The organism is Micromonospora sp. NPDC051196 (assembly GCF_040682415.1).
GTDB lineage: Bacteria > Actinomycetota > Actinomycetes > Mycobacteriales > Micromonosporaceae > Micromonospora.
The window spans coordinates 1-55,578 of the sequence record NZ_JBFBAY010000022.1; the positions used below are offsets into that span (position 1 = coordinate 1).

Here is a 55,578-nt window from a genome sequence, read left to right on the forward strand (position 1 = left end):
TTCTACGTACCCCACCCAGAACTGGCGCGTCCCGCACCTTCCGGGCATACCGGCCGGCTACTTTCTGCTACCTCCCGCTTGCGCGGAATGGCTCAATGAGCACCCGCCGGTCATCGACCCGAGGCCGACCACCGGTCACCACCGATGGCAGATACCGCGACAGCGCTTCCCACTCGACGTCAGACAACTCGTAGCGACGACCCACGCGCTACATCATCCGACACGAAGATCCCTTGAAGACACGGCCTAGCAGCACATACACCTCTCGGCATCTCACAGCACTCTCCTGCCGTCCGCCAGCCTCTTGCGGACTAGATGCGGACCGCTCGCCTGGCAGGTCCGGACGCCCGTGCACGGTTGGATGCGCAGACTCTCGCGGCAAGTCCTATCGTTAGCGGCTATGTCTGACGTCCTGCAAATCGGCTCCCTTGCCGTCCCCATCGGTGCCCTTGTCATCTATGCGGTCGGGTTCGTCGCCCTCTACTGGGTCATCCGCCTTGCCGTCCGGCACGCAATCCGGGACGCTGACGAGCGTCGATCAGGACAGCAGCGGTAGTGCTAAGAGCGGATCTCCTCGTCGGGCAGTCGTCAGACCGTCCAGCCTCCCCGGGCGGGGACAAGGTGGAGCGCCCTACTGGACGAACGACCTTGGCCCCGTCCGGGGAGGCTTGTAGCCCTTGTGGTGCCCGGCGAGGTGATCTGCGGCGGCATCTCTGAGGAGGGCCGGGGTTCGGGGCGGAGCCCCGAGGTCTTCAAGGTTTTGTGTTCGCCCAGCGTGGCCGGCCGGCCCGGCCGATGCCGGCCGGAGGTCGCCAGCAGGCCGGGGCCGGCCGGCGCGGCCCGCTTGCGGGCCGCCTTGATACCCCGAGAGAACAACTCGGCAGGCAGAGACCAGTCGTTGAAACTTGACCAGCGGTCAAGGAGCGCTGCCGGGCGGCGTACTTGACCGGCGTGGTCCCCAGAACGCAGAAAAGGGCCGACCCGATATCCGGATCAGCCCTCTGACCTGCGTCGGGACGGCCGGATTCGAACCGACGACCCCTTGACCCCAGGACGATTCGCCACACGTCCACGCACGTCACGCACGCTATCCCCAAGATCAGGCCGTGCGGTCAACGCCGTGCCGCGCACCATCGCGCACAACGTGTGGTCCCCGCCTGGCCCCCATGCTTGGGGTCGGAGCACACAGTCAGGGCTAGCCAAGCCTTGTCGTAGGGCACTCCTACGATGCGCTCGAATGACAAGCGACCCGGGCCATGTCTCTGGGTGGTGCCGCACCAAGGATCGGAGTTGTTGATGGCGGAAGGACGGCCTGCCGTCCCAGCGCAGTTGCGCAGGGATCTTCTTGTTGAGGCGGGGCATCGGTGTGCGATCCCAACGTGTAGGCAACCTACCCCGCTTCAGCTAGAGCACATCGAGGACTGGGCGAAGGTCCAGCGCCACGATTTCGCGAACATGATCGTGCTGTGCGCGAACTGTCATGCTCGTAAGACGGCCGGGCAGATTGACCGCAAGTCTTTGCATCAGTACAAAGCGAACCTCGCCGTTTTGAACAACCGTTACGGCGAGGTCGAGCGGCGTGTGCTTGAACTCTTCGCCACGTCAGGCCAGCTCAATGGCTACATTCAGTTCCCTGGCACCTTCGACATCCTCCTGATGTACCTACTTCGCGACGGGCTTCTCACCCGCCTTGCTGATAACGGGCCGCAGTTGGAGATCATGGGTGTCCCGCAGGCTGTGAAATTCGCGCTCACCGATGCTGGCCGTAGCTTCGTCGAAAAATGGAGGAACGCCGAGGTTGTTGAATCCGCGGCTGAGCCTGAAATCTCCTAGCGGGCCTACTCGCCTGGCAGCACAGACCGCACAGCTTCCGGACAGCCTCTAGGCCAAGGCCACTGCCAACTCAGCCGCAAGCCACCAAGGCTTCGATTCCTAGCGCCGAGGCGACTGTGGGAAATAGGCCGGAGTTGGCAGCGGTAACGCTGACGTCCGCCGCAAGCGAAGTATCTGTCTTCGCGGATAAGCCGTGTCCACTCACCCTCCATGATTGGTTTCCGATCCGCGATGAGGCGGCTACGATGGCACGACCTGCCTGAGACAGAGCGTAGAACAGCTGCACAGGCCGTGTGGCATAGCCAGCTCCGCTAGCTGCTGTCAGAAACTGCTCACATTGTTCAAGCGCTGACTGGAAGGTAGTCCGTCGTGCACCCTGCTTGGCATAGCCAGGTGGCTCATACCGCAGAGCCGAAGCTTCCTCAAGGCTGTCCCCGCAGCCGCCACTTCTACTCCCTCCGTCGGCGCAACCTTTAGAGTCCCCATAGCCTCCATGCCGCCGCCGAAAGCCGCAAGTAGTACCCGCCGTGTCGATCGGTGACCGGTCGAGGAGCTTAAGTGTCCGGATCGACACAAGCCGAACACCAACGCGGACTGTGCTTGGTCGGTGCCATCCCACTCAGCTGATTGCAGCTGATCGGGCTCGGTGTCCCCGGCATCGCGGTGCGCTGGGTATCAGAACTTCGGCACGTCTGGCGCTTCGAGCAGCCCGAGCCGCAGCGCGGTCATCAGCGCCTGCGCGCGGTTGGCCGCGCTGAGCTTTTCGTAAAGCTTGCTGATGTGGGTTTTCGCAGTGGACTCCGAGACGAAGAGGTGCTTGGCGATCCCGGCGATGCTCATTCCGTCGGCGAGCAGCCGGAGCACCTGCCCCTCCCGCGGCGAGAGCTGCGGGCCGCCCGGGGTCAGCCGTCGCTTCATCGCCTCGGCCAGGTCTGCCGCGGTGAACGCGGAGGGACTCGAGGCCGCGTGGCGGGCTGCGGCCAATACCTCGTCGGCCGGCGAGGTCTTGGGTACGAAGGCGCTTGCTCCGGCCTCGAGCGAGCCGAACAGCTGGTCGTCACCGGCATACATGGTGAGGACGACGATGCCGGTGCTGTCGAATACTTGCCGGATCGCCCGGGTTGCCTGCAGTCCGCTGCCGTCGGGAAGGCGTAAATCCATGATGATCACGTCGGGTTGGTGGACCCCTGTCTGGCGTATCGCGTCCGCCGCCGTGGTAGCTTCGCCGACGACGCTGAACTGCCGGTCCGACTCGAAGGCGTGCCGCAGTCCTTTGCGGATCAGGTCGTGATCGTCGACAAGCAGGACGCTGGTTGCGCCGACCCAGGCGTTCGGCAGCCGCCTCTCGACTCGCTTGACGGCCCGCTTGGTCTCCGGGCTCGTCTCCTTCCGGTTCGCCCGCTCGCGGAGCCGGTGGGCGCCGAGCCGGCCGAGCGAGGTCTGCTCGACCAGGCGGGCGGCGTGGCTGTCATACATCCTGGCTCCTTCGGTACCGCTTGACGGCCCGTGTAACCGCCTCCGGCCCGCTCAGTCCCAGCACCTCTGCCACCTCGACCCGACTGTATCCGGCCGTCCGCAGGATCGCTGCCGACTGCGGCACCGGATCGCCGTCGTCCGGCCGCCGCATCCGCGTGCCGTGAGGGGCCGGAACGCGCCGGGTCGCTGAGGCGCGGAGAGCCTGCGGCAGGGCTACGGCGCAGGCGTCGAGCAGCTCTGTGACGAGCGACGTTCCGTCCTCGATTCGCCAGCTTCCCCAGGCTAGCCGCCGGTCACGGAAGTGTGCGACGGCGTTCGAGGCCACCTGGCCGGCGACCCGCAGCGCGTCGGCGCGCGCCCACGGCTTTTCCAGCTGTGCCCAGGCACGTCGGTCCAGCTCGCACGGCCGGGGCACGTGCATGGCGGTCAGCCAGGCGGTGACGGTGGCCAGGCAGTAGGACGTGGCGGCGGCCGCGACGGTGTCCCACAGCGGTCCGCGGAAGCCGCTGAGTTCGAGGAGGTCCCGTAGGCGGAGTTCGGCCTGCTGAATCGACAGCCCATCAAGCCCGTCGCCGGGGATGTCCTCGGCTTGCTCGGGTCGGGTCACCGGCCGCGCGTCGATCATTAGGCGGGGACTGTGCCGGCGGTCGAAGCGCTGCCGGGCATCAACGAAGCGGCGCCACAGCACCCGGTCGGGACCTGTCTCGGTGTCGCGCAGCGCCAGCCACTGTTCGGCGAGCTCACCAAATCGGGCGGAGGCGTCTGCCGCGCCAATATCGACACCGGACAGACGTTCCGCCTCTTCGACCATGGCTCGGCGGCGCACGGAGGCACTGGCGTGCGCCGACTCCCTCAGGAGCCGCGTGGGGCGACCCGTGGGTGGGCCCCCGTCGTAGCCGGACAATCTGATGATGGCGGGCAGGCCGGCCTTTAGCCAGGACATCGCCCCCATCAGCACCGTCCCTCGACGAGTGAGCGCAACGGATTCGCGCGAGCCTCCGGGAGTGACCCGGATGTCCAGATCGTCCGGCACGGTGACGTTGGAAATCATGACGATGAGCTGGCCGGTACTCAGGCCGACCGAGCCAACCGAGCCGGAACCGACCGCCGCGGCGAACTCCAACGGCAGAGTCAAGGTGGCAGCGCCCGGACCGGCCGGGACGAGTGGGAGTTCGTAGGGTCCGAGGATCGCGCGCTTCCGGTCGCCGATCTCCATGGTGCTCGACGCGGTCTGCTTCAGTGCCGGTCGGGTGCGCATCGGCCGCAGCGATGGAGTGAGGCGGTTGAGTACCAGGCGACGCGCGTGCTCCGGCAGCCGGACCCGTACCGGCTCCGCCGCAGGCGCATCGGGCGCGGTTCCTCGGAATGTCGTTAGCAGGCCAGTGAGCCCGGCTCGCAGATAGGGCACGAACTGCTGCCGGGCTGCGGCTAACTCCGTGTCGTCGGTGCCCTGGATCAGCAGCCGCAGCGCGTCGTCGAGCAATCGCAGGCCGGCTGGGACCATCGGCAGGCCGAGCCGGGTGGCGGCCAGCAGCGTCGTGCGGGCCTTCGGCCACCCCTGCGGGTCCCGCATGAGCGCCGAGGCGTGGATCAGGTGCGCATCGAACGAGCGCGGCTGTGCCACTACGAGGTCGCGGGCCCAGCGACCTAGCCCTGGATCGCCGCACCGCAGCAAGGTGTACCCGACGGCGATCGCGGTAGCAGGGTCGGGCGCCGCGTCCGGCGCCCGCGCCTGCGCCGCCAGGATCTGCGCCGCGGGTAGGTCACCAGCCTGCAGGAACGTCAGCAGGGCGCGGGCGTGCCCGGACGCGGGAACTAGTCCGATGCCGGACCCGTCGCCGACGAATCGCAGCGGCAGGTCTGCGGCGGCCACGGTGAACTGCGGTGGCTGGGGCGACACCGTCCACTGGACGACTACTGCGGTGCCGTCGCCAAGCCGGTCGCGTGCGACGGCTACGGTCGTGTCGGACGGCATGCTAAGGCGGGTCGCTGGCGTCGGGGTGAACTCCTGGCCGAAGATCCAGCCGGCTATCCACCCGTCCCCGTTCAGCGGATTGTCGCCGGTCGCGGTGATGTCGATGACCGCGAGGACCGGCTCCTCGCCGGGCGGGAGCTCGATGGGCGCCGAGATCCGGCGGCCGTCAAGCAAGCTGGCGCGCACGATGTAGCGACCGGCGTGAAGCGGTTCGATCGGCGTCGTGGAGGCGTTGAGTAGCGTGCCGGAAGCGATCACCCGCAGCCCCACGTTCAGGATCTCGAAAATGCCGATCACCTCGCCGGTCGCGGCCTCAGGATTGCGGCAGAGGACCCGCAGGCCGGCGTCGGGGGTCGTCATGCCTGCTCCACCTCGGTGTGGAAGGTCCGGTTCGGTGGCAGCACTTCGGCGAATGCGGACGCCTTGCGGAAGCCGACGCCGTCTGGGAAGCCGAGTTCCACGTGATAGACGCCCGCCTCGACCTCACCCCGACCATCGTTTACCGTCATCGGACTACCCGCATTATGCGGGAAGGACCGGATGGACACTTCGGCGGCGGGCAGCGCGTGGGCCGGCTCGCAGGTCAGCCGGAACGGCACGAGCGGTGGCCCGGCTAGGGTGCGTAACACGCTCACACCGCTTTGCTCGCCCTCGACGGTGAGGCAGGACAGCCGGTTGGTGTCTGGGTTGTCCCAGATAATCACGTCGCGCAGGTGTGGGCCGAAGCGGTCGGTGGCGATGGTCCAGCCGTTCGCGCCGGAGGGGTGCGCCCCCAAGCCGTCAAGGGTGCGTAGAACGGCGGCGGTGAACGGGGTGACTGCGCCCTGTCTGGCCTGGGCTTCGAAGCGGCGCGCGGTGGAGAAGTAGACCGGGGCATCGAGTGGCGGCAGCGGGAGGCGGACCTGCCGGGGATGATCCATGAGAGTACGTGTCGCCGAGGTCAGCTGCGCGAAGTCGGGCGGCATCTGACGGCAGGCGTCGACGAAGTAGAGCTGGGTTCGGGCGCGGCAGTGCTGCATGATCATGCGGATCTCGCTGAGCTCGACGCAGTTCTCCAGCAGTGCGTCCGGGTCGCGACCCAGGTCCTCGAGAAGCAGGAGCTGACCGTCGAGTTCCCAGCCGTGTCCACAGAAGTAAAACAGGGCGATGTTGTCGCGGTGGCTATCGCACCGGCGGCGCCATCGCCGAAACGCTGCCTTGAACTCATCGAAGACCGCCCGGGCGACGCTTTGCCGGGCACCGTGGCCGAGGTGCAGCGAGACCTCAGCAATCGACGAGATCAACACCTCAACCGTGCCGACCGGCGGATCGTCGATACCACGCGGGGCGTGCAGAAGCCATTCGGCCACGGCTGCGGCCGACGGTGGCGGGCTCGTCACCGAGCCGAGCTCACCGAGCACTCGCCCGGCCGCACCGTCGTCGGCCGGGTCGTCGCAATAGGGATACGCGCCGACGCCGACGACGAAGGCGTGCAACCGCGGCCCCATGCCGTCGTCGACAACGATCTCTGTCACGAGCGTGCCTCCCGCACTCTGGCGGCCAGCCGGGCGTGGAAGGTGGGCTGCCGGAAGTACGCACCGTGCGCCCAGAGCGCGTCGGTTGAATACTCATAGTCAGTGACGCCGTCGAGCACCGGAGCCGCTGTGTAGGAGAGCGGGTCGCCGCGATCGACCACATTGATCCACCGCCGCACGTTCGCGGGCCGGCCGGCCCGTGCTGCCGGGAACAACCTCAGCTCTTCGAAGAAGCCAACCTGGGTGCCGACCGTTACGAGAGTGTCCACTTCAAGGTCAGGACGAAAGTGACTGAGCACGTCATACACGATGTTGCCGCCCATGCTGTGCGCAACCACGACGAGCGGTCCGTCGCGGCTGGCCTCCTCCAGATCTCGCGTGACCAACGAGACGATCTGGCCCGGTCGTTCCGGGGTGCCCCGACTCGCGAGGTAGACCAGGACATCGCCGATCAGCAGTGATGCCGGGCGGCCCATGAGCCGGCGCAGCGCCGCCGCCATGTGTCGTGTGGGTGAACCGACAGTGCTTCGGCGATACTCGTCCACAGCAGCAATCAGCGCCGCGCGCGCCGCCACACGCACTTGCCGCCCGGGACCGAGGGTCTCCATACCCGGGGCCGGCACCATCACCGGCGCAGTCCGCCAAACCAGCAACTCGACGAGCTCCCGGTCGTCATCGACGGTGGCAACGTCGAGGTCGGCGCCCTCGCACCAGTCGGCCAGCGCCACGGCTTGGTCTGCGAGTTCCTCGATCTCGGCGGCGTCACGCCCGCGCAAGTTCAAGAATGAATAGAGAAGGTCGACCGCGTCGCGTAGGTCGGTGCGGGCGGCCTCGACGAGCGGCATCCCCGACCCGCTGGGATCGGCGACGGCGACCAGATCGGCTACAACGGGGTCGGCACCGCCGAGCCGTTCACCGTTGCGGCCAGTGGGCAGAGTGGCCGGCGACCACCCGACAGCCGTACCCAGCTCACCCCAGAGAGGATTACGGATCTCCGACCCGGACAATTCAGGCACCGCCCGGGCCAATAGGAACCGTTGGAACAGGGCGTCCCGAAGTTCCACCTTTTTGCCGTAAGCCCGACCGTCACGATTGCCGATCCCGTGCACGAACACCAGCGCCACACGCACCAGTCTTACGGGACGGCACGGCGTTCGTGCATCCCCGACTGGGCGAGAATTTTCCGCCAATCGCCTATTGTCCACCTCGTGGACTAGCTTGATCTTTAACCTGTGCGGCGTGGTCGGGGATTCGTCGATTTCTTCTTGCGGGTTTTCTGGCTTGTGGTGTCGCTGCTGATGACGATGTGGACGTCGTGGCGGCGGGTGGGATGGCGGTTGGGTCGTCCGGGTGGCCGTCCAGGGCCTGGCCGGGTGGGTTTCGGTGCACTGGCGGGGCAGGCGGTCGTCGGGCGGAGGTGACGAAATCCGCGGCGGACGCGGGCCGGGGTGAGCCGGTCGGGTGGGGCTGGTCGTTCCCACGGGTGGCGCAGGTCGGCGGCGAGGGGCCGGGCCAGCCGGAGTTGGGTGTGGGCAGCGATGATCAGCCAGGTCCATCTGTCTGCCGCGTGCGGGTCGCGTAGTTTCGGCACGGTCCAGCCGAGGGTCTGCTTGAGCAGCCGGAATGTGTGCTCGATGTCGAAGCGACGCAGGAACGCCTGCCACAGCCGGTTCACCATCGCGGCGTCCGGGTCACCGGCCGGGTCTGCACCGGCGGACCACCAGAGCCACACCGGTTTCGCGGTCGCGCCGGAGGGGAGTCGTTGCACGTCGAGACGCATGACGGTGCCTTCCAGGATGGGCAGTTCGGGGCAGTCGGCCCAGGCGGCGCGGCGGGTCAGGCGTGGATGCAACCGATACCAGGCACGCGCGGTCGCCGTGCCGTAGAGCCGGGTCTCGGTCACGGTGGTGACGTCCGGGGTTTCCCAGCTGGTCGGGTCACCAAAGATGAACTCGCTGCCGTGTCGTGGTGGCCGGCCGCACTTGGGGCCGGGCGTCCACGGTCGCGGGGCGCGACGCAGGACCCGGTCCGAGCGCATCCGGGCCAGAATCCGGACCGGCAGGTCTCGTAGCAGCCAGGCCAGCCGGGCCCCGTCGTAGCCGGCGTCCATGACCACCCAGATCTCCAGGTCGCCGGGCCGCCAGTGCCCGGCGGCGATCAGACGCCCGAGGACGTCACGCACCTGCCCGGCGGTGGCCGCGGCCAGGTCCGTACCCGGGACGAGGCGGATGGCGTCCAGCGGGGCGGTCCACGAACTACGCCCGGCCTCCAAGGCGACCACGAACGAGTACGGCCAGCCCGGCACCCCGATGTGCTGGTCCTTGCCACGACCGTAGGTGTGACACAGGATCCGCTCCGGCACGGTGTGCGCTTCCGGCCGCAGCCAACAGGTCACATCCACCGCCAGAACGATCCGCCCATCGGCGGCCCGCGGTATCGGCGTCGACGCCACCACCGTCCGCAGCCGTTGCACATCAATCCGACCGGCGCCAAGAGCGTCGTACAACGCGCCGTGACCTCGGCGATGCTCCGCCACCAGAGACAACGCCGGCAACGACCGCACCGGCCCATCCGCGCACAACACCGCGTCAGCCAACTCGAACAACGCATCCGCTCGGGCACTCAGACAACGATGCAGTTCCCTACGGAACGTCGCGAGGTCCCCCACCGCGCTCTCACGCCCGGCGTCATGCACACTGATCATCCCGCAGCCCTTGGTCCTGATCTTCTTCCCTCGACAAGAAGAATGATCAACCAAGGGCTGCGGCCATGATCAGCCAGGGTCGATACGAACCAACCCCAGGTTAAAGATCAAGCTAGAGTATGTCTCGTATTTCGTTGAACGCGTTGCCCGGCAACGGTGCTGGCGTCATCCCATTGAGGATGCTGTTGTGGAGGTTGGCGATGCCGGAGGCGGTGTCGGTCAATGTGCTGGCGGCGCGGCGCGGCGGCTAGCCCGGCCGCCAGACGGAAGCGCTGACCGTAGGTCATGCCACGGGATGGCTTCGTGAGCTGCTGCAGCAGCCCACCCTCACCGGTCAGCTTCAGCCCGTCTCCGCGAGCCCGATCGACCAGCATCGCGATCAACTGCTCGTCCGTGACCGCATCCGCCAGCCTGGCGGCCGGCTCCTGCCCCGAGGTGATCTCGGTCGTCATCTGGCGTCTCTCCCTTGATCGGTCGATCAGCCGTTATTTGGGCCCTGTCTCACATTCGGTGGTGACGGAGGGGGGACTGCGTAGATTTCCGTGTTTGACCTGGGTGTGGTCCGTTGGACAGGACGTTGATCCTGTCCAGGAAGGACCACGTCATGGCAGACAAGAAGAACGCTGCTCCGCTTCCGCAGCCGTCGGCGGCGGAGGTGGAGTTTGCGCAGCAGTTGGTCGAGCGGGCCAAGGCCGATGGAGTCTCGTTGGTCGGCCCGGGTGGGCTCCTGGCGGGGATCACCCGCACGGTCCTGGAATCAGCGCTTGATGCGGAGTTGGATGCGCACCTGGACGAAGCAGGTGTCGACGAGGCGACCGGCCGGCGGACCAACGTTCGTAACGGTTGTCGGCGATCGGTCCGGGGTCGATGCGTAAGCGATTCAAGATCTGTAGCGGATTTCGTGCTGCCTCGGGATCGTCGGAACCGGGTGAAACGGTGTGTGCCTGGCCCTGGTCGTCCTTCGGGACTTGACACCGGGTCACCTCACTCAGGCAGGTGTGACGCGCGGGGCGGGGCGTGGGGTTCGGGCCAGCGCTGCAGAAGATCAGAGAAGGCCATCCGGAAAATTCCTGCACGAACTCTGACCTGTCTCCGGACGGCCAGCGCACTCGCCCGCCCGACGCGGCACAGCAGGTTATAGCATCAGCGCATGCGCACTCAAAGTGCGCATCGATGCGGAAGATCTCTGTCCGAGGGGCGACTTGAACCCCCACGTCCAGCATCCATGCACCAGGTAGGTGGTCATGCACCCAATCTACCGCTGACGAGACCGACCGGCAGTCCCCTCGCGTAGCGCATGGCGGTAGAGAACGTTTGAGATTGGCTGGCCACGCCGCCCCTGCACTCTAGGAGCCGCGGGGCTCGTCTTGATCAAGCACCAGGAGGTGACTGGCGCTCGGATGAGGCGTGACCGGCTCGCATCATCTGTCGCAGGGCGGCTACGAAATCCTCGCTTTGGCCGAACGCCATCCGCCGGAACAAAGCGGCACGGCGTACACGCCGCAGCCGCGAAAGCCTGTGGGTGCGATCCCAACGCGAGTGGCTGCGAAACCGTTCCCAGGCCGACTGGCGAGTGACCCCGAGTGCATCGGCAACCTGTTCCCAGGTCGTGCCATGGTGGCGGGCCAGCTCTACTTCCAACTCAAGTAGCCGCTCGGCCGCAGCCGAAATTTCGGCTGCGGCCGCGATCCAATCGGCGAAATCGCTGTCTCCCCGTGGGCCCTGCGGCGGTTGCTGCTCCATCGCACTCGCAGCCACTCTGTGCTCGTGAGCAAGATCGGTCAACGCCGCGCCAAGGCTGGACAGCGCATGCGCGTGCGCCTTCAAGGTGTTCCTGTAAGTCCGCGCCATGCTCTGATTTTGTCAGGTTTTTCCTGACCGAGGAATTTCGAGTTCGCGCTGGTCAGCCGCTCGGAATCGATACGTGGGGCGAAACGCGTCCACCACGTTGCCCCATCGCTTGAGGTCGGCGAACGTTGGCCGTGTGTCGAGTAGAAGAACCTTGCCCCGGCCGATTCCGGCAGTTCCTGTCGCCTCTACGCCGTCAACACGACGACCCGGGCCTCCCGACCCGGCGCGCGCCGTCTGGACCGCCATCATCCTGCTCGCCGCGGTTCCCGTCGGCTCCGTCACTGGCTTCTTGTCAGCCGCCGGCGGCATGCCGGTGCCCCTAGCGATCATCGCTGGCGGGGGCGCCTTTGGCGGCACTGTCGCTCTATTGCTGGCGATGGCCCAATTCCTCATTGCCGACCACACTCGATGACCTTCCAGGTACACAAATCATGCAGCGCTTGGCCTCCTGGCAGTGCGCCGCTGACACGAGCGGAGCACATGCGGCCGATCGTCCATCTCGAGCCCATCGTGCTGTCGGCCGGAACCACGGTTCGTGTTCGGCGCAGGTTGCGGTGCGCTCGGATGCGGTCGGCGAGGTGGTTCAGCGTGCGGCTGGACAGCGGAATCGTGGAGGGGTAAGACAGCGCAGGTGAGGCTCCCGGTCAGGGCATTGGATCTTGGTCGACTGCTGTCTTACCTGGAGCCCCGCCTTCATCGATATCTGGGCTCGCCGCATTACCCTGGGTTGTAGGGCCAGGTTGGAAAAGGTTCAATGAGATTTGCGTGGTCAAGCGCGCTTGACCACCAGTACGCGAAACACAGCATGGATGCTGCAAATTGGTGTCCGAGGGGGAATCGAACACCGGGTGGACGGGCGATAGCCCGCATCGCTGTCGGGTCCCCTTCCAGCACGCGGGCAAGTCCGTCTGACGCGCGCCCGCCCGGGGCTTATCGGTCGCGGTCATTCTGGTTGACGAGTCAGCAGCCGCGTATTCCGTCAAGAGGGTTTACGAGCGTGTCGTGAGCTGGACGGTGGGGGTCAGAGTGGTCAACCGGATCGACGTCGACGCAGCCTACCCGTGACGGCGCGGTCACACCCGGCCCCGCGTGTGTGACCGCGCCAGCCGACCCGCCTATACGCGTTCGCCGATACCCAGGCGTGCCTGTGTCTCCTGTGCCCGTTCGGCTGCGGCGCTGGCGCCGTAGTGGCGAGGCATGTCCTCCGAGGTCCATCCGAGCAGCAACATCAGATCCCCGGTGTCGCCGCCGGCGCGTTTCCACTCGTGGGCGAAGCTGTGCCGCCACCGGTGCGCGTGCACGTCCGCCACCCCGGCCGCCGCACCCAACCGTTTGAGCAGGATCTTGATGCCGTTCGGACTCAACGGCGCGGCGCCTCGTTCGGCCAGCCACAGGTTCGGCAGGGCGGCGCCCTTGTGCTTGTCCCGGGCCCGCAGATACCGCGACAACGCCCGGGCCGTCTTGGGCCCGAACCGCACCCGCCGATCCTTCGCACCCTTGCCGTGAAAGTGCACCGACTCCGTGTTCAGATCGACGTCAGCGACCAGAAGATTACCGACCTCCGACAGCCGCGCCCCGGTGTTGCAGTACAGCCGGATCAACGCCTCATCACGCAGGTTCGCGAACCCCTTGCCCTTGCACGCGTCGAGCAACTTGCTCGTGTCCTCATTCCGCATGACCGGGATCAACTTGCGGGGCGTCTTCGGCTGCCGCACCCGCTCCATCGGTGACCGGTCGATGACCTCCTCATCGACGAGCAGCCACTTGAAGAACTGCTGCAGTCCCTTGTGCTTGTTCAACGCCGTCGACGCGGACCTAGTCTCAATCATCCAACCCTGGAACGCCTCCACATGCCCCCGCGTCACCGCACACGGATCCTCGGCCGCGTCCACGGCGTCCGGATCCGGCGAGTACTCCCCCAGATAGCGGCCAAGCTGGGCGGCGGCCAACAGATAGTTGTAGCGGGTCGTCTCCGGATAGTTCCCGGCCCGCAGCGACCGGTCCCAGTCCCGGAGGAACCCGGCCCAGGTCCGGGAGAGCCCGACGGTGAGTTTTTGAAGATCCAGTAGTGACATGACAACCTGCCCGAGTCAAGGAGTCCAACAGCGGCGTGCTAGACCAGGCATCCATGTCAAGCAATGAAAAGAGGGCTCCCGCAAGTCTCTGACCTGCGGAAACCCTCTCGCTGTCGGGACGGCCGGATTCGAACCGACGACCCCTTGACCCCCAGGACGATTTGGTAAGCGTTCCCGCACGTCACGCACGCTATCCCCATCTACGGGCCGTGAATCCGGCTGCATGCCGCCCACCATCGCGCACACCGTGTGGTCCCCACGTGGTCCCCGGACGCTGGCACACTTGGCAACCGGCGCGGCTTACGCGACGCCTTGAGACTCCCGCCACATCCGTCAAAACCGTTCGCTGAAAACTTGCGCTGCGTCACGCCATGCACAAACAGCAGCACTAGACTCGGTAGTCCTTTAGAGCTGCCGCGTTCGAAATCTGCCTATATATATCGTCCATGACGCTTAGGATCTCCGCACGGAGATCCACCCAGTCGGTTAGCGCGATAAAGTCTTGCTCTCCATGCGCAATTCGGTTCCGCGACGCGAGAAGCTGCTCATCGATCATGTCACGATATTTCTCATAACCGTCACAATTGCATCCGATTGACACGAGAATGTCTTCTAGACGATCATAATTGAGATTTGCCATCGTCCTAACCGCGTCGCGAGTGTTGGGAATGCGGGCCAACTCGGACGCCCCTTCCCTCATCTGGCGAACCACCTCAGCATGGAATCTCGAACGGAACGTCTGGCCGAATTCAGTCAGGTTTGCTCGCATCGCGAGTCCAGCAATCTCTGGCCGCAATTCTCCCCACGTTAGGTTCTGCCGGGAAAGATAGGCCAGATAGGCGTGAGCGGAGTTCTTGACGAAACCCTCCCAGTGAGCATAAAGCAGTGCCACAGCCCCACGGAGCAGCGCCCGCTGAACCATGCTCTCCGCTCCATGAACTTGGTTCCGGAATACCGAAAGCTCCTTCTTACGCCACGCCAAGTCCGCTGAGATCGCACCATCCAATTCAGCGAGTGTGCGGATCTTCATGGGCGGAAGTGAGCCCTCGCCAAAGGCACATTTGCTGCTATTCTAGTAGTACCCCTGACGCCCCCTCGCGACTGACTCCTAAACGCTGCTAGGCCCCATATATCCATTACCTTATTACGCAACTTCACCACACGCTCTTCGCTTGCAAGCCAGGAATCGAGATTAGAGGCGACTCCAGTGGTGACGGCTTCGAACGCGGACACCGAAAGACCTCCAACGAAGCGTCCCTTGGCTGGGTCATACTTCCGAAAACATTCTGGACCAAGTGCCTCGTTCAAGAGGGAGAAGGTCTCAGAAAAAGTATCTGCTACAGCGCTACGGTCATAAGATCCGTCGGTTGCGAAAGCAAGCATGGTCTCCGTAAGGAAGGTGTCGACATCCAGCATCCCCTTCAAGGCATCGGGAGAACTGCCCTGCAGGGAAAGAAATCTGCAGACCAGCTCCAGATCATACTGGTGTTCGCCCTGACGGCTAGTAACAAGCGTGCACTCCTTGAAATCCTCGTTTTCTTTGAGTTCGGTAAGCCATTGAAAGAAAGAGCGATCAGCCATCAAGAGCTGGACATTCCTGACCTCCTGGTCCGAGGCGGTCTCTCCGCCGGAGTTCAACCTGTCGAAGAGTTCATACTTCGCCTTGTCGTCACTCTCCGGCAGCAAGATCTTTACGTCTATCTTGCTTCTCTTGAGGCCGATCCGCTGACCAGGCGTCAACGTAGGACCCTCGATGGACTCAAAGGTCATGCCCTCTAGCGAGCGGAGATACTTTGTTGCTGTCAGCGAACTCGCGGGAAGCGCCTCACCGCTATTTTCATCAATTAGCTCGCCCATAAACTCTAGAATCGTCGATATGCGCTGCAGCCCATCGATCACCTCCCAGATTCCATCATGCCGCTGCATTACAAATATAGATGGAAGTGGAATGCCAAGAAGAATGCTTTCTATCAGTCTAGACTTTTTCTCAGGAGGCCACCGGAAAAGCCTTTGATACTCCGGACGAATTACCAACTCGCGACTCTTGTATAGATTTACGAGTTCGCCGATTGACATCGAAAGGGCGTCAGCCTTAACCGTAGACCGCCCCTCCTCAATTTCTTCCTGAAGGCTAGCCATCCTGCTCCCGTCCTCTACCGATGCAATTGGGTGCCGCAGCTAGCCTAGGGCACGTTGCCGAGGTGGGCGATCCCGGACATCGGAGATTCCATGACACCGGGGCGTGCCGGACCTGTGACGGCCGCGGCGGGCCGAGAAGGCAGCGCCAAAACGCCAAGTCAGGAGCTATCCTGAGCCGATGCGTCGAGACGCCGAGCTGATGATTTTGTGCGGTCGGGCTCTCTACGACCGCAGGCAGGGCCGGAGGGACAGTGTCCGGCATCCGAGGCTCCAGCAGCCGACGCCCTCGGGAGACTCGGGGAAGCACGAGTTCAGGTCTCATCCAACGACAGGGGCGACTGTAGTGGCAGGTCGATAAGCGTTGCTGGGATATCGGCGAGCTGGATTACCTGACCAGGGCCGATGAACCGCCGCGCGACCAGTAGCCCCGCCTCGTGTGCCTCACTGCCCGCGTGGCTCGCCGAGGCATCCGCGATCAGCCAAGGCGTAAAGTCGTGCTCGAAGGCGTCCACAGCACCCTTCAAGACGCAGCTTTCGGTAGCGATGCCGCAAAAGTAGAACTCTTGCCATCCACGCTGTTTGAATAGCGCTACACCCTCGGGTGTGAATGGGCTATAGATTCTCTTGTCAAGCGTTACGCCATGATCTACGTACGGGCGCAACTCGGGCACGAAATCAATGTCAGGGGAAGACTGAAGCCGTTTCCAGTCGAAGAATCGCTCGAATGGGCTGCCAGGGTAGTTCAGGTACCGGGTGAAAAGCGTGTCGCCACCGGCTGCCTGCCAGCGGCGCACCAGGTCGACAACGACGGGTACGATGTGCGCTGACTGCTCTCGCACGAAGCCGTTTTGCATGTCGGTCACGACAAGTACCGGGCGGCCCGATGTCATTGGCTCAACCTCGATCCATATCACGGAGGGTCTCGATGGCTTGGTCTAGGGCTGGCATTAGGTCACATGTCCGCAGGATTGCTCGGCGCATTGCCTGATGTTGTCCGGTCTCCCGTAGGCGGGAGACCGTGAGTCGGGAGCGCGCTGCCCGAAGGTAGCGCCATCCATATTCCGACGGCACCCGTGGATCTCGCCCCTGCTCTACCTGACGGGCGATCGCGTCGCAATACGCCCACATGGATTGAATCGCAAGCTCGCACGAGATTATCTCGGGCTCCGTTAGGGAGCGCTCGGCAGAGATCGGGTGGTACACGACTCCGGACCACGAGGCGTAGCCCACGGAGATTCCCGGCACGCCGAATGATTCGATGCCTGTGTGATCGTATGATTCCGCCAGCAACGATTGCTCGACCAGTTCGGCATGCGCTAGGTGTTCGTCGTCCATCGGACGATCGCGGTGCAACAACACCTTCGGCGTCGACATGATGCGGAGCGCGGTTCCTAATAGCTCTGCCGGCCATGCTGGCTCAACAACCCAATGAGCACCGAGGACGTACACCGCAGACTCATCTTCGACGGGCGCGGTGGGAGCGAGGTAATCGGTAGCCCATTTGATGTTGTCGCCATAGGAGGCGACTCGCCACGCGGCTAGCGCCGCGATCGTGGACAGCTGCACAGGCTCGACAAGGTGGAAGACCACCGACCCGCACGGCCAGACATACAGGGTGCAGTCGCCTTCCGGGTGCTCGATGGGTGCCGAGTAGCAGGTGTGCCACTCCCCCACGGCTGGCGCGCAGCCTGCGACCTCCCGCAGTTGGGCAGCGCCGTCAGCACCGACGAACGCCGTCACGAACTTGTGGGATCGTGCCGTGAAGTGGGGGCGGTCCTCGGCGTTGCCGGTCAGCTCGCCGAACAGGTCGTGGGGCTTCGCGTCGTACGCCAGGCAGTAGAGCTGCCGGTAGATCGGGTCGGTGACCGCTACGCGCCCGGTCTCGTGGCGGTACATCGCCTTCTCGATGGCCTCGACCGTGGGCGTCTCGCGGATGCCGCGCTGTTGGCCTACGCGGTGCAGCTCTCGCGCGGCGCGCTTGCGCGACTCCCAACCGGCGGCCTTGCGGCGGTTGACCAGCACGAGGTTTGGCTTGTACTGCCGTGGGACCTCAGTGGACATAGGCCGTGTCCTTCGTGTCCGTGCGTAGGACCTGCTCGGATCGCTGCTCGGCGGGCAGTCTCATTGGCAGGCGAGCAAGGTGCCGCCGCAGACGGGAGCCGAGGACAGGAGGCACCAGATGATCCGACCTAGCCGGTGGTGCCTTTACGGGGCCTCTCGGCCTGCCACTTCCGGATGGTGTCGGGCTGCCACGCCGGGGACCTGCCGAACATCCGGTCAGGAGCGGGCGCCTGCCCGCGTGAAACGTAGGAAGCCCAGGTTGCGCGACTGATCGGCGCACCTACCGAAGCGAGGTAGGTGCGTACGTGGTCCGTCGTCCACCAGTCGGCGGGCAGGTCAGCGTCAGTCATCAGTACAAGCCTACGCGGTACAGGTGCTTGCATGAATACAACGTGGAGTTGTAGCGTCACGAATACAACGCCACGTTGTACCGGCCGGATGGCTCGGGGAACGACGGCACGCCGTTGCCGCACGCCCATGAGACGCCGGATCAGGCCGTTCATTGAGAACTCCACAGCGACAGGAATGAGCACGCGTGAGGCCGCCGAGCGGCATCCCTGCCTTGAACCACCTGGTGGTCGACCCCGGTAGGTCCCGGGCGAGCAGGGCGAGCGGAGCGGATAGCGCGTGCTGCACAACCTCGGTGTCCGGGCCGGTGGCGCGCCTGCCTACTCGGTGACGTGACCGGCCCGGTTCCGAGGACTCCCCCGCTGTTCCGACCTGTACCGGAGGTTCCCCGTGAGGAAGCACCTCGTTGCCGTCACCGCTGAGCCGACCGCCGCCGACCTGGCCGCGATCGACACGGAGTGGCCGTTGATCGCCGCCGAGCTGGACGTGTTGGACGCGCAGATCACGCTGATCTACGCCGAGGACCACGGCGGCCCGACCGCACTCGATTGGCGTCGGCTGCGTCGGGCTGAGGCTCGCGTGACCCGTGCCGCCGTCGAGGTGGCCGACCGCATCACCGGCCCGGGGCGCGTGGCCTGATGTCGCGTATCCGTGCCGCCTACTACGACCCGGACGGGTCGCGGTACGGCATCCCTACGTACTGGTGGCGTGGCGCACCGGCTGGCTACGCCACCCGCCGTCAACTCCGCGCCGCCGGCCTACGTCCCGGTGGCCCACCGGTCGCCGCACAGATCCTGTGGCGCGGCGTCGGTGGTACCCGCACCGCCTACCTGTACCGGCTGGATTTGGCCCGGCCGAAGCGCACCGCCACCCCCGCCCAACTGCGCGCGATCCGCGCGGCGTTGACCGCCCGCCGCACCTGCCGTGTCTGCGGCGTGGTCCGGCCGTACTGCATTCCGCGCTCGCTCGGCGAGTGCGTCGACTGCGCCTACCCCGAAGGAGAGTCCGCGTGAACAGCCCCCGTAAGACCCGACGTGCCGTGATGGCCGAAATCCTGCTGTTGGCCGACCCCACCGAGATCCGCACCCACACCGACGGCCTAGCGCTGGCGGTGTCCTTCGACCGCATCGCCGAACTGCGGTCCTGGCTTCACCTCGCCGGACTCAACAGCCCGGACACGCTCACCGCCGAGCACACCGGCACCAGCGACGACGGCCGCCCGTGGCAGGTGATGTACGCCTACCCGAGCCTGCATGGGTGGGAGATCTACGCCCACGCCAAGGAGTACACCACCGGCCCCGACCTCGACCCGACCACGGTCGACCGGCTCACCGCACTGGCGGTGGCCTGATGACCGCCCCCACGATCAACGGCACCCGCTACCCCCAACCCATCGAGAAGCTGTTGCCCGCCGCCCGCGCCCTGGACCTGCCGGACGGGCAGCGGTTTCCGTCACGGAACCGGTTGATGCGGGAGTTCCGCATCGGTGCACCGAAGGCCGACGAGCTGTTGGCCCGGTTGCGGGCCGAGCACGCCGAGCAGACCCGCACCGACGCCGATGCGCCGGCCGCGCTCCGGTTGGACTACGCCGCGCCGATCGGCCCGGACCCGGAACCGGGCGTTGCCGATCAGCGCCCGTCGAAGTCGGTCTACACCAACGTCGACATCTGGGGGCCGGAACCGGCGGACACCCAGGTACGTCCGCCCGTCGACCCGGTGCCCGTGGCCGCCGACGAGCCGCCCGCCGTCGAGACGGACGAGCAGCCCACGACGGTCGGACACCCGGACACGCCCGCACCGGCCGCGCCGGTCCGGTCGGCGGTGGTGTGGCCGGTGATCCTGCTGGCGCTTCCCGCGTTCGTCGCGATCTGGTCCGGGTGGGTCGGACTCGGTGGACTGACCGGGTTCGGGGTGGTGCACCCGCTACCCGGTATCGCCGACGGGTTCGCCATCAACACCGCGATCACCCTCCCGATCGGCGTCGAAACCTACGGCGCTTACGCCCTCTACGTCTGGCTGTCCGGCCGCGTACCCGACCGCGCACGCCGGTTCGCGAAGTGGTCGGCCATCGCTTCGCTGCTCGTGGGCGCGCTCGGCCAGGTCGCCTATCACCTGCTGGTCGCCGCCGGAGTGCAGGTAGCGCCGTGGTGGATCACGACTGCCGTGGCGTGTCTGCCGGTGGCGGTGCTCGGTATGGGCGCGGCCCTGGCGCACCTGGTGCGTTCGCACGACTAGTTCCGCCCGGCGGCGCGGCCTCTGGCCTGGAAACCCGTGCCGCGCCGCCGGTCCCTCCGTTCCGGCACTCAACCGTTTGGAGAGAACCTGATGTTGTCACCCCTGCGAGCGCTGCGGAACGCCGTAGCCCGGTTGCGGCCCCGCCGCCCGTTGTTGATCGGTACACCGTTGCGGGTCACGATCACCGCTGCCGCGTGCGGCGGCTACACCCTGCTTATCCACTACACGCAGGGCACCGAGTGGGTGGATCTCCCGACCCGTATGGAGGACTACGACCGGCCCGACGAACGCGAGTTCACCGCCGTCGCCGCCGCCCTGGCCTCCCGTGGTCTGACCCGCACCACCGGGTGGCAGATCGACACCTACGGCCGTCTGTGCGCCCCCATCGCCGTCATCGACTCCGCAGGGGCGGGCCGGTGAGCGCGCCGAAGCGGTCCGCTGCCACCCGCGTCTCGCCGAGTACCGACGTGTTCAACGGCTTCCGCACGTCACGCGGCGGCTTCACCGGCACCGCCAAGGGCAGCGGCCGGACCTGGAACGACAACGAGCACCGCCCGACCTCCCGCACCCCCGCCACCCGCAAGGAGGCCCGCCGTGACCGCCCCTGATGACGACCGTTTCGACCGGCACGCCGCCGAAGCCGACCTCACCACCGGCCCGGATGCCGAAGTGGTCGACCTCGACGCCGCCCGGTCCCGCCGCGCCGCCGGTGGCGACCAGGCCGACGACGACACCGACGACGCCGAGGATGCGGAGACGGTTGACGCGGGACCGGAGCGGGTCGGCGGGCCGGTGGACATGGCCGACGACATTCCGGCCGAGGTGGTGGCCCGGCAGCGTGCGCGTCGGCCGATCCTGGCCGAGTGGGCGCGTTCCGGCCGTGCCCTACGCGCCGCCGTGAAGCACCAGAGCAAGGACGCCGGCTATGTGGTCGCCTATCACGGTGTCAGGTTGCCGAAGTACGCGGTGAAAGCCCTGGCGTGGGCTCCGATCGGCGCTGTGCGCAGCATCGGCCAAGCCCTGCGGTGGGCCGCCGCTGAGGAAGGGAACTGGCACCTACGGCAAGCCGCCGCCTCGCGCGGCGACGCGGACACCTGGTTGAAGCTCGACGCCCGCCGTCAGCGCCAGTCGGTGTGGCGGTGGTGGGTGCTCGCGGCCGGAACCGCGGGCACCGGAACCGGGGTGATCGTGCTCGCGGCCGGGCCGTCATGGTGGTCGGCGGTGGCCGGTGCGGTGGTGGTGCCGTGGCTGGCCACCCGTGGCCGTCCGGCCGATCGACCGATCACGGACCGGGTGACCGAAGGCACCCGCTACCGCAAGCTGACCGCCGACCTGGTGCGCCGGGCGTTGACCTCGTTGCAGATGCCCGCGATCAACTCGGCGGTAGCGAAGGATCCGAAGGCCATCAGCTTCCCGGTGGACATCCACCGGGACGGTCCCGGTCACCTGGCCATCGTGGACCTGCCGTACGGGGTGGAAGCCGCCGAGGTGGTCGCCCGGCGCGGCAAGCTCGCGTCGGCGATGCGGTTGCCGCTGGATCAGGTGTGGCCGGAACCTGCCCCCGGTCACACGGGTCGACTCGCGTTGTGGGTGGGTTACGAACCGGCGTCGCAGATGAAGCAACCGGCGTGGCCGCTGCTCAACGCCGGGGTGAAGGTGGATGTGTTCAAGCCGTTCCCGTTCGCCACCACGCCCCGCCTCGACACCGTGGCGGTGGATCTGATGTTCCGTAACTTCCTGTTCGGTGGTCAGCCCGGTTCGGGGAAGACGTTCGCGTTGCGGGATCTGATCCTGGCCGCCGCCCTCGACCCCCGGACGGAGATCCGGGGTTACGAGTTGAAGGGGGTGGGTGACTTCGCGGTGTTGGAGCCGGTGATGGCCGAGTACGGCAACGGCTTCGATGACGACACCCTCGCTCGGTGCTTCGGGTTCATCGAGTGGCTGTATGAGGAGTGCCGCCGCCGCTCGAAGCGCATCGAGCACTACGCCCGGCTCGGGAAGGCACCGGAGAACAAGGTCACCCCGGAACTGGCCTCGCTCAAGGACTCGGGGCTTCACCCTCTGGTGGCGTGGTTCGATGAGCTGCAAGAGCTGATGACCAGCAAGTACGGCAAGGACGCCGGGGAACTGCTGGAGAAGGTCATCAAGCTGGGCCGGGCGTTGGGTGTGATCATCCTGATGGGCACGCAGATCCCCGACAAGGACAGCCTGCCGACCGGCATCACCCGCAACGTCAACTCCCGCTTCTGCCTGTCCGTGGCTGACCAGACCGCGAACGACATGATCCTCGGGACGTCGGCGTACAAGAACGGGTACCGGGCCACCGTGTTTCAGCCGGTCATCGAAGCCGGGTGGGGCATCCTGCGCGGCTTCGGCCCCAAGGCGTCGGCGGTCCGCTCGTTCTACGTCGACACCACCGCCGCCGCCCGCATCGTCACCCGCGCGGTAGCGCTGCGCCAGAGCGCCGGGACGCTGCCGAAGCCGGACGAGCAGACCCGGCAGGTTGCCCCGGTGGCCGACGTGCTCGGCGACCTCGCCCGAGTGTGGCCGGGCGACGAGAAGTCGGCATGGAACGAGACTCTGTGCGGTCTGCTCGCCGAACTGCGACCCGACGTCTACGGCGGATGGGAAGCCGCGCAACTCACCACCGCACTCAAACCCCACCCGGCCGTGAAGGTCGGCGACGTGGGCCGCCGCATCGACGGCAAGTCGGTCACCCGGCGCGGCATCAAGCACACCGACCTACTCGCGGCGATTGCGGAGCGTGACCGCAAACGGTCCGCCGGCTAACCGCCGCCAGGGTGCTAGCGCTAGCGGCCCGTGCTGCTAGCGCTAGCACCCCCGCTAGCACCCAAACCGAATCATGAGCTGCCCACTAGCGGATAGCAGCTCACAGTCGTTCACGCCCCGAAATCGGCCCTGGAGGCTGCCGTGGACCCTCTGACCAAAGCCGCTATCACCCTCACCAGCATCCCCACACTGATCACGCTCGGTTACGCCGTCCTGTGCTGGGTGAGCCCGTTCAAAACCTGCCAACGGTGCGCCGGCACCGGCCAGACCACGACCCGATTCCTGCGCCGGCCACGCGCCTGCCGCCGCTGCGATCGAGGCATGAGGTTGCGCACCGGACGGCGCGTCTACAACGTGGTTCACCGACTACGCGCCGAGGCACACCGATGAACCGCCGCAGCACCGGTCACACCGACTGGTGCCGCCGGGACCACCGCTGCAACCTCAACGAACACCGCTCCCCGGAAATCGTGGTCGACATCCCCGGGCGGGCGCGTGCGGTGCTGGTCCGCGTCCGCACCGCTGCCGGCCGCGACCACGCCGAAATCCGTGTCCGTGTGGCACTCGCTCCCGCCGAGCTGGCCGCCCGGCGTCAGTTGGTCGGGCTGCTCGGCGACCTGCGCCAGGCCGTGACCCGCGCCGCGATCGCCGCTCGGCCTCGGCCGAGGTGGTGAACCGGTGGCGCGGTGGCTTGCCGCGAGCGCGGCGCTCGGCCGACCGGTCACCGACGACGAGCCGTACCCGCACGTCTGCCGACGGCGGGTGGACGGCACGAACACGCGTAGCGGACGGCCGGTCTACCTGCAACGGCGCGACTGTGCCGCCTGTGCACAGGAACGCCACCAGCGCCGCACGTCCCGGCCGCCGCGTCCCGGTTCGCTGCCGCTGGCGGCATGACCTGATCGGCGCGCTTCGCGCCCTCACCCCCGGTGGCCAGCACCCGCCCGCCCTGGGCTTGGACCGCCGCACCGGAAAGGAGTTCCCCGATGTCCGACCCTGCCCGGCTGGTCGCCGCCGCGCTGGCCTACGCCGGTCGTGGGTGGCCGGTGTTCATGCTCGGCCGCACGAAACGGCCCGTGGCCAACTGCCCGGCCTGCCCGAAAGCCGATGAAGACCCGACCCACGATCAGGAACGGTGCCCGTGCCTGACCTGTCACGGCTTCTACGCCGCCAGCACCGACCCGGAGCGGGTGGCCGCGATCGTGGCCGCCGTCCCCAACGGACAGCTAGCGCTGCGCACGGGTGCCGCGTCGGGAACCGTCGTGGTCGACATCGACCCCGCCCACGGTGGCCGTACCACCATGGCTGACCTCATCGGCCGTGGATTACTGCCGCCGACCGCATACGTGGTCACGGGGTCGGGTGGGTGGCACCTGTACTACCGGCACCCCGGCCACCGGGTCCCATGCAGCCAGGGCAAGCCCGGCCAAGGACTCGGCCCCGGTGTCGACGTGAAAGCCGATGGCGGCTACGTCGTGCTGCCGCCATCGGTGCACCCGCGCACCGGACGCCCATACCGATGGGCAACCGACCGGGGCAGGGAGGTAGGGGAGATGCCCCCCGCCCTGCTGACGGCCTGCCTACCGCCGCCGGCACCACCCGTGGCGGCCGTGACCGGCCCGACGCGCGTACGTGAGGCGGGGGGCATCTCCCATCCCGACCGACTCCTAGCCGTGCTACTCGACCGCATCACCGCCGCCCCCGAAGGCGTGCGCCGCACCACCCTCTACGGCGTCGCCCGAGGCGTGGCCCGGATGGTCACCGCCGGAGCCATCGACCACGCCGACGCGATCGCCGCTCTCACCGACGCCGGCCGCCGCGCAGAGCAAACCGACCGCGATATCCGGGCCGCCATCCGTGGCGGCTTCCGAGCCGAAGGAGTCGCCGCATGACCACCAGCGAACAAATCGACGGCGCGGCCATCCTGGACGCTCTGCACGCCGCTCTGACCCGGTACGTGATCCTGCCGTCCGCCGAGGCAGTCGACGCCGTGGCGCTGTGGATCGCCGCAACCCACGCCCAACCCGCATGGGCACACGCGCCCCGCCTCGTGATCCGCGCGCCGGAGAAACGCTGCGGCAAGTCGCGCCTGTTGGACGTGGTGGAAGGGTGCTGCCACAACCCGCTGATCACCGTCAACGCCTCCCCGGCCGCCGTCTACCGGGCCATCGGCACCGACAACCCGCCGACCCTGCTCGTCGACGAAGCGGACACCATCTTCGGTGGGAAGAACGCCGACGCCAACGAAGACCTACGAGGTCTGCTCAACGCCGGCCACCAACGCAACCGGCCCGCGATCCGGTGGGACGCCGGCACACAGCGATTGGAGAAGATCCCCACCTTTGCCATGGCGGCACTGGCCGGTATCGGCGCGATGCCCGACACCATCGAAGACCGGGCCGTCGTCGTCCGGATGCGCCGCCGCGCCCCCGGCGAAACCGTTGCTCCCTACCGGCACCGCCGTGACGGACCCGCGCTGAAAGCGATCGCGCAACGCCTCACCGGGTGGCTCGGCGCGAACCTCGCCACCCTCGAAGCCGCGGAACCGCCCATGCCGGTCGAAGACCGGGCCGCCGACACCTGGGAACCCCTCGTAGCCGTCGCCGACCTGGCCGGTGGCACCTGGCCCACCCGCGCCCGGCACGCCGTCACCACCCTCACCGCCGAGGCCGACGAAGCCGGCAACGTCTCCACCCGCGTGCGGCTGCTCGCCGACGTGCGAACCGCGTTCACCGTGCTCGGCGACCCGCCCGCCGCATCCACTCACGACCTGCTCGCCGCGCTCAACGGCGACGACGAAGCACCGTGGGCAGGGTTCGGGCCGACCGGCCTCACCGGGAAGCGACTCGGCGACCTGCTCCGCGAGTTCGGCATCACCTCGACCACCATCCGCTTCCCGGTCGGACAGGCGAAGGGCTACACCCGAGAAGCGTTCACCGACGCGTGGAACCGGTACTGCCCCGCCCCATCCGTACCATCCGTCCCACCCTCGTTTCCGCAGGCCATCCCCGGTACGGATTACCCACCTGGTACGGATCGATCCGTACCACCAACCCCACCCAGCCGTACCCCTGGTACGCATCAATCCGTACCAGCACACCAATCCGTACCGCACCTGACCAGGCAAAACGAGCTTGGTACGGATGGTACGGATACCCCCCGGCGACACGGCACCCACCGCCGACCCTGACCGGCCCGCCGGGCACGGCCACCGGCCACCGATCCCGGAAACGGCCCGCTGAGAGCCACACAGGCGCGACCGCCCTATGCCCTACACCGGGCCGCCCGAAATCGCGCGCCTACGGCGCTCTCAGCGGGCCGTTCTACGCCGTTCTGCGGCGATACCTCCCCGCTATCCCCCACAGAGTCCAACCACCCCGGAAAGGCGCTCACCGTGCGACTCGTGCCGCAGAATCAGCCCGCAGACACGACCGACCGCCAGGAAGGAGACAACGTCATCCACCTCTCGCCGAAGGTGTTCATGTCCACCGAGGAACTTGCCGAGCTGCTCGATGTCGACCCGTCGACCATCCGGCGGTGGCGCACTCTCCAACCGCTGCAGGGTCCGCCGTTCATTCAGATCTCTGACCGGGTGGTGAAGTACGCGACGGCCGATGTTGAGCGTTGGCTGTCGGCCCGTCGTGTCTACCCGCAGGCGGCCTGATGGCTACGCCACAGCAATCACCGATCGGCGTACGCCTGGCCGCCGATGTTGAGCACCGGCCCGGCCGCGACCGGCCGTACCGGGCACGGGTGCGGTGGACCGACCCGACCAGCAAGCGCCGGCTGTCCAAGTCAACGACGGTCGCCACACCGGAAGAGGCGCAAGCCTGGATCGACGGCATGGCCAGCGCCGCACAAGGTGGCGTCGACCCGGTCGCCGCGACCAAGCGCCTCGCCGAGTACGGCGAGAGCGTGATGACGCTGGCTCTACGCGGCTTGGAACGCAAGACGCTTGATCCGTACCTAGCCGGGTGGCGCAAGCGGGTGGTGCCGACGCTCGGTCACATTCCCGTTCGGATGATCACCAACGGCGCGGTAGACCGGGCGGTGCATTCCTGGATCGCCGACGAATACAGCCGATCCACGGTGAAGAACAGCCTCGCCGTCCTGGTCCGCGTGATGGAACAGGCCGTACGTGACGGCATCATCCAACGGAATCCCGCCCAGGTCACCGGGTGGCAGCGCGAATACCAGCGGGCCACCGACGAGTTGGACGATCCTCGCTCCCTCGCCCTGCCCGATTGGAAAACGCTGACCACTCTTGCCGCTGCCCTGGTCGACCGGTCCGCGAATCACTTCACCGGGTGGGCCGACGTGGTGATATTCGCCGCCTGTACCGCCGCCCGGATCGGTGAGGTTTCCGGCGTGCGGGCCGAGGACATCGACCGGGAAACGTGGATGTGGACGGTGCGCCGCCAAACCACGCCCAGCCCCGGTGGCCTGATCGACAAGGGCACCAAGGGAAAACGAGCCCGGACCGTGCCGCTGATCGAAGAGGTACGGCCGATCGTGGCTCACCGCCTGGACGCCGCGACCAAGCCGGAATCCCGGCTGTTCACCGGCCCGCGCGGTGGCCGGATCAGCACCGCCGTGCTCCGTGACGCGACGCATTGGGATGAGGTGGTAACCAAGCTCGGATACGAACACCTACGCCGACACGACCTACGGCACACCGGCCTCACCTGGATGGCCGACGCAGGCGTACCGGTACACGTCCTACGGAAGATCGCCGGACACGGATCACTGACCACGACCCAGCGCTACCTACACCCCGACCGGCAGTCGATCACCGACGCCGGAACGGCCCTCAGCGCCCACTTGAAGGCCCGCCGGTCCCCAGGTGGTCCCCAGCTACGCGCCGTCTAGATCAGGAAACCCCTACTACCTCACTACGAATTAGAGGCCGTTGACCAGGGAGAATATCCCGGTCGACGGCCTCTTTTCGTGCTGTCGGGACGGCCGGATTCGAACCGACGACCCCTTGACCCCCAGTCAAGTGCGCTACCAAGCTGCGCCACGTCCCGTTGCCACCGCCAGACCTTGCCCGCGGCAGCCGGTACAGCTTAGCGCAGCTTCTCCCATCCGTCGCACAGCCCCCACCCCCACAGCGCCGCCCCGACGACCAGCTCACCACCCCTAAAGCATCCTAGGAAGACAGGATCAATAAGGCGGGCCCGGGTGCGGAGGCAAGCGCCTCGCGACCCGGGCCCAGGGTGAAACAGGATCAGCCGTGCGCCTTGCCTCGGCCGCCGGGGCCGAGCTTCTTGCGGGGGCGTACCGAGATCTCGATGGGGCTGCCCTCGAAGCCGAACTCCTCGCGCAGCTTGCGCTCGACGAAGCGTTGGTAGCCGGCGTCCAGCGGGCCGGTGGTGAACAGCACGAACCGTGGCGGGGCCACGCCGGCCTGGGTGGCGAACAGGATCCGGGGTGCCCGTCCCCCGCGTACGGGGTGTGGGGTGGCCTGGACCAGGGCGGTGAGCCAGGCGTTGAGCTGGGCGGTGGGGATGCGCGTCTCCCAGCTGTCCAGCGCCCGGTGCAGGGCGGCGGCGAGCTTGTCGACGGCCCGGCCGGTCATCGCCGACAGGTTCAGCCGGATCGCCCACGGGATGCGGCGCAGTTCCCGGTCGATCTCCTTGTCCAGGTAGTACCGACGGTCGGCGTCGACCAGGTCCCACTTGTTGAAGGCGATGACCAGCGCCCGGCCGGCCTCGGTGACCATGGACAGGATCCGTTGGTCCTGTTCGCTGATCGGCTCGCTGGAGTCGAGCAGCACCACCGCCACCTCGGCCGCCTCGATGGCGGAGGCGGTACGCAGGCTGGCGTAGTACTCGGTGCCGCTGGCCTTGCCGACCCGCTTGCGCAGCCCGGCGGTGTCCACCAGGTGCCAGGTCTCGCCGCCGATGGTGACGAGGCTGTCCACCGGGTCGACGGTGGTGCCGGCGACCGAGTCGACCACCGCGCGTTCCTCGCCGGAGAAACGGTTGAGCAGGCTGGACTTGCCGACGTTGGGTCGGCCGACCAGCGCCACCCGCCGCGGGCCGCGGGGACGGTTCTCCACGATCTTCGGCGCCTCGGGCAACGCCTTCATGATCGCGTCGAGCAGGTCACCGGAGCCGCGTCCGTGCAGCGCCGACACCGGGTGTGGTTCGCCGAGGCCGAGCGACCACAGCGAGGTGGCCTCCAACTCGATGTTGGTGTTGTCGGCCTTGTTGGCCACCAGGATCACCGGTTTGGCGCTGCGCCGCAGCATCTTCACCGCCGCCTCGTCGACGTCGGTGGAGCCCACCGTCGCGTCGACCACGAACACCACCACGTCGGCGGTGGCCACGGCCGTCTCGGCCTGCGCGGCGATGGCCGCGGCCCGGTCCTTGGCGTCCGGTTCCCATCCGCCGGTGTCGACCACGGTGAAGGCTCGGCCGGACCACTGTGCGTCGTACGGGATCCGGTCGCGGGTCACTCCCGGTACGTCCTCGACGACCGCCTGGCGGCGGCCGATGATCCGGTTGACCAGGGTGGACTTGCCGACGTTGGGACGGCCGACCACGGCGACCACCGGTTGTGGGCCGGTCGGCTCCTCGGTGTCGAGGTCCGGTTCCCGCAGCTCCACCCAACCGTCGTCGTTACTCACGCCACGCCCCGCTCGGTGAGCAGCTCACGCAGTCGGGCCACGACCTCGTCGATGCCCAGTTCGGTGCTGTCGAGCACCACGGCGTCGGCGGCCTGAGCGAGCGGGTCGGCCTTGCGGGTCGAGTCCAACTGGTCACGCCGGGCCAGGTCGGCGGCGGTGGCGGCAACGTCGGCGGCGTTCTCGGCGCTGCGCCGGGCGGCCCGTGCTGCCTCCGAGGCGGTGAGGTAAACCTTCAGGTCGGCGTCGGGGGCCACCACGGAACCGATGTCGCGGCCCTCGACCACGATCCGGCCCGCCTTGTCGATCATGTCGCGTTGCCGGGCGACCAGCAGCGCCCGCACCGCCGGTACGGCGGCCACCGCGGAGACGGCGGCGGTCACGTCGGCGCCACGGATCTCGGTCTCGACGTTCACCCCGTCGGCGGTCACGGCGTAGCCCGCCGGGTCGGTGCCGATGCGCAGGTCGACCTCGCCGGCGACCTTGGCCACCGCGTGCGCGTCGTTGAGGTCGACACCGGAGCGCAGCACCGCCCAGGTGATGGCCCGGTACATCGCGCCGGTGTCCAGGTAGCGGGCGCCCAGGCTGGTCGCGAGCCGTCGCGAGACGGTGGACTTACCCGAACCGGACGGCCCGTCCACAGCGACGACGCAGCGTCCGACCGGTATTTTTTCTCCCACCGTTGTCCTCCTCAGCCCGTACCTCACGATCCGCCGTCATCGACGTCACGCAAGCGGTTGACACACATGTCCCATCATGCCCGGCGCCGAACCCCACGGCCCGCCGGGCCGTCCGCGAGCCTACCCTCAGCGGTACCCGCGACCGCGCGGTCAGTCACCCACGGCCTTGAACAGGGCGGCGACCTCCGCGTTGGTCAGCCGTCGGGTCCGCCCGCTGCGCAGGTCGCCGAGCCGGATCGGCCCGATGGCGGTACGCACCAGCCGGCTCACCGGGTGCCCGACCTCGGCGAGCAGCCGCCGTACGATGTGTTTGCGTCCTTCGTGCAGGCTCAGCTCGACCTGGGCGGAACGTCCCAGACTGTCCACCACCCGGAATGCGTCGACGCTCACCGGGCCGTCCTCCAGCTCGATGCCGGCGGCCAGCCGCTTGCCGAGGTTGCGCGGGATCGGCCCGGAAACCTCGCACAGGTAGGTTTTCTGCACCCCGTAGGAGGGGTGCATCAGCCGGTGCGCGAGGGTGCCGTCGTTGGTAAGCAGCAGCAGGCCCTCGCTGTCCGCGTCGAGCCGCCCGACGTGGTAGACCCGCTGCTCAACCCGGTTGCTGAGGAAGTCGGCGAGCGCGGTGCGGCCCTTCTCGTCGGCCATGGTGGAGACCACCCCGCGTGGTTTGTTCATGGCCAGGTACACCAGCCGGGTGTCGGCCTGCAGCCGTTCACCGTTGACGTGGATGACGGCGGTGGCCGGGTCGACCTTGTCGCCGAGCTGCGCCACCCGCCCGTTGACCGTCACCTTCCGCCGGAAGATCAGGTCCTCGCAGGCGCGCCGGGAACCGACACCGGCGGCGGCGAGCACCTTCTGCAGGCGTTCCGGGCCGGTGTAGACGGGCGCGTCGGGTGCGGGGGTGCGGTTATCGCGAGGCATCGGCAAGCTCTTCTACGTCGTCGGGGAGGAACGGGGCCAGCGGCGGCAGGTCGTCGAGGCTGTTGAGGCCGAGTTTCTCCAGGAACATCGTGGTCGTCCGGTACAGGAACGCCCCGCTGTCGGACTCGGTGCCACACTCTTCGACCAACCCCCGTGAGACCAGGGTACGGATCACCCCATCGCAGTTGACACCGCGGATGGCGGAAATGCGGGACCTGGTCACCGGCTGCTTGTACGCCACCACGGCCAGGGTCTCCAACGCTGCCTGGGTGATGCGGACCGACTGCCCGTCCAGCACGAAGCGTTCCACGTAGCTGGCGTATTCCGGCCGGGTGTACAGCCGCCAGCCACCGGCGGCCCGGCGCAGGTCGAAGCCGTGACCGGCGGCGGTGTAGCCGGCGGCGATGTCGTCGAGCATCGGGCCGATCCGCTCCGGCGGCTGCTCCAGCACCTGGGCCAGGGTGAGCTCGCTGACCGGTTCGTCCACCACCAGCAGGATCGCCTCCAACGCGCCCCGCAGTTCGGTGTCGTCGAGCGACGGCGTCGGCTCGGGTGCCGGCCGGGTCCGCCCGGACCGCTGCTTGCGCGCCACTGCCCCGCCGACGTCCGCACCCGCCGCGCCGGCCCGCTCTCCAGTTGTCTGCCCGGCAACCGGCTCGCCAGCCGGCACCGTCGCCGGCGCAGCCGCTGCCTGCTCCTCGGGGGTCGGCACGCTGGCCGGCGTCGGGGCGTCCCCGGCTGCTTCCTGCCGCGACGGGTCGGTCGGCTCGTCGGGCCGCTGCGCGCCGACCTCATCGGCGTCATCCACGGCATCATCGGTGGGCCGCCCCTGGACAGGCACGGTCGTGGCACGGTCGGTGGGGGCAGTTTCGGCGGGTGGGGCGGGCCGCTGCCAGGGTGGGATCCAGGCCGCTGCCTGGTCGGCCAGCGAATCCCGGCGTTCCTCGTGACTCATCCGGCTTGCTCCTGCCTCGTTGCCGTCCCGTCCGTGCCTGCTTCGCCTCCCGGCGCTGGCACGGGATCGTCCGTCACCGTCTCGACGACCGCCGGTGCCGGCACCAGGTCCACCGCCGGCGCGGCCGGTGCCAGGCCCTCCGCCGGTGCCACGTCCGTCGTCGGCTCCCCGTCCGGGTTCGGTTCGGCGGGGGCGCCGGCGTACTCGTCGATGGTCAGGGCCGGTCCGCCGTCGGCGGGTCCGGTCCAGCGTACGGTCAGCTCCTCCAACGCCTGTTCCTGCACGAAGGCCACCACCCCCTGCCGGTACAGCTCCAGCAGGGCGAGGAAGCGGGCCACCACCTCCAGGGTGGCCTCGCAGTCGGCGCAGAGCAGGGAGAAGGTGGCGGTGCCGGCGCGTCGCAGTCGTTCGGCGATGATCCCGGCGTGTTCCCGGACACTGACCCGGACCATGTGCACGTGGGCGATGGAGACCTCGGGGATCGGTTTCGGGGTCATCGCCTTCACGGCCAGCTTGAGCAGTCGTTGCGGGCCGATGCTGAGCACCAGGTCGGGCAGGGCCTCGGCGTAGCGGGGTTCCAGGGTGACCGCGCGCGGATAGCGGCGTCCGCCGACCTCCTCCAGCGCGGCGATGTGCGCCGCCGCCTCCTTGAACGCCTTGTACTGCAACAGCCGGGCGAAGAGCAGGTCCCGCGCCTCCAGCAGGGCGAGGTCCTCCTCGTTCTCCACCTCGGCGGCGGGCAGCAGCCGGGCCGCCTTCAGGTCGAGCAGGGTGGCGGCGATGAGCAGGAACTCGCTGGCCTCGTCGAGGTCCCAGTCGTCACCCATCGCCCGGATGTAGGCGATGAACTCGTCGGTGACCTGGTGCAGGGCGACCTCTGTCACGTCCAGCTTGTGCTTGCCGATCAGTTGCAACAGCAGGTCGAACGGGCCGGTGAAGTTGGCCAGCCGTACGGTGAACTTGCCAGCGTCGGCAGCGGCGTCCGCACCGACCGGGCCGGCGTCGGCCGGGTCGTCCCCGGTCGCGGGGTCGAGGGGCGGCGCTGTCACGCCGACGACCGTAGTCCACGGCCTGGCCACGGGATTGCGGAGCCTACCGCTCCGCCTGCGCGGCGATCACCTCGCGGGCGAGCTGGCGATAGTTGCGGGCCCCGGAGGAGGCCGGGTCGAGGGTGGTGATCGGGGCACCGGCGACGGTGGACTCGGGGAACTTCACGGTCTTGGTGATCACCGTCTGGTAGACCTTGTCGCCGAACGCCTCCACCACCCGTTGCAGCACCTGCCGGCAGTGGGTGGTGCGGCTGTCGTACATGGTGGCGAGGATGCCTTCGAGTTCCAGGTCGAAGTTGAGCCGCTCGCGGACCTTGTCGATGGTGTCCAGCAGCAGCGCCACGCCGCGGAGGCTGAAGAACTCGCACTCCAGCGGGATGAGCACGCCGTGCGCGACGGTCAACGCGTTGATCGCCAGCAGGCCGAGGGAGGGCTGGCAGTCGATCAGGATGTAGTCGTACTCCTTGCGGACGCTCCTGAGCACCCGCGCCAGCGCCATCTCCCGGGCAACCTCGTTGACCAGTTGGATCTCGGCGGCGGAGAGGTCGATGTTGGCGGGCAGCAGGTGCAGACCGGCCACGTCGGTCTTGATCAGGACGTCCTCGGCGGTGACGTCGTCCTGCATCAGCAGGTTGTAGACCGACAGGTCCAGGTTGTGCGGGTTGACCCCCAGGCCGACCGAGAGGGCGCCCTGCGGGTCGAAGTCGACCAGCAGCACCTTACGGCCGTACTCGGCCAGCGCGGCACCCAGGTTGATGGTCGTGGTGGTCTTGCCGACGCCACCCTTCTGGTTGGCCATCGCGATGATCCGCGCCGGGCCGTGCCGATCGGTGGGCATCGGCTCGGGGATGGGCTTGCGCATCGTGTAGGCGGCCGGGTCGGCCGGGCCCAGGTCCGCACCGAGGGCATTCTGCTGTTCGCGGAGCTCCGACGTCCAGGTCTCGGCACGGTCACCGTTGCCAGCCATGTCCTCGTTGCCCCCTCCCGACGACCATCCGGCGTCGGAGCCGCCCGACGTCCTTTGCGGCGCCGCTGCACACCCCGGTCATCTCACCGCCAAGGCTGCGCTGCCGACTGTACGCCACCGGCGAGCAGGGCGTTCGGCACCCGCTCGGCGTGTCGGCCGGCGGCACCGACCAGGGCCGCTCAATCGCGGGCACGTGGGTGGGCGGTGGCGTAGACCTCGCGCAGCCGGTCGACGGTGACCAGAGTGTAGACCTGGGTGGTGGTGACCGAGGCGTGCCCCAGCAACTCCTGCACCACCCGCACGTCGGCGCCGCCGTCGAGCAGGTGGGTGGCGTACGAGTGGCGCAGCGTGTGCGGGGAGACCGCCTGCGGCCCGTCGACGGGCAGACCGGCCCGCTGGGCGGCGCGGCGCAGGATGGTCCAGGCGCCCTGCCGGGTCAGCGGACCGCCCCGGGCGTTGAGGAAGATCGCCGGGGTGCCCCGGCCGGCGGCGACCAGCCCGGGTCGGGCGCGGACCAGGTAGGCGGCCAGGGCCCGCAGCGCGTACCCGCCGATCGGCACCAGGCGGTCCCGCCCGCCCTTGCCGCGCAGCTGCACCACCGCGTCGGTGAGGTCCACGTCGTCCACGGCGAGGCCGATCGTCTCGGAGATGCGTGCCCCGGTGCCGTACAGGAACTCCAGCAGTGCCCGGTCGCGCAGCGCGAGCGGCGCGGTGTCCCCGGCAGCCTGCACCGGCCCGGCGGCATCCAGCAGCCGGACCACGTCGTCCAGCGACAGGGCGCGGGGCAGTCGGCGCGGCGGGGTGGGCGGCCGGACGTCGCGGCTCGGGTCGGCGGTGGCGAGGCCCTCACGCAACGCGAACCGGTGCAGGCCCCGCACGGCACTGGCGGCGCGGGCGGCGGACGAGGCCGCCAGCGGCGGGTGCCCGTCGTCGCCCGCGCGCAGCCCGGCCAGGTGCCGTTCGATCTCGGCGGCCGAGACGGCGGTCAGGTCGGTAACCCCGGCAGCGGCCAGCGACGTCAGGTAACGGTCCAGGTCGCGGCGGTAGGAGGTGAGGGTGTTCGCGGCGAGGCCACGTTCGACGGTGAGGTGGTCCAGGTAGCCGCGCAGGGCGCGGCGCAGAGCCGGCGCGGGCTGGTGGCCCGCGCCGGCTCCGTCCGCTGCGGCGGTCGGGGTGCGGCCGGTCAGGCCAGCACCTCGGCCAGCGGGGTGGTCGGCAGGTCGTGTGCCTCCGCGACCGGGCCGTACACGACCTGTCCGTCGTGCGTGTTCAGGCCCAGCGCCAGCGCCGGATCGCGGCGGGACGCCTCACGCCAGCCGTGGTTGGCCAGCTCCAGCGCGTACGGCAGGGTGACGTTGGTCAGTGCGTACGTGCTGGTGTTCGGTACTGCGCCGGGCATGTTCGCCACGCAGTAGAAGATCGAGTCGTGCACTTTGTAGACCGGGTCGGCGTGCGTGGTGGGCCGCGAGTCCTCGAAGCAGCCACCCTGGTCGATCGCGATGTCGACGAGCACGCTGCCGGGCTTCATCCGGGAGACCAGCTCGTTGGAGATCAGCTTGGGGGCCTTCGCGCCGGGCACCAGCACCGCGCCGATGACCAGGTCCGCGTCCAGCACGGCCCGCTCGATCTCGTACGCGTTGGACGCGACGGTCTGCAGGTGGCCCCGGTAGATGGCGTCGGCCTGGCGCAGCCGCCCGACGTTCTTGTCCAGCAGCAGCACCTCGGACTGCAGGCCCAACGCGATCGCGGCGGCGTTCATGCCGGACACCCCGGCGCCGATGACGACGGTCTTGGCCGCGTAGACGCCGGAGACCCCGCCGGGCAGTACGCCCCGGCCCCCGCCGGTACGCATCAGGTAGAAGGCGCCGACCTGCGGGGCGAGTCGGCCGGCCACCTCGGACATCGGGGCGAGCAGCGGCAGCGACCGGTCGGGCAGCTCGACGGTCTCGTACGCGATGCCGGTGACCTTGCGGTCGAGCAGCGCCTCGGTGCAGTCCCGGGAAGCGGCCAGGTGCAGGTAGGTGAAGAGCACCTGCCCCGCGCGCATCCGGTGGTACTCCTCGGCGACCGGCTCCTTGACCTTGAGCACCAGTTCCGCAGCGGCCCACACCTCGTCGGCGGTGTCCAGGATCTTGGCGCCGGCGGCGGTGAACTCCTCGTCGGTGATGCTCGACCCGAGACCGGCGCCGGCCTCGACGAAGACCTGGTGGCCGCTGCGGGTGAACTCGTTGACTCCCGCGGGCGTGATCGCGACGCGGTACTCGTGGTTCTTGACCTCGCGTGGGATACCGACCTTCACGATGCAGACCCTCTCTCCGCCGGACCGCTGCCCCGACTACGCCGCGCGTGGTGGCCTCTTTGCCGCCACGGGCAACCGTCCCGTGGGCGGCAGTTTAAGCGGGTCGGCACGGCACCGGAGCCTGCACTGTGACACCTGGTGGCCGTGGACGTTGACGAAGTGTCAGGTGTGAGACCGCGCCTTCGGCGGAGGGTCACCTCAGCGGTCAGGACAGTCTTCGACCATCATCGTCCCACTTCGGGGAGGCGGGTATCACCAGCCGCCGCAGGGCTCACTAGTGTGTCGCCTCATGACCTATCCCCCTGAGCCCGGGTATCCCCAGGGCGTTTCTGACAAGAGCAAGGTCGTCGCGGGCGTCCTGGGCATTCTGCTGGGCAGCCTCGGCGCCGGCCGGTTCTACACCGGCCACATCAAGATCGCCGTGCTGCAGCTCGTCGTGAGTGTCTGCACCCTCGGCATCGGTGGCCTGTGGGGCCTCATCGACGGCATCATGATCCTGGTCAATGGTGGCACCGACGCGCAGGGACGACCGCTGCGCGACTGACCCCGTGACAGCACGTAGGGGCCGGGCGATTCTCGCCCGGCCCCTACGTCTCGTGTGGTCCGCCTCAGCCCGGCAGCGGGGCGTCCGCCCGGCGTAGCGCCGACCAGCCGGCGTCGCGGGCCCGGGCGGCGGCGAGCAGCCCGGCCACACAGGACGCGTTGGTGATCTCGCCGGCCAGCACCATGCCGACCGCCTCGTCCAGGTCGATCCGGACGATCTGCAGGTCGGCCTCCTCGTCGTGCCGGTCGTGGCGGTGCTCCGCCGGCACGTCGGCGAGGTCGCGGGCCAGGAAGACCCGGACCAGTTCGTTGGTGAACCCGGGCGAGCTGTGCAGGTCGACCAGGACGTCGAAGCGACCGGCGGCCAGGTCGACCTCCTCGGCCAGCTCCCGGGCCGCCGTGACCGCCGGATCCTCGCCGGCCACGTCGGTCAGCCCGGCCGGCAGCTCCCACAGCCGCCGACCGACCGGCTGGCGGTGCTGCCGGATCAACACCACCTGACCGGCGTCGTCCAGCGCCACCACCGCCACCGCACCGACGTGCCGGACCAGGTCACGGGTGGCGGTGCCACCGCCGGGCATGGTCACCTCCTCGGAGACGACCTCGAAGATCCGACCCGAGTAGCGCACCTGGCGGGAGCGCACCTCGTAGCGGTGCTCGACGGCGCTCACGACGCCGACGTCGCCGTCGCGGCGGTGCCGTTGCGGGTGGCCCGCTCGGCCGCGTCCAGGTCGACCGGAAGCTGGTCGGCCTGCGAGTACGCCACGGCGGCCTGCACGAAGGCGGCGAACAGCGGATGCGGCCGGGTCGGACGGCTCTTCAGCTCCGGGTGCGCCTGGGTGGCCACGAAGAACGGGTGCAGTTCGCGGTCCAGCTCGACGAACTCGACCAGCCGGCCGTCCGGCGAGGTGCCGGAGATGTGCAGCCCGGCCTTGGTCAGCTGGTTCCGGTAGGCGTTGTTGACCTCGTAGCGGTGCCGGTGCCGTTCACTGATCTCGGTGCTGCCGTACGCCTCGGCGACGATCGACCCCTCGGCGAGCTTCGCCGGGTACGCACCCAGCCGCATGGTGCCACCCAGGTCGCCCTTGCCGGCGACGATGTCCTCCTGGTCGGCCATGGTGGCGATGACCGGGTGCACGGCCTCGGCGTCGAACTCCACCGAGTTGGCACCTTCGAGCCCGGCCAGGTGCCGGGCCACCTCGATGGTCATGCACTGCAGGCCGAGGCAGAGCCCGAGCAGCGGGATGCCGTTCTCCCGGGCGTACCGGGCGGTGCCGATCTTGCCTTCGATGCCGCGCACGCCGAACCCACCGGGGATGACGATGCCGTCGACGCCGGCCAGGGCCGCGGCCGCGCCCGTCGGGGTGACACAGTCGTCGCTGGGCACCCAGCGCAGTTGCACCCGGGCCCGGTTGCCGAACCCGGCCGCGCGGATCGCCTCGCTGACCGACAGGTACGCGTCAGGCAGGTCGACGTACTTGCCGACCAGGGCGACGGTGATGGTGCGCTGCGGCTGGTGCACCCGCTCCAGCAGGTCGTCCCAGCCGTCCCAGTCCACGTCGCGGAAGGACAGCCCGAGCCGGCGCACCACGTAGGCGTCGAGGCCTTCCCGGTGCAGCACCTTGGGGATGTCGTAGATGCTGGGCGCGTCCGGTGCGGCGATGACCGCCTCGGCGTCGACGTCGCAGTACAGCGACAGCTTGTGCTTGAGCTTGTCCGGGATGTCACGGTCCGAGCGGCAGACGATCGCGTCGGGCTGGATGCCGATGTTGCGCAACTGCGCCACCGAGTGCTGCGTCGGCTTGGTCTTCAACTCCCCGGACGGTGCGAGGTAGGGAACCAGCGACACGTGCAGGTAGAAGCAGTTGTCCCGGCCCAGGTCGTGGCGGACCTGGCGGATCGCCTCCAGGAAGGGCAGCGACTCGATGTCACCGACCGTGCCACCCACCTCGGTGATCACCACGTCCGGGGTACGGCCGTCGTCGTCCGGGTCGCCCATCGCCAGGATCCGGGACTTGATCTCGTTGGTGATGTGCGGGATCACCTGGACGGTGTCGCCCAGGTACTCGCCGCGCCGCTCCTTGGCGATCACGTCGGAGTAGATCTGACCGGTGGTGACGTTCGCCTTGCCGGACAGCGCCCGGTCCAGGAAACGCTCGTAGTGGCCGACGTCGAGGTCGGTTTCGGCGCCGTCCTCGGTCACGAAGACCTCGCCGTGCTGGAACGGGTTCATCGTGCCCGGGTCGACGTTGAGGTAGGGGTCGAGCTTCTGCATCACCACCCGGAGCCCCCGCGCGGTCAGCAGGTTGCCGAGGCTGGAGGCGGTCAGCCCTTTACCCAGCGAGGAGGCGACGCCCCCGGTGACGAAAATGTGCCTGGTCGTCCGTGCTGTAGGGGCCAAGGCCTGCTCCCGTGTCGTCCGTCGCGGTCGTGCAGACCGCCGAGCCGATCAGCGAAGTGATCACGCGATCCACGGGACTCCACGGTAACACCTCCCCGACGCGGCCCCGGTGCCGCACCCGAGGTACGCCTCGTCGACTCACCCGGTCGCGACCTCGGCCGATGACCGTAGCGCCCGGCCACGCTCCGGCCCGGGCTCGTTCGACGGCACGGCACCACCCGTCGTGGCGGCACCGCTGCGACCGCCGGAAGCGGTACCCGTGGTGCCTGCGGTGTCCGTCCCGGTATCGGCCGAGTCGCCGTCAGCCGGCCCAGCTTCGTCCGGCCCAGCTTCGTCCGGTCCGGCGTCACCCGGTCCGGGGTCGGACGTTCTGGCGTCGGAGGGCCCGGCGTCCTGCGGTCGATCGGTGCCCGGCCGGGTCCGGTCCGCGGCGTGGTCGAGCACGCGCAGCGCGGACAACGCCGCCATCGGGACCACCACCGCCGCGGCCGCGCCGGCCACGTCCAGGGCCACGGCACCCAACACGCCACCGATGCCGACCGCCACAGCGGTGCCCGCCATCGCGGCGCGGATCGCCGGGTAGATCCCGAACAGCCGCATCAGGCCACCCCACGGCTGCAACAGCGCGAACCACAGCAGCAGGGCCCCGACCAGCGCCAGCACCGTCAGCGGACTGTTGACCAGGGTCTGGAAGCTGGAGGCGCTGGAGCGCTGCACCGTCAACCCGCCGGTGCCGTCGCCGAGGGCGGCGAGGAACCGGCCCAGGCTGCCCCGCTCGCCGGGCGGACGGCCCAGGTCCACCACGGCGAAACCGACCGTCACCGCCAGCCCGGCCATGCCCGCCCAGGCCAGCCGGGTCATGGTCAGCCAGCCACCGGCACTGATCGCCGCGGCCACGCTCACCCCGGCGGTCAACGCGATCGCACCGATCGAGTCGGCGCCGAGGTAGGGGCTGCCGACCACCACCACGGCGGCACCACCGATCAGGACCATCACCATCGGCCGCCACCCGCGACGCACCTGCTGGGCCAGCCACCCCGCGGTCAGCAGCGCAGCGGCGACGAAGACGCCGAGCCCGACCGTACCGAGCCCGGCGTACCGGCCCCCCTCCAACGCGGAGTAGCCGACCACCCCGTTGAGCTGTAGGCGGGCACCGGTGATCACATCCAGGCCGACCGCGAGCGTGGTCAGCCCGGCCACCGCGCCGAGCGGGCCGAGGGTGCTGCGGTAACCCGGAGCGAGCCGGACCAACAACGTCGCGGCGGCGAGCAGCGCGGCCGTCAGGCCGGCGAAGGTGGCGGCCGGGTAGGTGTTGCGCCACCAGGGCACCGCCTCGGCCAGCAGCGCCGCCGGCATCGCCAGGGCAGCGGCGACCAGCAGCAGTTCCACCGTCGCCACCACCCGCCGCGACACCGGCTTGGGACCGTACGGTCCGGCGTGCCGGCGGGCCCGGCGCAACAACGGCAGCACCGCCACGGCCAACGCCACCTGGACACCGGCCAGCAGGGTGAAGAACCCTCCGGCGACCTCCCGCTGCGCGGCGGCCTCCCGGTCGGCGTCGGCGGGCTCGGTGATCGCGGCGGCCAGGTCGTCCGGCCGGCCACCGACCGACTCGGCGGGTCGGCCGAGGAACGGCCGGTCCGGCATCGGGCGGCCCAACGCCGTCAACGCGGTCGGGGCGAGATCGATCAGTTGCAGGTAGCCCCGACGACCGGTGGTCGGCGAGGTCAACCAGCCGTTGTCCCACCCCGGACCGTCGGCGACAGCCACGTGCAGCCGGGACGGCCGTTCCGTGTCGGCGACCCCGGCCACGATCACCAGGGAGTTCGATGGCCGCGCGGCCAGCACCCGGGCCAGTTGCGCGTCGGCCTCGCTGGCCGCCGTCGCGCGCTCGGCCGGGTCCGCACCAGCGACCGTACCGAGGTCGACGATGCTGAGCACGCAGGAACCGAGCAGCCCGGCCGGATCCGCCGGCAGGGTCGGCTCGTACCGGTCGACCCGCCCGAACGGCCTGGCCGCGGCCACCGCCGCGCCCGGCCCGACCGCGACCGAACAGCGCACCGACTCCGACAGCGCGCCGGGCACCGTGCCCCACGGCAGACGGTCCTGGTTGTGCACGACAACGCTTTCCTGCTCGGGCAGGTTCGCGCCGATGCGGTCCGGCCGCTCCACCGTCACCTCGGTCGGCGGGCACTCGCCGCCCGGCTGACCGCCGCTCCATCCGGCGAAGCTGCCCGCCCCCAGGGTCAGCCAGCCGTCCAACGGGCAGGTGGGCCGGCGGGCCGAACGCACCGACAGCGACCCGATCGAGCCTTCGCGGGCCATCTGCCACAGCGTCGGGGTGCGCTGGGGGTCGACGTCATCCCACCGCAGCCCGGCCACCCCGACCAGCACCACGAAGTCGGCGCTGGGCCGAGGCGGCGGGGTACGCGGCCCGGCCGCCAACGCGAAGATGCCCACCACCACCACGACCAGGGTGAGCACGACCGGAGCGACTCGCCGCAGCATCACCGGCGTCCCGTCGACGAGGCGTCGGCGTCCGGCGCCGCGAGTTCGGTGTAGAGCGCCACCAACTGGGCGACGGTGTCGGTCTCGGTGGGCCAGGTCGCCGCCCGGGCCGCCCCACGCCGCCCCAACGCCGCGCGGCCCGCGTCGTCGTCGAGCAGGGCACGCACCGCCGTGTCGACCGCGTCGACGTCGCCCGGCGGCACCAGCACCGCCGCGTCGCCCACCAGATCCGGCAGACCGCCCACCGCAGTGGCCACCAGCGGTACGCCGGCCCGCAACGCTTCCTGCGCGAACAACTGACGCGCCTCCCAGTCGCTGGTCACCACGGCCAGATCCGCGGCGGCGAGCAGGTCCGCCACGTCGGTACGGTGCCCGAGCAGGGTGATCGGCGCACGAGCGGCACTGATCCGGGCGGCCAGCGGCAGATACGCCGGCCCGCTACCGGCGATCACCACGACCGGTGGTGGGGTACGCTCCCGCCACCGGGCGGCGGCGTCGATCAACACGTCGTAGCGTTTCTGCGGGTGCAACCGGCCGACCGAGAGGATCAACGGCTGGTCGGCGGCGACGGTGAACTCGGCCCGTACGGCGGTCCGTCCTCGACGCGGCGCGGGTAGCACCGGCGCGGCGACGGGGGCCAGCCGGGCATCCCGCGCACCGAGCGTGACCGCGCGCTCGACCAGATCGGCGGACGCCCCGAGGATCACCCGGGCGCCCCGGGCGACGACCCGCTCCACCAGACGGGACACCCCGCCCCGCAACCCACCGGCGAGCACCGCGTTGTGCCAGGTGACCACCAGCGGGGCGGGAGGCCGGGCGAGCACCGCCACCAGAGCGGCACGTAGTCCGTGCGCGTGCAGGACCCGTACCTGCTCGGCGGCGAGCACCCGACGCAACGCGGCGACCGCCCGGGCGTCGCCGGGAGTGGGGCTGGCCGGAATCTCCACCGCCGCGAAGCGGGCACCGGCCGCCACGAAGTCGAACTGATCCTGGGTCGCTGCCGGCCCGCAGACCAGCACCGACTGCCCCGCTTCGGTCAACCCGCGGGCCAGTGCACGCACATGCTGCCCGACACCACCGGTACTGGAGGCCAGCAGCAGCACCACCGTGCCCATCCGCTCAGGCGTAGCCACCGGCTGATCACTCCTTCCCGTCGCCCTGCTCCGGGGGGCTCCCGTCCTGCTGCCTACCCCGTACGCGGGCCGGCAGCCGTCGGCGCAGCCCGGCCAGCACCGGGCGCACGTCCCGCCGGTCGACCAACCAGACCACGCCGAGGAACACGACGCCGACCAAGGCTCCGGACAGCATGCCCTGCGCGAGGGCCGTCCACCGCGTCGGGGTGCCGTCCTCGACCGCCAGCAGCCGCAGCAGGCCCAGCGCGCACAGCGCCCCCGTCGTGGCGCCCAGCAGCCCGGCACCGGCGGCCCGCAGGGCACCGGCGAGCGCCACCTGCCCGGCCGCGCGACGCACGGCGATCAGCAGCAGCCCACCGAGCAGCAGCATGCCCACCGAGTTGGCCAACGCCACGGCGAGCACCCGGTCGGCGACCGGCAGCAGCGCCGACAACGGCACCAGGGCCAGCGGGACGGCCAGCCATCCGGCGGTGATGGCGGCGGTGGCCGACCGGGTCGCTCCCCGGGCGTACAGGGCTCGGGAGAGCACCGCGAACAGTCCGTACCCGAGCAACCCGGGCGCGTAGCCGGCGATGGCGGCCGCGGTGGCCTCGGCGTCGAGCGGGAAGAACCGCCCGATCGGCCCGGCCGCGCCGACGAGCACCGCGACACCGAGGAAACTGAGCAGCAGCACCCCGCGCAGCGTCGCCGACAGGGTGTCCCGGTAGGTCTGCTCGTCGCCGCCGGCGGCGGACGCCGCGAGGGTGGGGTACGCGGCGGTGGCCAGCGGCACCGCCAGCACCGCCCAGGGCAGCAGGTAGAACGTCTGGGCGAGGTTGAACACCTGAGGTGCCTCGGTGAGGCCGCCGGCGATCCGGTAGAGGATCACCGCCAACGCGACCTGTTGGGCGGTGACCGTCACGACCCCGGCGACGGCCAGCCCACCCACCCGGGCCCGGGCGTCGGCGGCGAAGGTGTACCCGGGACGTGGCCGCAGCCGCAGCCGGCTGATCGGGATCAGCAGCGACAGGGACAACACCACCACGCCGAGGGTGGTGCCCGCCGACAGGATCAGCTCGGCACCGCGACCGGCCTGCGCCACGCTCGCTCCCGGCCCCGCGACACCGGCGAAGACCAGGTACACGACGATCACGGTGAGGCTGGACAGCAGCGGCGCGATCACCGGCCAGGCGAACCGGCGATGCGCCTGGAGCACACCGGTGAGCACGATGCCGATGCCGTACAGCGGCAGCTGCGGCGCGAAGACCCGCAGCATCCGGGCCCCGGCCGCGAGTTCCTCCGGCGACCGGTTGTCACCCAACAGCGAGATCAGCGGACCGGCTAACAGGGCCACCAGCACCGCCAACGGCACCAGCAGGGTCACCGTCCAGGTCAGCAGGGCACCGGTGGTGGCGGTCACCGCCTGCCGGTCACCGGCCGCGACCGCACCGGCGAGCAGCGGTACGACCAGACTGGCCAGCGCTCCACCGGCGACGATCTCAAAGATGATGTTGGGTACGGCGTTGGCCAGGACGTACATCGCACCCAGGTCGCTGTCCTGGACCACCCAGGTGAACACGGCCGTACGCCCGAACCCGGCCAACCGGCTGAGCACGGTGAGTACGGCGATGAGCGCGGCCGCCGAGGCCACCCGGCCGACGCCGGCCAGCGTTGCCGGTCTGGTCACGTCAGTCGGGGCGGCGGCCCAGCGCGTCCAGGTCACGCAGTCCCGGCGTACTCGCGATGACCTTCGTGAAACTGACCTTCTCGCTGGCGGCGGTGAGCCCGGCGAGCACCGTGAGCAGGGCGGCCCGGCCGATCGGTCCGGTACGCGCGGCCAGCGCCACACCGAGCACAGCACCGAGGGCGTTGGCGCCGCTGTCGCCGAGCATCACGTCCTCATGCAGATCGGCGGGGAGCAGCCCGGCCGCAGCACCGACCGCCCCGGCGGCGATCCCGCCCTGTCGGCCCGCGGTCAGGGGCGTGCCGAGCAGCAGACCGGACTTCAACGCCCGCCCGGGCCGCAGGTCGAGCAGGTTGAGCAGGTTGGCGGTGCCGGCCACCACGCCCGCACCGAGCAGCACGTCGACGCCCCGGCCCAGCGGGCTCTGCCCGCGTCGTCCCCGGTGCCCGGCCACGCCCGGGTCGGCGGCCAGCAGCGTCGCGGCGCCCAGACCGGCCGCACCCACCCCGACGATCTTGACCAGTCCGGCGGTGACCCGGCCCTGCCGCAGCGCGGCGAGGTGCCCTGCGAAGCCCTTGTACGCCTTCTGCTCCGGTCGGGCGCCGACCACGTCGTCGTACAGTCCGACGGCCCCGGCACCGAGCCCGGCCACCAGGGTCGCCGCGCCGGCCGGCACGCTCGCCGCCCCGCAGGCCGCCGCGCCGCTGGCACCGGCGGCGAGCGCCGGCCCGGCGGCCAGGGTGACGGTACGGCCGCGGAAGTTGCTCCGTTCCAGCCCGGCTCCCGCCGGGGAGGTACGCACCTGACGCAACGCGTACCGGGCGGCAGCCGCCCCGAGGCCCGCCACCAGCAGTCGACCGACGATCCTCACGCCACCGCCTCGCTACGCACGCTCACACGGCCCTCCCTGCCAGTCGGCGTAATCGTCGAATCCGGACACCGGACGCACCCGGGCTCACTGGGGCAGTCTAGGCACCAGTGACGCGGCGTTGTCGCCCACGCCGTAGTGGCCGGCCTTGCGCTCGGTGAGCTGCTGCACCAGAGCCAGCGTGGTAACCAGTTGTCCCTGCACGGTGTTGGCGTTGTCGATGGTCGAGATGGTCTGCGCGAGTACCGCGTCACCACGGACGAAGGCCACCAGGTTGCCGTTGGCGGAGCCGTTGCCGGCCACCACGATGCCTCCGGTCCGGTCGAACTGCTCGGCGATCTTGACCACCGACTCGTCCTTCTTGGCGGAGTCCTTGTCCACGTACGGCAACCCGCTGACCACCACCACCGCCTCGGCCGCCGTGGTGATCCGGTCGGCGATGCTCAGATAGTTGGCGTTGCTGTACGCGGCCAGCACGGCCCGCCGGTCGGCCTCGGTGACCGGCTCCGACCCGGCAGGCTGGTCCAGCAGCACGGTGGCCAGCAGGGCACTGGAGGTCTCCACGCCGTGACCGTTGCCGGGCAGGTTGGCCGTCGGCGCCCCGGTCGGCCGCGCCGCGGTGACCGCCAACTCCAGCAGGTTGTTGTTGTTCTCCGGGTTGATGAACTTGTCCTGCAGATCGATCCGCCCCGGGATGTCGGCGCCCGCCAACTGCAGCATCTTGATCACACCTTCGGCGTGGTCACGGCCGGTCGGGGTGGTCAGCACCAGCACCCGCTTGCCGGTCAGCGTGCCCGGCAGCGTGATCTGCGCCATCTCGGCGGCGAACTCCTCCTCCAGCTCCAGCTCCCGCTCCATGCTCTGGACTGTCTGGCGCATCTGCTGGTTGGCCTTGCTCAGCGCGTCGACGTGCTCCTTGAGCGAGTCGGCCACCGGGCCGTTGAGCGCGGCGGTGCCGACCACCAGGCCGATCGCCAGTGCCAGGAAGACCGCGGTCAGGGACACCACGTGGTACCGAAAGTTGATCACGCTTGTAGCCTCTTGATAGGTCGGGGGCTAGAGGAGCTGGCCGAGCTGGAACACAAAATTGTCCCACCACTCGGAGACCACACCCAGGTACGCCTTGCCGACGGTGGAGACGGCCACCGCCGATGCCATGGCCGCGACCGCCGAGAGCACCAGCAGCAACAGCGAAGAGCCGGAGATGCCCTGCCGGTAGAGCCGGCTGACGCCCTTGGCGTCGACCAGCTTGCCGCCGACCTTGAGCCGGGTGAGGAACGTCGAGGCCATCCCGCCGCGGCCCTTGTCGAGGAACTCGACCAGGGTGGCGTGGGTACCCACCGCCACGATCAGCGAGGCACCCTTCTCGTCGGCCAACAGCATGGCGAGGTCCTCGCTGGTGGCGGCGGCGGGGAACGTCACCGCCGGCACCCCGAGGCCGTTGACCCGGGGCAATCCGGGCGCCCGGCCGTCCGGGTACGCGTGCACGATCACCTCGGCACCGCAGCGCAGCACGTCATCGGTGACCGAGTCCATGTCACCGATGATCATGTCCGGCGTGTAGCCCGCCTCGACCAGCGCGTCGGCGCCACCGTCGACACCGATCAGCACCGGCTTGAACTCCCGGATGTACGGGCGCAGCACGTCCAGGTCGGCCTTGTAGTCGTAACCCCGGACCACGATCAGGCAGTGCCGACCCTGGATCTCGGTGGCGATGTCCGGCACACCGACACCGTCGAGCAGCAGGTCACGCTCCTGCTTGAGATAGTCCATGGTGTTGGCGGCGAACGCCTCCAACTGCACCGACAGACCCTCTCGGGCATCCGTCATCGCCTTGGCCACGCTCTCGGCGTCCTGAAGACTGCCGTGCGCCACCGGATCGTCACCCAGGAAGACCGTGTTGCCCTCGATCCGCACGGTGTCGCCCTCGCGGATCCGCTCGAAGATGCCCTCACCGAGGTCATCCAGCAGCGGAATGCCCGCAGAGATCAACACCTCAGGTCCCAGGTTCGGATACCGACCGGAGACCGACGGCTTGGCATTGAGCACCGCACCGACACCGACCGCGACCAGCGAGTCGGCGGCGACCCGGTCCAGATCGACATGGTCGATGACCGCGACATCACCGGGTCGGAGCCGCCCGACCAGCCGTTTCGTCCGGCGATCAAGGCGCGCGGTGCCAAGGATCTGTCCCGGTTCCGCGTTCCGGGTCCAGCGCAACGTGGGTAGACGCATCGTGACCATCCTGGCATGTGAGGCAGGTGAATCTGTCGCGACATGCCTGAGCAGGGCCGCCTACCCAGGGAAGCACATACCGGCGAAGGCCGGTGTGCCTCCGCTCACAATGATGGTCTCACGACCGTCGTTCCCTGGCCGCCACGGCCAGCAACTCCTCCGCGTGAGCGATACCCAGATCGGAGTCCGGCAAACCCGCCAACATCCGGGCCAACTCCCGCGCCCGCTCGGTGTCCTCGACCACCCGCACCCCACTGGTGGTCACCGCGCCACCGGTGTCCTTCGCCACCACCAGATGCCGGTCGGCGAACGCGGCCACCTGCGGCAGGTGGGTCACCACCAGCACCTGGTGACTACGCGCCAGCCGGGCCAACCGCCGGCCGATCTCCACCGCCGCCTGACCACCCACACCCGCGTCGACCTCGTCGAAGACCAGCGTGGGCGGGCCACCGGAGCCGGCGAAGACAACCTCTATGGCGAGCATCACCCGGGACAGTTCACCGCCGGAGGCACCCCGCTGCAACGGCAACGACGGCGCACCCGGATGCGCCAGCAACCGCAGCTCGACCTCGTCGCCGCCGTCCGGCCCGACACCGACCTCGACCCCGTTGACCGGTAACGTCGGCTCGGCCCGACCCGCCGGTCGAGGCAGCACCGCCACCTCGACCCGGGCGTGCGGCATGGCCAGCCCGGCCAACTCGACGGTCACCTGCTCGGCGAAGCGTACGGCCGCCTCCTGTCGGGACGCCGACAACCGCCCGGCCAGCTCGGCCACCTCACCGGCCAGCCGGGACGCCTCCCGGTCCAGCTCGTCGAGAAGGTCGTCAGAGGTGTCCAGCTCGGACAGCCGGGAGCGGGCCCGCTGCGCCCAGGCGATCACCCCGTCGACGTCGTCGGCGTACTTGCGGGTCAGCGCCCGCAACGCCGCCCGACGCTCGTAGATGGCCTGCAACCTCGCCGGGTCGGCGTCCAACCCGGCAAGGTACGTCGACAGTTCCACCGAAACGTCGGCGACCAGGGTGGCCGCCTCCTCCAACCGGGCCGCCAACTCGCCGAGGGCCGGATCCGTGCCGGTCTGCGCCTCCAGCATCCGCCGGGCGGTACCCAGCAGCGTCGAGGCGTCCGGCGTGTCGTCGGTGGCCTCCAGACCCCCGGCCACGCACTGGTGCGCCAACTGCGCCGCGGTACGCAGCCCCTCGGCGTGCTCCAGCCGCTGCACCTCCGCCTTCAACTCGTCATCCTCACCCGGCTGCGGATCAACCCGGGTGATCTCGTCGAGGCCCAGCCGCAGCAGGTCCGACTCCTGATGGCGCTCCCGCGCGTTGCGCCGCCGGTCGGCCAGATCGTCGACCACCGCCCGCCACTGCGTGTACGCCTCCCGGGTCGCCTCCAGCAGCTTCTCGTGCTCCGGGCCGGCGAACCGGTCCAACGCGGCCCGCTGCTCGGCCGGCCGCAACAGCCGCAACTGGTCGGACTGCCCGTGCACCGCCACCACCTGCTCGCCCACCTCGCCGAGCATCGACACCGGCATGGCGCGCCCACCCACGTGCGCCCGGGACCGACCCTCCACGGTGACCGTCCGGCTCAGCAGCACACAGCCGTCCTCGTCGGGATCGCCACCGGCGTCGATGATCCGGGCGTGCACCGTCTCGGCAGCCCGCCCGGCCAGGCGCAGCCGCCCCTCGACGACCGCCCGCCCCGGTACGGCACGCACCCGCCCCGCGTCGGCCCGACCGCCGAAGAGCAGGCCGAGACCGGTCACCACCATGGTCTTACCGGCACCGGTCTCGCCGGTGATGACGTTCATCCCGCCGGTCAACGGCAGCGTGGTGTCCTCGATGACGCCCAGTCCGGTGATGCGCAGCTCTTCCAGCACAGCACCCGACAGTAGACGCGGTGCCCGACAGTTGACCAGCCGACGCGGGCAGCGGCATGCCCCGACCGGCGGCGTCGACTCGTCCGGCAGGGCGTCGCCGGGCCGGATCGATCAGCGGCGGGAGCCGCGCCAACCGTGCACCGGCAGGTCGAACTTGGCCACCAGCCGATCAGTGAACGGGCGGTCCCGCAGCCGCACGACCCGCACCGGAAGGGCGCCCCGCCGCACGGTGATCCGCGCCCCCGGCGGCACGTCGTAGACGCGCCGACCGTCGCAGGAGAGCACCGCGAGAGTGGTGTACGGGTCAACGGTGATCGAAATGGTCGACGTAGGCGCGGTGACCAGCGGACGACTGAAAAGGGCGTGGGCGCTGATCGGTACCAGCAGCAGCGCCTCCACCTCCGGCCAGACCACCGGCCCACCGCCGGAGAACGCGTACGCGGTCGAGCCGGTGGGCGTGGCGCAGACCACTCCGTCGCAGCCGTACCGGGACAGCGGCCGACCATCCACATCGACCATCAGCTCCAGCATCTGGGCCCGCTCGCCCTTCTCGACGCTGATCTCGTTGAGCGCCCAGGACTCGATGGTCGGCCCACCGTCGAACTCGGCGGTGACATCGAGGGTGAGCCGCTCGTCGACGGTGTAGCTGCGGGAGACCACGTCGCTGACCGCGCTGTCCAGGTCATCGATCTCCGCCTCGGCGAGGAACCCGACCTTGCCGAGGTTGATGCCGAGCAGCGGCACCTTCGCCGGACGGGCCAGCTCCGCCGCGCGCAGGAAGGTGCCGTCCCCGCCGAGCGCGAAGACGATCTCCGCGCCCTCGGCGGCCTGCGGACCACTCACCGGGATGATCCCGGGCAGGTCCAGATCATCGGCCTCCTCGGCGACCACCCGTACCGCGAAACCGGCCGCGATCAGGTCGCAGGCCACCGCCCTAGCGTGCTCCGTGCTACGCCGACGGCCGGTGTGGGTGACCAGCAGAGCGGTCCGACTCACCGGCTCCACCCTCCGGTCGCCACGCCGCCCCACCGGCCGGCGAGCGGCCGGTACGTGCCCGCCGTCCGACGCCCACTGCCCACGCTCACCCTGCGACCTCCTCCGTCGCCACGCCCGGTACCTCCCCGGGCATCGTCGGGCCCTGCGGCCCGGCTGCGACCACCGCCCGGACCCGTTCCGGATCGACCGACGGCGCATCCCGGCGTAACCATACGAAGAACTCGACGTTGCCGCTCGGCCCGGGCAACGGACTGGCCGCGACGTCCACCAGACCCAACTGCTGTCCTGCGGCCGCCGCCGCGACATCGAGCACCGCCTCGGCCCGAAGCGCCGGATCACGCACCACCCCGCCCGTGCCCACCCGCTCCTTGCCCACCTCGAACTGCGGTTTGACCATGAGCACCAGGTCTCCGTCGACGCCGGTGCAGCCGGCCAACGCCGGCAGTACCAGCCGCAGCGAGATGAACGACAGATCGGCCACGGTCAGCTCGACCGGTCCACCGATCCCCTCGGTGGTGAGCGTCCGCACGTTGGTGCGTTCGAAAACCCGTACCCGCTCGTCGTTGCGCAGCGACCAGGCGAGCTGCCCGTAACCGACGTCGACCGCGACCACCTCGGCCGCGCCGGCGCGCAGCAGCACGTCGGTGAAACCTCCGGTGGACGCGCCGGCGTCCAGACAGCGTCGGCCGGCCACGGTCAGCCCGGCGGGGGTGAACGCGGCGAGCGCCCCGGCAAGTTTGTGGCCGCCTCGGGACACGTACTCCGAGGTGGGATCGTCGCCGGTGACCAGCAGCGGATCGGCCGGGTCGACCATCGCGGCGGCCTTACGGGCCGGCACTCCCCGCAACTGGACCCGACCGGCCTCCACCAGGGCGGCGGCCTGCTCCCGGGAACGGGCCAGGCCACGGCGGACCAGTTCGGCGTCCAACCGGTTTCGACGTGCCATGGACGAACGGCCTCCTCAGGCCTGATCGATGGTGGCCAGCGTTTCCCGCAATGTCTGGTACGCGGCCTCGTACTGTGCGATCTGGTCGGCCGGGGCCAGGACCGCGGCGTTGGCCATCGCCTGCACCACGGCCCGCACCACCGGATGCCCGGCCTCGTCGGCGTCTTCGCCGGACCAGCGGCGCGGCGGCGGACCCGGGCGCGGGCCCGGCGGCGGACCCGGGCGCGGGCCCGGCAGCGGTACGGCTTCAGTCACGCCGCGCCGTCCGCATCCGGTCGACGTGCCGGGGTGGCCTTCGCCGGCCGGGCCGAGGCAGTCCCAGCACTGCCGGACTTCTTGGCCACCGTCTTCTTGGCCACGACCTTCTTCGCCGGCCGCTTGGCCACCACCTTGTCGGCCCCGGCGTCCTGCGGCGCGACTTCGCCCGCCACCGCCTTCTTGGCGACAGCTTTCTTGGCCACCGCCTTCTTCACCAGGGCCTTACTGGGCGGAGCGGCCGCAGCGGTCGCGGGCGTACCCACCGACGACTCGGCGCCGGCCGCAGCCGTCACCGGCCCGCCCGCTGCGGCGGCCGTACGCAGCCGGCGCTCCAACTCCAGCACCCGGCGTTCCAACTCGGCCACCTCGTCGGCGCTGGCCAGCCCCACCGCGCCGAGCGCCCGCTCGACCTCGAACCGCACCAGCTTGGTCAGCGCCTCCCGGTTGGCCGCCCCGGTCGAACGCAGTTCGTCGGCGAGCGCCTGGAGCTGGGCGGCGGTCGCGCCGGTCGAGCCCATCGCCCGACGCACCGCGTCCTGCGCCTTCTTCCGAGGCGCCTCCGTCAAGCCCATGGCCAGTTCGAGGTAGGCGCGCCACGCATCCTGCATGCCTGATTCCTTTCACCCGGCGAGTCTGCAGGTGTCACGCTACCGGGCCACCGGGACCACCCCGTGCGGTACGGTGCCCGAGAATGACGTGGTGTGGCGAGGAGGCGATGGTGGCCACGGTGGACGAGTGCCGGCAGGCGTTGCAGGATCTGGCCGACCGGCTGGAACGCAACGCGGAGACCGTCCGTGAACGGGTCGACCTGGATCGCACTCTGGCCTGCCGGATCACCGACCTGGAGACCGCCTTCCACGGCCGGATCAGCGACGGCCGGCTGGTCGACCTGTCCGACGGCGACAACCCGCAGGCCAAGATCGCCATGAGTACGACCAGTGACGACCTGGTCGCCCTGGTCCGCGGTGAACTCGATGTCACCCGCGCGGTCGCCAACCGCCGGGTGTCGATCAAGGCGAACCCGTTCGACCTGATGAAGCTCCGCAAGCTGCTCTGACGTGCGCTCAGGAGGCCAGGCCGAGAGCGTCCAGCGCCTCCGCCGCCTCCGACGACGCCGGCCGGGGCGACCCGGCCGGACGGTGCCACCAGGCCACCGCGCAGAGCGCCGCGAGAGCATCCAAGGGGCGTCCCGCGCCGGCCAGTTCCCAGCCGTCGGCGCCGGTGACCACGTGCCAGCCGCCGAGGTCACCCGCAGGCGCCGGCACCCGCACCACCTCCGCCGGGTCGAAGAGCCCGGCCAGGTTCCACGCGACGTACGTGGGCCGGCGCTCTGACGGCGCGGCCAGCAGCTCCGGCACGTCACTGACACCGGTCAGGACCAGCAGACTGTCCAGGCCGGCACGGTTGGCGCCCTCAATATCGGTGTCCAGCCGGTCGCCGACCACCAGTGTCCGGCCTTCACCCGCCCGACGTGCGGCAGTGGCGAACAACTCCGGTGCGGGCTTGCCCACCACCTCGTCCGGCTCCCGGCCGAGCGCCGTGGCCAGCGCGGCCACCAGCGCACCATTGCCCGGCAGCGGTCCCCGACCGCTGGGCAGGGTCCGGTCGGTGTTGGTCGCGATCCAGGCCGCACCCTGTCGCACGGCCACCGCGGCTTCGGCCAGGTCGGCCCAACCCACCTGCGGACCGTAGCCCTGGATCACGGCCACCGGCGAGTCCTCGGCCCGTGACACCGGCATCAGCCCGACCGCAGCCACCTCGGAGCGCAGCGCCTCCGCGCCGACCACCAGCACCGGCACCCCGGCGGGCAGCCGCTCACCCAGCAGTTGGGCAGCGGCGGCGGCGCTGGTCAGCACCTCGTCCGGCCGGGCCTGCACACCCATGCCGGTGAGCAGGTCGGCCACGTCGGCCGCGCGACGCGAAGCGTTGTTCGTCGCGTACGCCACAGCCCGGCCCTCGCCGTGCAGTCGCGCGACGGCCTCGACAGCGCCGGGGATCGGCCGGTCGATCAGGTAAATGACCCCGTCCAGGTCGAAGACGACCAGGGCGTAACCGTCGACCAGCCGTTCCCCGACACCGCTCATCGCCGCTGCGCCTCCGACTCCTGGGAGCCGACCTCCTCGGGCCGGTCCCCGCCGTCGACCGGCGCCGACTCGACCCTGGGCTTCGCCACCGCGTCGGCCCGATCGTCCGCGACCTCGCCGTCCTCGCCGGTCATGTCCTCGACCGCGTCGGCCTCGACGGCAACCTCGCCGGCCGCGTCATTGCCCGCGGCCTCGCCGGTCACACCCTCGTTGTCGTCCGCAACGTCGCCGGCCACGCGGTCAGCAGCGTCGTCGTCTCCGGTCGCTTCGGCCAACGCGACGGCGGCTCCGGAGAGGTCGGCATCCGACTGGGCCGGGACGGCTCCCGGGGCGCCGGGGCCGGCGACCAGTTCCTCGGCCACCTCGTCCTCGTCGTCCCCCTCGATGACCACGCCGTCCAGTTCGAGCAGCCGCTCAGCCGCGTCGGTCTCGGCGTCCGCGTCGACCTCCGCCGCACGGGAGAACCATTCCCGGGCCTCCGCCCGCCGCCCGACAGCCAGCAAGGCGTCGGCGTACGCGTACCGCAGCCGCGCCGTCCACGGCTCCGCCACGTCGGTGGTCAGCTCACGTACCTGGAGCATGGCCACGGCCGCGTCCCGCTGGCCGAGGTCACCTCGGGCGCCGGCGGCCACGATCAGCAGTTCGATCGCAACGGCCCGGTCCAGCTTCTCCTGGTCGGCGCCACGGAACAGGTCGATCGCCCGCTCGGGACGGCCCAGTGCCCGCTCACAGTCCGCGATGACCGCCAGGTGGCTCTGCAGACCACTCATCCGGTGGTACGTCCGCAGTTCCGCAATCGCGGTCTGCCACTCCCCCGTGTGGTACGCGGCCAGCCCGACCGCCTCCCGTACCGCGGCGATCCGCGACGCGAGGCGACGCGCGGCCAGGGCGTGCGCCAGCGCTTCAGCCGGGTCCTCGTCGATCAGCTGCCCGGTCGCCACGAGGTGCCGCGCCACGGTCTCCGCGACCGGCTTGGCGATCGAGAGCAGCTCGGCGCGGACGTCCTTGTCCAGGTCGGTCGCGAGGATCTCCTCGGGCAGTGCCGGAGCCGCCGTACCCTCGGCCTGCTCCGCTCCGTCCCGTCCGGCACGCGCCCCCTCGTGACGCTCCCTGTCACGGAAGCCACCTTCACGACGGTCGCCGCCACGGAAGCCACCCTCGCGACGGTCACCGCCGGAGCGCTCGCTGTTGTCGCGACGGAAACCACCCTCGCGACGGTCACCGCCGCCGAACCCGCCCTCGCGACGCTGACCGCCGCCGAAGCCACCTTCACGGCGATCCCCGCCACGGAAGCCACCCTCGCGACGGTCACCGCCGCCGAAGCCGCCCTCACGGCGATCCCCGCCACGGAAGCCACCCTCACGACGGTCACCGCCGGGCCGCTCGCTGTTGTCGCGACGGAAACCACCCTCACGACGGTCACCGCCGCCGAACCCGCCCTCGCGACGCTGACCGCCGCCGAAGCCACCTTCACGGCGATCCCCGCCACGGAAGCCACCCTCACGACGGTCACCGCCGGGCCGCTCGCTGTTGTCGCGACGGAAACCACCCTCACGACGGTCACCGC

The 55,578-nt window shown here is 69.5% G+C and carries 51 protein-coding genes, 1 tRNA gene and 3 pseudogenes; 18 read left to right on the plus strand and 37 right to left on the minus strand.

The annotated features are described in order from the left end of the window. The first annotated feature begins 1,296 nt into the window (after positions 1-1,296). Positions 1,297-1,833, plus strand: coding sequence for an HNH endonuclease signature motif containing protein (locus tag AB0M35_RS26670; RefSeq protein ID WP_363748717.1), 537 nt, complete (start codon positions 1,297-1,299; stop codon positions 1,831-1,833). 675 nt (positions 1,834-2,508) lie between these two features. On the opposite strand, the gene AB0M35_RS26675 is transcribed toward AB0M35_RS26670, so the two are convergent. From AB0M35_RS26675 to AB0M35_RS26700, 6 genes are all read right to left on the minus strand, one after another. Continuing rightward, the gene (locus AB0M35_RS26675) at positions 2,509-3,171 is read right to left on the minus strand and encodes a response regulator transcription factor (protein WP_363748770.1); all 663 of its coding nucleotides are present in this window, start codon (positions 3,169-3,171) and stop codon (positions 2,509-2,511) included. A gap of 130 nt (positions 3,172-3,301) precedes the next feature. Beyond that, positions 3,302-5,644, minus strand: a complete 2,343-nt coding sequence (locus AB0M35_RS26680) for a hypothetical protein (RefSeq protein WP_363748718.1) — start codon at positions 5,642-5,644, stop codon at positions 3,302-3,304. Next, on the minus strand, positions 5,641-6,798 hold the full coding sequence (locus AB0M35_RS26685) for a caspase family protein (protein ID WP_363748720.1): 1,158 nt from the start codon (positions 6,796-6,798) through the stop codon (positions 5,641-5,643). Before AB0M35_RS26685 ends, AB0M35_RS26680 begins: the two co-directional genes overlap by 4 nt. After that, positions 6,795-7,922: a hypothetical protein gene (locus AB0M35_RS26690; RefSeq protein WP_363748721.1), complete on the minus strand. Its 1,128-nt coding sequence runs from the start codon at positions 7,920-7,922 to the stop codon at positions 6,795-6,797. The genes AB0M35_RS26685 and AB0M35_RS26690 overlap by 4 nt, the downstream gene beginning before the upstream one ends. 101 nt (positions 7,923-8,023) lie before the next feature. Continuing rightward, positions 8,024-9,502, minus strand: a complete 1,479-nt coding sequence (locus tag AB0M35_RS26695; protein WP_363748723.1) for an NF041680 family putative transposase — start codon at positions 9,500-9,502, stop codon at positions 8,024-8,026. 107 nt (positions 9,503-9,609) lie between these two features. Further along, entirely contained in the window at positions 9,610-9,954 is a 345-nt protein-coding gene (locus AB0M35_RS26700; protein WP_363748724.1) for a hypothetical protein, read from the minus strand. Positions 9,955-10,106: 152 nt separating this feature from the next. Here AB0M35_RS26700 and AB0M35_RS26705 point away from each other — a divergent pair, with 152 nt between their 5' ends. Continuing rightward, positions 10,107-10,643, plus strand: coding sequence for a transposase (locus AB0M35_RS26705; RefSeq protein ID WP_363748725.1), 537 nt, complete (start codon positions 10,107-10,109; stop codon positions 10,641-10,643). A gap of 230 nt (positions 10,644-10,873) precedes the next feature. On the opposite strand, the gene AB0M35_RS26710 is transcribed toward AB0M35_RS26705, so the two are convergent. The 7 genes and pseudogenes from AB0M35_RS26710 to AB0M35_RS26740 all read right to left on the minus strand — a co-directional run bounded on the left by AB0M35_RS26710 (position 10,874) and on the right by AB0M35_RS26740 (position 17,628). After that, the gene (locus AB0M35_RS26710; protein ID WP_363748726.1) at positions 10,874-11,353 is read right to left on the minus strand and encodes a hypothetical protein; all 480 of its coding nucleotides are present in this window, start codon (positions 11,351-11,353) and stop codon (positions 10,874-10,876) included. A gap of 539 nt (positions 11,354-11,892) precedes the next feature. Next, positions 11,893-11,979: pseudogene (locus AB0M35_RS26715) on the minus strand (IS5/IS1182 family transposase); the annotation flags it as partial. Positions 11,980-12,468: 489 nt separating this feature from the next. Further along, the gene (locus AB0M35_RS26720) at positions 12,469-13,428 is read right to left on the minus strand and encodes a tyrosine-type recombinase/integrase (RefSeq protein WP_363748727.1); all 960 of its coding nucleotides are present in this window, start codon (positions 13,426-13,428) and stop codon (positions 12,469-12,471) included. A 388-nt stretch (positions 13,429-13,816) separates the two neighbouring features. Continuing rightward, the gene (locus AB0M35_RS26725) at positions 13,817-14,458 is read right to left on the minus strand and encodes an MAE_28990/MAE_18760 family HEPN-like nuclease (protein WP_363748728.1); all 642 of its coding nucleotides are present in this window, start codon (positions 14,456-14,458) and stop codon (positions 13,817-13,819) included. Then, a complete protein-coding gene (locus tag AB0M35_RS26730; RefSeq protein ID WP_363748729.1) occupies positions 14,455-15,567 on the minus strand; it encodes a DUF262 domain-containing protein in 1,113 nt (370 codons plus the stop codon). The genes AB0M35_RS26725 and AB0M35_RS26730 overlap by 4 nt, the downstream gene beginning before the upstream one ends. 311 nt (positions 15,568-15,878) lie before the next feature. Next, positions 15,879-16,457 carry a cysteine hydrolase gene (locus tag AB0M35_RS26735; RefSeq protein ID WP_363748730.1) on the minus strand — a complete coding sequence of 193 codons (579 nt, stop codon included), beginning with the start codon at positions 16,455-16,457 and terminating at the stop codon, positions 15,879-15,881. Between the two features lie 4 nt (positions 16,458-16,461). Further along, positions 16,462-17,628: a hypothetical protein gene (locus tag AB0M35_RS26740; protein WP_363748731.1), complete on the minus strand. Its 1,167-nt coding sequence runs from the start codon at positions 17,626-17,628 to the stop codon at positions 16,462-16,464. A gap of 738 nt (positions 17,629-18,366) precedes the next feature. Here AB0M35_RS26740 and AB0M35_RS26745 point away from each other — a divergent pair. From AB0M35_RS26745 to AB0M35_RS26805, 13 genes are all read left to right on the plus strand, one after another. Continuing rightward, on the plus strand, positions 18,367-18,615 hold the full coding sequence (locus AB0M35_RS26745) for a DUF6284 family protein (RefSeq protein WP_363748733.1): 249 nt from the start codon (positions 18,367-18,369) through the stop codon (positions 18,613-18,615). Further along, positions 18,615-18,989, plus strand: a complete 375-nt coding sequence (locus AB0M35_RS26750) for an RRQRL motif-containing zinc-binding protein (protein ID WP_363748735.1) — start codon at positions 18,615-18,617, stop codon at positions 18,987-18,989. Before AB0M35_RS26745 ends, AB0M35_RS26750 begins: the two co-directional genes overlap by 1 nt. Positions 18,990-19,018: 29 nt before the next feature. Further along, positions 19,019-19,327: a hypothetical protein gene (locus AB0M35_RS26755; protein ID WP_363748771.1), complete on the plus strand. Its 309-nt coding sequence runs from the start codon at positions 19,019-19,021 to the stop codon at positions 19,325-19,327. After that, positions 19,327-20,211 (plus strand): ABC transporter permease, encoded by an 885-nt coding sequence (locus AB0M35_RS26760; RefSeq protein WP_363748737.1) that lies wholly within the window; start codon positions 19,327-19,329, stop codon positions 20,209-20,211. The genes AB0M35_RS26755 and AB0M35_RS26760 overlap by 1 nt, the downstream gene beginning before the upstream one ends. A gap of 90 nt (positions 20,212-20,301) precedes the next feature. Further along, on the plus strand, positions 20,302-20,631 hold the full coding sequence (locus AB0M35_RS26765; RefSeq protein ID WP_363748738.1) for a hypothetical protein: 330 nt from the start codon (positions 20,302-20,304) through the stop codon (positions 20,629-20,631). Beyond that, positions 20,628-20,819, plus strand: a complete 192-nt coding sequence (locus AB0M35_RS26770) for a hypothetical protein (RefSeq protein WP_363748740.1) — start codon at positions 20,628-20,630, stop codon at positions 20,817-20,819. Before AB0M35_RS26765 ends, AB0M35_RS26770 begins: the two co-directional genes overlap by 4 nt. Beyond that, on the plus strand, positions 20,806-23,001 hold the full coding sequence (locus AB0M35_RS26775; RefSeq protein ID WP_363748742.1) for a cell division protein FtsK: 2,196 nt from the start codon (positions 20,806-20,808) through the stop codon (positions 22,999-23,001). The genes AB0M35_RS26770 and AB0M35_RS26775 overlap by 14 nt, the downstream gene beginning before the upstream one ends. 386 nt (positions 23,002-23,387) lie before the next feature. Then, the gene (locus AB0M35_RS26780; RefSeq protein WP_363748743.1) at positions 23,388-23,675 is read left to right on the plus strand and encodes a hypothetical protein; all 288 of its coding nucleotides are present in this window, start codon (positions 23,388-23,390) and stop codon (positions 23,673-23,675) included. 4 nt (positions 23,676-23,679) lie between these two features. Beyond that, entirely contained in the window at positions 23,680-23,898 is a 219-nt protein-coding gene (locus tag AB0M35_RS26785) for a hypothetical protein (RefSeq protein WP_363748744.1), read from the plus strand. Positions 23,899-23,987: 89 nt separating this feature from the next. Then, on the plus strand, positions 23,988-24,893 hold the full coding sequence (locus tag AB0M35_RS26790) for a bifunctional DNA primase/polymerase (RefSeq protein ID WP_363748745.1): 906 nt from the start codon (positions 23,988-23,990) through the stop codon (positions 24,891-24,893). Beyond that, complete coding sequence (locus AB0M35_RS26795) at positions 24,890-26,191, plus strand: DUF3631 domain-containing protein (protein ID WP_363748747.1); 1,302 nt, start codon at positions 24,890-24,892, stop codon at positions 26,189-26,191. The genes AB0M35_RS26790 and AB0M35_RS26795 overlap by 4 nt, the downstream gene beginning before the upstream one ends. Positions 26,192-26,482: 291 nt before the next feature. Then, a complete protein-coding gene (locus AB0M35_RS26800) occupies positions 26,483-26,665 on the plus strand; it encodes a helix-turn-helix domain-containing protein (protein ID WP_043720382.1) in 183 nt (60 codons plus the stop codon). Beyond that, positions 26,665-27,870 (plus strand): site-specific integrase, encoded by a 1,206-nt coding sequence (locus AB0M35_RS26805; RefSeq protein WP_363748748.1) that lies wholly within the window; start codon positions 26,665-26,667, stop codon positions 27,868-27,870. The genes AB0M35_RS26800 and AB0M35_RS26805 overlap by 1 nt, the downstream gene beginning before the upstream one ends. 84 nt (positions 27,871-27,954) lie before the next feature. Here the strand turns inward: AB0M35_RS26805 and AB0M35_RS26810 are convergent. The 9 genes and pseudogenes from AB0M35_RS26810 to ald all read right to left on the minus strand — a co-directional run bounded on the left by AB0M35_RS26810 (position 27,955) and on the right by ald (position 36,500). Then, positions 27,955-28,028, minus strand: a tRNA-Pro gene (locus AB0M35_RS26810). A 200-nt stretch (positions 28,029-28,228) separates the two neighbouring features. Then, positions 28,229-29,611: a ribosome biogenesis GTPase Der gene (gene der, locus AB0M35_RS26815; RefSeq protein WP_363748772.1), complete on the minus strand. Its 1,383-nt coding sequence runs from the start codon at positions 29,609-29,611 to the stop codon at positions 28,229-28,231. A gap of 17 nt (positions 29,612-29,628) precedes the next feature. Next, complete coding sequence (cmk, locus tag AB0M35_RS26820) at positions 29,629-30,309, minus strand: (d)CMP kinase (RefSeq protein WP_363748749.1); 681 nt, start codon at positions 30,307-30,309, stop codon at positions 29,629-29,631. A 150-nt stretch (positions 30,310-30,459) separates the two neighbouring features. Then, a complete protein-coding gene (locus tag AB0M35_RS26825) occupies positions 30,460-31,230 on the minus strand; it encodes a pseudouridine synthase (RefSeq protein WP_363748750.1) in 771 nt (256 codons plus the stop codon). After that, positions 31,217-32,185, minus strand: a complete 969-nt coding sequence (gene scpB, locus AB0M35_RS26830; RefSeq protein ID WP_363748751.1) for an SMC-Scp complex subunit ScpB — start codon at positions 32,183-32,185, stop codon at positions 31,217-31,219. Before scpB ends, AB0M35_RS26825 begins: the two co-directional genes overlap by 14 nt. After that, positions 32,182-33,253 (minus strand): annotated as a pseudogene (locus AB0M35_RS26835) (ScpA family protein). The gene scpB and the pseudogene AB0M35_RS26835 overlap by 4 nt, the downstream one beginning before the upstream one ends. A 24-nt stretch (positions 33,254-33,277) precedes the next feature. Further along, positions 33,278-34,201 carry an AAA family ATPase gene (locus tag AB0M35_RS26840; RefSeq protein ID WP_013732865.1) on the minus strand — a complete coding sequence of 308 codons (924 nt, stop codon included), beginning with the start codon at positions 34,199-34,201 and terminating at the stop codon, positions 33,278-33,280. Positions 34,202-34,380: 179 nt separating this feature from the next. Next, positions 34,381-35,388 carry a site-specific tyrosine recombinase XerD gene (locus AB0M35_RS26845; protein ID WP_363748773.1) on the minus strand — a complete coding sequence of 336 codons (1,008 nt, stop codon included), beginning with the start codon at positions 35,386-35,388 and terminating at the stop codon, positions 34,381-34,383. Next, a complete protein-coding gene (ald, locus tag AB0M35_RS26850; RefSeq protein WP_363748752.1) occupies positions 35,385-36,500 on the minus strand; it encodes an alanine dehydrogenase in 1,116 nt (371 codons plus the stop codon). Before ald ends, AB0M35_RS26845 begins: the two co-directional genes overlap by 4 nt. Before the next feature lie 289 nt (positions 36,501-36,789). Between ald and AB0M35_RS26855 the strand changes: the two genes are divergently transcribed. After that, positions 36,790-37,044, plus strand: a complete 255-nt coding sequence (locus tag AB0M35_RS26855; protein ID WP_363748754.1) for a TM2 domain-containing protein — start codon at positions 36,790-36,792, stop codon at positions 37,042-37,044. A 64-nt stretch (positions 37,045-37,108) separates the two neighbouring features. Here the strand turns inward: AB0M35_RS26855 and AB0M35_RS26860 are convergent, their stop codons facing one another. From AB0M35_RS26860 to AB0M35_RS26920, 13 genes are all read right to left on the minus strand, one after another. Then, complete coding sequence (locus tag AB0M35_RS26860) at positions 37,109-37,714, minus strand: NUDIX hydrolase (protein WP_363748755.1); 606 nt, start codon at positions 37,712-37,714, stop codon at positions 37,109-37,111. After that, positions 37,711-39,444, minus strand: a complete 1,734-nt coding sequence (locus AB0M35_RS26865) for a CTP synthase (RefSeq protein WP_363748756.1) — start codon at positions 39,442-39,444, stop codon at positions 37,711-37,713. Before AB0M35_RS26865 ends, AB0M35_RS26860 begins: the two co-directional genes overlap by 4 nt. 138 nt (positions 39,445-39,582) lie before the next feature. Continuing rightward, a complete protein-coding gene (locus tag AB0M35_RS26870; protein WP_363748758.1) occupies positions 39,583-41,952 on the minus strand; it encodes a hypothetical protein in 2,370 nt (789 codons plus the stop codon). Further along, complete coding sequence (locus tag AB0M35_RS26875; RefSeq protein ID WP_363748774.1) at positions 41,952-43,067, minus strand: glycosyltransferase family 4 protein; 1,116 nt, start codon at positions 43,065-43,067, stop codon at positions 41,952-41,954. Before AB0M35_RS26875 ends, AB0M35_RS26870 begins: the two co-directional genes overlap by 1 nt. Before the next feature lie 25 nt (positions 43,068-43,092). Further along, complete coding sequence (locus AB0M35_RS26880; protein ID WP_363748775.1) at positions 43,093-44,751, minus strand: lipid II flippase MurJ; 1,659 nt, start codon at positions 44,749-44,751, stop codon at positions 43,093-43,095. Between the two features lies 1 nt (position 44,752). Then, positions 44,753-45,619, minus strand: a complete 867-nt coding sequence (locus tag AB0M35_RS26885; protein ID WP_363748759.1) for a hypothetical protein — start codon at positions 45,617-45,619, stop codon at positions 44,753-44,755. Between the two features lie 84 nt (positions 45,620-45,703). Beyond that, the gene (locus AB0M35_RS26890) at positions 45,704-46,645 is read right to left on the minus strand and encodes a copper transporter (RefSeq protein WP_363748760.1); all 942 of its coding nucleotides are present in this window, start codon (positions 46,643-46,645) and stop codon (positions 45,704-45,706) included. Positions 46,646-46,672: 27 nt separating this feature from the next. Continuing rightward, the gene (gene steA / locus AB0M35_RS26895; RefSeq protein WP_363748761.1) at positions 46,673-47,851 is read right to left on the minus strand and encodes a putative cytokinetic ring protein SteA; all 1,179 of its coding nucleotides are present in this window, start codon (positions 47,849-47,851) and stop codon (positions 46,673-46,675) included. Positions 47,852-47,969: 118 nt separating this feature from the next. Then, positions 47,970-49,727, minus strand: a complete 1,758-nt coding sequence (gene recN / locus AB0M35_RS26900) for a DNA repair protein RecN (protein WP_363748762.1) — start codon at positions 49,725-49,727, stop codon at positions 47,970-47,972. A 111-nt stretch (positions 49,728-49,838) separates the two neighbouring features. Then, positions 49,839-50,723: an NAD kinase gene (locus AB0M35_RS26905; protein WP_363748764.1), complete on the minus strand. Its 885-nt coding sequence runs from the start codon at positions 50,721-50,723 to the stop codon at positions 49,839-49,841. A gap of 85 nt (positions 50,724-50,808) precedes the next feature. After that, positions 50,809-51,669, minus strand: a complete 861-nt coding sequence (locus AB0M35_RS26910) for a TlyA family RNA methyltransferase (RefSeq protein ID WP_363748765.1) — start codon at positions 51,667-51,669, stop codon at positions 50,809-50,811. Between the two features lie 15 nt (positions 51,670-51,684). Next, a complete protein-coding gene (locus AB0M35_RS26915; RefSeq protein ID WP_363748776.1) occupies positions 51,685-51,906 on the minus strand; it encodes a hypothetical protein in 222 nt (73 codons plus the stop codon). A 14-nt stretch (positions 51,907-51,920) separates the two neighbouring features. Continuing rightward, positions 51,921-52,535 carry a hypothetical protein gene (locus AB0M35_RS26920; protein WP_363748766.1) on the minus strand — a complete coding sequence of 205 codons (615 nt, stop codon included), beginning with the start codon at positions 52,533-52,535 and terminating at the stop codon, positions 51,921-51,923. Positions 52,536-52,645: 110 nt separating this feature from the next. Here AB0M35_RS26920 and AB0M35_RS26925 point away from each other — a divergent pair, with 110 nt between their 5' ends. Then, positions 52,646-52,984, plus strand: coding sequence for an SCP2 sterol-binding domain-containing protein (locus tag AB0M35_RS26925; protein ID WP_363748777.1), 339 nt, complete (start codon positions 52,646-52,648; stop codon positions 52,982-52,984). Between the two features lie 7 nt (positions 52,985-52,991). Here the strand turns inward: AB0M35_RS26925 and AB0M35_RS26930 are convergent, their stop codons facing one another. Both AB0M35_RS26930 and AB0M35_RS26935 read right to left on the minus strand, forming a co-directional pair. Next, on the minus strand, positions 52,992-54,011 hold the full coding sequence (locus AB0M35_RS26930; protein WP_363748767.1) for an HAD-IIA family hydrolase: 1,020 nt from the start codon (positions 54,009-54,011) through the stop codon (positions 52,992-52,994). Beyond that, entirely contained in the window at positions 54,008-54,967 is a 960-nt protein-coding gene (locus AB0M35_RS26935) for a Replicase polyprotein 1ab (protein WP_363748768.1), read from the minus strand. Before AB0M35_RS26935 ends, AB0M35_RS26930 begins: the two co-directional genes overlap by 4 nt. Before the next feature lie 144 nt (positions 54,968-55,111). Between AB0M35_RS26935 and AB0M35_RS26940 the strand changes: the two are divergent. Then, a pseudogene (locus AB0M35_RS26940) lies at positions 55,112-55,578 on the plus strand (hypothetical protein); the annotation flags it as partial.

Coding starts and splice junctions, on each gene's coding strand:
- scpB (WP_363748751.1), bottom strand. CDS start 32,185: ATGAGTCACGAGGAACGCCGGGATTCGCTGGCCGACCAGGCAGCGGCC.
- AB0M35_RS26730 (WP_363748729.1), bottom strand. CDS start 15,567: ATGGCTAGCCTTCAGGAAGAAATTGAGGAGGGGCGGTCTACGGTTAAG.
- AB0M35_RS26735 (WP_363748730.1), bottom strand. CDS start 16,457: ATGACATCGGGCCGCCCGGTACTTGTCGTGACCGACATGCAAAACGGC.
- AB0M35_RS26705 (WP_363748725.1), top strand. CDS start 10,107: ATGGCAGACAAGAAGAACGCTGCTCCGCTTCCGCAGCCGTCGGCGGCG.
- AB0M35_RS26800 (WP_043720382.1), top strand. CDS start 26,483: ATGTCCACCGAGGAACTTGCCGAGCTGCTCGATGTCGACCCGTCGACC.
- AB0M35_RS26840 (WP_013732865.1), bottom strand. CDS start 34,201: ATGGCTGGCAACGGTGACCGTGCCGAGACCTGGACGTCGGAGCTCCGC.
- AB0M35_RS26855 (WP_363748754.1), top strand. CDS start 36,790: ATGACCTATCCCCCTGAGCCCGGGTATCCCCAGGGCGTTTCTGACAAG.
- AB0M35_RS26765 (WP_363748738.1), top strand. CDS start 20,302: ATGTTGTCACCCCTGCGAGCGCTGCGGAACGCCGTAGCCCGGTTGCGG.
- AB0M35_RS26750 (WP_363748735.1), top strand. CDS start 18,615: ATGTCGCGTATCCGTGCCGCCTACTACGACCCGGACGGGTCGCGGTAC.
- AB0M35_RS26780 (WP_363748743.1), top strand. CDS start 23,388: ATGAACCGCCGCAGCACCGGTCACACCGACTGGTGCCGCCGGGACCAC.
- AB0M35_RS26700 (WP_363748724.1), bottom strand. CDS start 9,954: ATGACGACCGAGATCACCTCGGGGCAGGAGCCGGCCGCCAGGCTGGCG.
- AB0M35_RS26760 (WP_363748737.1), top strand. CDS start 19,327: ATGACCGCCCCCACGATCAACGGCACCCGCTACCCCCAACCCATCGAG.
- AB0M35_RS26725 (WP_363748728.1), bottom strand. CDS start 14,458: ATGAAGATCCGCACACTCGCTGAATTGGATGGTGCGATCTCAGCGGAC.
- AB0M35_RS26670 (WP_363748717.1), top strand. CDS start 1,297: ATGGCGGAAGGACGGCCTGCCGTCCCAGCGCAGTTGCGCAGGGATCTT.
- steA (WP_363748761.1), bottom strand. CDS start 47,851: ATGCGTCTACCCACGTTGCGCTGGACCCGGAACGCGGAACCGGGACAG.
- AB0M35_RS26710 (WP_363748726.1), bottom strand. CDS start 11,353: ATGGCGCGGACTTACAGGAACACCTTGAAGGCGCACGCGCATGCGCTG.
- AB0M35_RS26870 (WP_363748758.1), bottom strand. CDS start 41,952: ATGCTGCGGCGAGTCGCTCCGGTCGTGCTCACCCTGGTCGTGGTGGTG.
- AB0M35_RS26720 (WP_363748727.1), bottom strand. CDS start 13,428: ATGTCACTACTGGATCTTCAAAAACTCACCGTCGGGCTCTCCCGGACC.
- AB0M35_RS26695 (WP_363748723.1), bottom strand. CDS start 9,502: ATGATCAGTGTGCATGACGCCGGGCGTGAGAGCGCGGTGGGGGACCTC.
- AB0M35_RS26875 (WP_363748774.1), bottom strand. CDS start 43,067: ATGGGCACGGTGGTGCTGCTGCTGGCCTCCAGTACCGGTGGTGTCGGG.
- AB0M35_RS26790 (WP_363748745.1), top strand. CDS start 23,988: ATGTCCGACCCTGCCCGGCTGGTCGCCGCCGCGCTGGCCTACGCCGGT.
- AB0M35_RS26755 (WP_363748771.1), top strand. CDS start 19,019: ATGGCCGAAATCCTGCTGTTGGCCGACCCCACCGAGATCCGCACCCAC.
- AB0M35_RS26825 (WP_363748750.1), bottom strand. CDS start 31,230: ATGCCTCGCGATAACCGCACCCCCGCACCCGACGCGCCCGTCTACACC.
- AB0M35_RS26930 (WP_363748767.1), bottom strand. CDS start 54,011: ATGAGCGGTGTCGGGGAACGGCTGGTCGACGGTTACGCCCTGGTCGTC.
- AB0M35_RS26795 (WP_363748747.1), top strand. CDS start 24,890: ATGACCACCAGCGAACAAATCGACGGCGCGGCCATCCTGGACGCTCTG.
- AB0M35_RS26680 (WP_363748718.1), bottom strand. CDS start 5,644: ATGACGACCCCCGACGCCGGCCTGCGGGTCCTCTGCCGCAATCCTGAG.
- AB0M35_RS26805 (WP_363748748.1), top strand. CDS start 26,665: ATGGCTACGCCACAGCAATCACCGATCGGCGTACGCCTGGCCGCCGAT.
- AB0M35_RS26910 (WP_363748765.1), bottom strand. CDS start 51,669: ATGGCACGTCGAAACCGGTTGGACGCCGAACTGGTCCGCCGTGGCCTG.
- AB0M35_RS26920 (WP_363748766.1), bottom strand. CDS start 52,535: ATGCAGGATGCGTGGCGCGCCTACCTCGAACTGGCCATGGGCTTGACG.
- AB0M35_RS26740 (WP_363748731.1), bottom strand. CDS start 17,628: ATGTCCACTGAGGTCCCACGGCAGTACAAGCCAAACCTCGTGCTGGTC.